Origin of the sequence: Cobetia sp. QF-1 (genome assembly GCF_002213105.1) — a bacterium.
GTDB lineage: Bacteria > Pseudomonadota > Gammaproteobacteria > Pseudomonadales > Halomonadaceae > Cobetia > Cobetia crustatorum.
Genome location: NZ_NBVS01000014.1, coordinates 1 through 41,773, shown reverse-complemented (window position 1 = coordinate 41,773; position 41,773 = coordinate 1). Strand labels below are relative to the sequence as shown.

The 41,773-nt window shown below is 57.4% G+C and carries 36 protein-coding genes and 1 pseudogene; 18 read left to right on the top strand and 19 right to left on the bottom strand.

Annotated features, from left to right (window positions below; all coding sequences use genetic code 11):
• Positions 1-106, top strand: a pseudogene (locus CFN46_RS17780) (IS5/IS1182 family transposase); the annotation flags it as partial.
• Positions 61-1,500, top strand: coding sequence for a SulP family inorganic anion transporter (locus tag CFN46_RS16990; RefSeq protein ID WP_254918530.1), 1,440 nt, complete (start codon positions 61-63; stop codon positions 1,498-1,500). The pseudogene CFN46_RS17780 and the gene CFN46_RS16990, both read left to right, overlap by 46 nt.
• A gap of 147 nt (positions 1,501-1,647) precedes the next feature.
• Here the strand turns inward: CFN46_RS16990 and CFN46_RS16985 are convergent, their stop codons facing one another.
• The 4 genes from CFN46_RS16985 to CFN46_RS16970 form a co-directional block, all read right to left on the bottom strand.
• Positions 1,648-2,346: a FadR/GntR family transcriptional regulator gene (locus CFN46_RS16985; protein WP_088744224.1), complete on the bottom strand. Its 699-nt coding sequence runs from the start codon at positions 2,344-2,346 to the stop codon at positions 1,648-1,650.
• 121 nt (positions 2,347-2,467) lie between these two features.
• On the bottom strand, positions 2,468-3,967 hold the full coding sequence (locus CFN46_RS16980) for a tripartite tricarboxylate transporter permease (protein ID WP_024952638.1): 1,500 nt from the start codon (positions 3,965-3,967) through the stop codon (positions 2,468-2,470).
• Complete coding sequence (locus CFN46_RS16975; protein WP_088744223.1) at positions 3,964-4,437, bottom strand: tripartite tricarboxylate transporter TctB family protein; 474 nt, start codon at positions 4,435-4,437, stop codon at positions 3,964-3,966. The genes CFN46_RS16980 and CFN46_RS16975 overlap by 4 nt, the downstream gene beginning before the upstream one ends.
• Before the next feature lie 60 nt (positions 4,438-4,497).
• Positions 4,498-5,463 (bottom strand): tripartite tricarboxylate transporter substrate binding protein, encoded by a 966-nt coding sequence (locus tag CFN46_RS16970; RefSeq protein WP_088744222.1) that lies wholly within the window; start codon positions 5,461-5,463, stop codon positions 4,498-4,500.
• A gap of 767 nt (positions 5,464-6,230) precedes the next feature.
• Between CFN46_RS16970 and CFN46_RS16965 the strand changes: the two genes are divergently transcribed.
• The 9 genes from CFN46_RS16965 to CFN46_RS16920 all read left to right on the top strand — a co-directional run bounded on the left by CFN46_RS16965 (position 6,231) and on the right by CFN46_RS16920 (position 16,601).
• Positions 6,231-7,007, top strand: coding sequence for an SDR family NAD(P)-dependent oxidoreductase (locus CFN46_RS16965; protein WP_024952635.1), 777 nt, complete (start codon positions 6,231-6,233; stop codon positions 7,005-7,007).
• Between the two features lie 170 nt (positions 7,008-7,177).
• Complete coding sequence (locus CFN46_RS16960; protein WP_088744221.1) at positions 7,178-8,770, top strand: aldehyde dehydrogenase (NADP(+)); 1,593 nt, start codon at positions 7,178-7,180, stop codon at positions 8,768-8,770.
• Between the two features lie 148 nt (positions 8,771-8,918).
• Positions 8,919-9,977 (top strand): sugar kinase, encoded by a 1,059-nt coding sequence (locus tag CFN46_RS16955; RefSeq protein WP_088744230.1) that lies wholly within the window; start codon positions 8,919-8,921, stop codon positions 9,975-9,977.
• A 124-nt stretch (positions 9,978-10,101) separates the two neighbouring features.
• Positions 10,102-11,169: a D-glycerate dehydrogenase gene (locus CFN46_RS16950; RefSeq protein WP_088744220.1), complete on the top strand. Its 1,068-nt coding sequence runs from the start codon at positions 10,102-10,104 to the stop codon at positions 11,167-11,169.
• A gap of 194 nt (positions 11,170-11,363) precedes the next feature.
• Positions 11,364-12,449, top strand: coding sequence for a LacI family DNA-binding transcriptional regulator (locus CFN46_RS16940; RefSeq protein ID WP_088744218.1), 1,086 nt, complete (start codon positions 11,364-11,366; stop codon positions 12,447-12,449).
• Between the two features lie 190 nt (positions 12,450-12,639).
• Positions 12,640-13,725, top strand: a complete 1,086-nt coding sequence (locus CFN46_RS16935) for a TRAP transporter substrate-binding protein (RefSeq protein ID WP_088744217.1) — start codon at positions 12,640-12,642, stop codon at positions 13,723-13,725.
• Between the two features lie 105 nt (positions 13,726-13,830).
• Entirely contained in the window at positions 13,831-14,457 is a 627-nt protein-coding gene (locus CFN46_RS16930) for a TRAP transporter small permease (protein WP_088744216.1), read from the top strand.
• Entirely contained in the window at positions 14,454-15,761 is a 1,308-nt protein-coding gene (locus CFN46_RS16925; protein WP_088744215.1) for a TRAP transporter large permease, read from the top strand. Before CFN46_RS16930 ends, CFN46_RS16925 begins: the two co-directional genes overlap by 4 nt.
• A 132-nt stretch (positions 15,762-15,893) precedes the next feature.
• Entirely contained in the window at positions 15,894-16,601 is a 708-nt protein-coding gene (locus tag CFN46_RS16920) for an HAD family phosphatase (protein WP_088744214.1), read from the top strand.
• A 16-nt stretch (positions 16,602-16,617) separates the two neighbouring features.
• On the opposite strand, the gene uxuA is transcribed toward CFN46_RS16920, so the two are convergent.
• Positions 16,618-17,793 (bottom strand): mannonate dehydratase, encoded by a 1,176-nt coding sequence (gene uxuA, locus CFN46_RS16915; RefSeq protein WP_088744213.1) that lies wholly within the window; start codon positions 17,791-17,793, stop codon positions 16,618-16,620.
• 404 nt (positions 17,794-18,197) lie between these two features.
• Between uxuA and CFN46_RS16910 the strand changes: the two genes are divergently transcribed.
• From CFN46_RS16910 to CFN46_RS16895, 4 genes are all read left to right on the top strand, one after another.
• A complete protein-coding gene (locus CFN46_RS16910) occupies positions 18,198-18,947 on the top strand; it encodes a ribonuclease activity regulator RraA (RefSeq protein WP_088744212.1) in 750 nt (249 codons plus the stop codon).
• 142 nt (positions 18,948-19,089) lie between these two features.
• Positions 19,090-20,109, top strand: coding sequence for a tripartite tricarboxylate transporter substrate binding protein (locus CFN46_RS16905; protein WP_254918529.1), 1,020 nt, complete (start codon positions 19,090-19,092; stop codon positions 20,107-20,109).
• A gap of 120 nt (positions 20,110-20,229) precedes the next feature.
• Entirely contained in the window at positions 20,230-20,838 is a 609-nt protein-coding gene (locus CFN46_RS16900) for a tripartite tricarboxylate transporter TctB family protein (protein ID WP_088744211.1), read from the top strand.
• Between the two features lie 3 nt (positions 20,839-20,841).
• Positions 20,842-22,386 (top strand): tripartite tricarboxylate transporter permease, encoded by a 1,545-nt coding sequence (locus CFN46_RS16895; protein ID WP_088744210.1) that lies wholly within the window; start codon positions 20,842-20,844, stop codon positions 22,384-22,386.
• A 98-nt stretch (positions 22,387-22,484) separates the two neighbouring features.
• Here CFN46_RS16895 and CFN46_RS16890 read toward each other — a convergent pair whose 3' ends face one another.
• Together CFN46_RS16890 and CFN46_RS16885 are read right to left on the bottom strand one after the other, a co-directional pair.
• Entirely contained in the window at positions 22,485-23,231 is a 747-nt protein-coding gene (locus CFN46_RS16890; protein ID WP_088744228.1) for a siderophore-interacting protein, read from the bottom strand.
• Entirely contained in the window at positions 23,224-23,742 is a 519-nt protein-coding gene (locus tag CFN46_RS16885) for a MarR family winged helix-turn-helix transcriptional regulator (RefSeq protein ID WP_217897854.1), read from the bottom strand. Before CFN46_RS16885 ends, CFN46_RS16890 begins: the two co-directional genes overlap by 8 nt.
• Before the next feature lie 159 nt (positions 23,743-23,901).
• Between CFN46_RS16885 and CFN46_RS16880 the strand changes: the two genes are divergently transcribed.
• On the top strand, positions 23,902-24,576 hold the full coding sequence (locus CFN46_RS16880) for an HAD family phosphatase (RefSeq protein ID WP_088744208.1): 675 nt from the start codon (positions 23,902-23,904) through the stop codon (positions 24,574-24,576).
• Between the two features lie 30 nt (positions 24,577-24,606).
• Here CFN46_RS16880 and CFN46_RS16875 read toward each other — a convergent pair whose 3' ends face one another.
• Both CFN46_RS16875 and CFN46_RS16870 read right to left on the bottom strand, forming a co-directional pair.
• Positions 24,607-25,149: an ankyrin repeat domain-containing protein gene (locus CFN46_RS16875; protein ID WP_088744207.1), complete on the bottom strand. Its 543-nt coding sequence runs from the start codon at positions 25,147-25,149 to the stop codon at positions 24,607-24,609.
• A 156-nt stretch (positions 25,150-25,305) separates the two neighbouring features.
• Positions 25,306-26,847: a catalase gene (locus CFN46_RS16870; RefSeq protein WP_088744206.1), complete on the bottom strand. Its 1,542-nt coding sequence runs from the start codon at positions 26,845-26,847 to the stop codon at positions 25,306-25,308.
• Positions 26,848-26,949: 102 nt separating this feature from the next.
• On the opposite strand from CFN46_RS16870, the gene CFN46_RS17500 reads away from it, so the two are divergent.
• Positions 26,950-27,144, top strand: coding sequence for a hypothetical protein (locus CFN46_RS17500; RefSeq protein WP_141103680.1), 195 nt, complete (start codon positions 26,950-26,952; stop codon positions 27,142-27,144).
• A 238-nt stretch (positions 27,145-27,382) separates the two neighbouring features.
• On the opposite strand, the gene CFN46_RS16865 is transcribed toward CFN46_RS17500, so the two are convergent.
• Both CFN46_RS16865 and CFN46_RS16860 read right to left on the bottom strand, forming a co-directional pair.
• A complete protein-coding gene (locus CFN46_RS16865; RefSeq protein ID WP_217897853.1) occupies positions 27,383-28,993 on the bottom strand; it encodes a BCCT family transporter in 1,611 nt (536 codons plus the stop codon).
• Between the two features lie 483 nt (positions 28,994-29,476).
• A complete protein-coding gene (locus CFN46_RS16860) occupies positions 29,477-31,219 on the bottom strand; it encodes a GMC family oxidoreductase (RefSeq protein ID WP_088744204.1) in 1,743 nt (580 codons plus the stop codon).
• A gap of 286 nt (positions 31,220-31,505) precedes the next feature.
• On the opposite strand from CFN46_RS16860, the gene CFN46_RS16855 reads away from it, so the two are divergent.
• Entirely contained in the window at positions 31,506-32,402 is an 897-nt protein-coding gene (locus CFN46_RS16855; protein WP_088744203.1) for a LysR family transcriptional regulator, read from the top strand.
• A 415-nt stretch (positions 32,403-32,817) separates the two neighbouring features.
• Here the strand turns inward: CFN46_RS16855 and CFN46_RS16850 are convergent, their stop codons facing one another.
• The 8 genes from CFN46_RS16850 to CFN46_RS17615 form a co-directional block, all read right to left on the bottom strand.
• Positions 32,818-34,257 carry a cytochrome c gene (locus CFN46_RS16850; RefSeq protein WP_217897852.1) on the bottom strand — a complete coding sequence of 480 codons (1,440 nt, stop codon included), beginning with the start codon at positions 34,255-34,257 and terminating at the stop codon, positions 32,818-32,820.
• 2 nt (positions 34,258-34,259) lie between these two features.
• Positions 34,260-35,849 (bottom strand): GMC family oxidoreductase, encoded by a 1,590-nt coding sequence (locus CFN46_RS16845; protein WP_088744202.1) that lies wholly within the window; start codon positions 35,847-35,849, stop codon positions 34,260-34,262.
• Positions 35,850-35,906: 57 nt separating this feature from the next.
• The gene (locus CFN46_RS16840; protein ID WP_088744201.1) at positions 35,907-36,446 is read right to left on the bottom strand and encodes a sugar dehydrogenase complex small subunit; all 540 of its coding nucleotides are present in this window, start codon (positions 36,444-36,446) and stop codon (positions 35,907-35,909) included.
• 264 nt (positions 36,447-36,710) lie between these two features.
• Entirely contained in the window at positions 36,711-37,388 is a 678-nt protein-coding gene (locus CFN46_RS16835; RefSeq protein ID WP_254918528.1) for a DUF938 domain-containing protein, read from the bottom strand.
• 138 nt (positions 37,389-37,526) lie between these two features.
• Entirely contained in the window at positions 37,527-38,570 is a 1,044-nt protein-coding gene (locus tag CFN46_RS16830; protein WP_088744200.1) for a glycosyltransferase, read from the bottom strand.
• Positions 38,571-38,815: 245 nt separating this feature from the next.
• Positions 38,816-39,910: a glycosyltransferase gene (locus CFN46_RS16825; protein ID WP_254918527.1), complete on the bottom strand. Its 1,095-nt coding sequence runs from the start codon at positions 39,908-39,910 to the stop codon at positions 38,816-38,818.
• Positions 39,853-40,914: a phytanoyl-CoA dioxygenase family protein gene (locus CFN46_RS16820; RefSeq protein WP_088744198.1), complete on the bottom strand. Its 1,062-nt coding sequence runs from the start codon at positions 40,912-40,914 to the stop codon at positions 39,853-39,855. The genes CFN46_RS16825 and CFN46_RS16820 overlap by 58 nt, the downstream gene beginning before the upstream one ends.
• Before the next feature lie 579 nt (positions 40,915-41,493).
• Positions 41,494-41,640: a hypothetical protein gene (locus CFN46_RS17615; protein ID WP_176426517.1), complete on the bottom strand. Its 147-nt coding sequence runs from the start codon at positions 41,638-41,640 to the stop codon at positions 41,494-41,496.
• Between the last annotated feature and the right edge of the window lie 133 nt (positions 41,641-41,773).

Sequence of the window (41,773 nt, the reverse complement as noted above, 5' to 3'; positions counted from 1 at the left end):
TCGTATTGCGACGCGATATGAGAAGTTGGCCCGTAGCTTTTATGCGATGGTATGCGTAGCTTGCATACGCCGCTGTCTACGAGCCGACTTTTCGTACAGAACCTAGTGCCCTATCCGGTCGTGCTGGGATTCACGGCGGGCATCGCGACGGTAATCGCGGTCTTGCAGATACCCGACTTTCTCGGGCTCAGCATCGGAAAGCTCGGTGAGCACTTCCTCGACAACATGGGAAGGATATTCAGTGCCCTGCCGAGCACTCGCATGAGTGAACTGGGCATCGGCGTCTTCAGCCTGATAGTGATGCTGGCATGGCCGCGTCTTTGTCCTCATCTACGCTTTCTCGTCCCGGCGCCCTTGGTCGGGCTGATGAGCGGGGCCATTGCCGCCTATGGGCTCAATCATTGGCTGGGAGATGCCACTGCAGGCATGGCCGTCGAGACCATTGCATCCCGGTTCAGCTGGGAGGCCCATGGCACAAGCGGCACGGGAATTCCTCCGATTGCACCGAGCATGATGGCCCCCTGGAACCTCCCCGGAGCTGATGGCGCTCCCCTAGTGCTGAACTTCGCGCTGATTCAGGCGCTGATGGGGCCCGCGATTGCCATCGCCATGCTGGGAGCCATTGAGTCGCTGCTGTGTGCTGTCGTCTCGGATGGACTGACCAAGACACGTCATGATCCGAATGCCGAGCTGATCGGACAGGGGCTGGGCAACATCGTCGCCCCTCTGTTTGGGGGAATCACGGCCACTGCCGCGATTGCACGAACAGCTACCAACATCCGCAGCGGTGCGCGTTCACCCGTGGCAGCCGTCGTTCATGCAGGGGTTGTGCTGCTGGCCGTGATCGCCCTTGCAGGGCTTCTGGGAATGGTGCCCATGGCCACTCTTGCCGCGCTGTTGTTCATCGTCGCCTGGAACATGAGCGAGGCCAGACATGTCGTGCACATTCTGCGCTCGGCACCGGCGGGGGATGTGGCAATTCTGCTGGTCTGCTTCGGTTTGACCGTACTCTTCAACATGGTACTGGCCGTCGCCGTGGGTATCGGGCTTGCAGCGGTACTGTTCATCCGGCGCATGATGCAGATCACTGACACACGACAGTTATCGTCCAGCCACGATCTGTCACGAGAGGCTTTGCCTGATGACATCGCCATCTACGCCATCACTGGCCCACTCTTCTTTGGCGTGGCGGAGAAGGCCCTTGTCTCGCTTCAGCGAGTGGATGACAGAATATCGACCGTGATCATCGACATGTCAGCGGTTCCCAGCATGGATGGGACAGCCATCGTTGCGCTTCAGTCATTGATCGACAACCTGCAACGCAAGGGAATCGCCCTGATTCTGAGCGGAGTCACCACGGCCATGATTCTCAAGCTGCGCCGAGCAGGCATTCGCAAGCGCGCCACGACACTGACCTACTGTCGCGACCTGACGCATGCTGAGCGTGTCGCTCAACGTTGGCGAGAAGGAAAGCTCCAGGGGCGGCCCGGACAAGGATAGGGGTCGGGATATAAGGAGAAGGAGAAGGAGAAGAGATGGCGGCTCAGGGAAAGCCGACAGACAGTGCGTAATACGACCTGATGCTGCCGCCAGGTGTTCCCCACGACAGCACCGGCCAAACCAGAACGTCTGACTTTTCAGCGATATCTACGTTTGAACACCCTCGAACATCCGGCGTCTGGCGCCTTCCAGGTGCGCGCGCATCGTACTTTCCGCACGTACTGCATCCTTGTCGGCAATCGCAGCAATGATCGCAAGATGCTCGTCCTGCACGATGCGCAGGCGCTCTTCCGAGGCGCGCAACGACAAGCCACGCGTCAGATTCATGCCCTCCTTGATGCTCTGATTCAGCGAGCGCAATACCGTTGCATAGTAGTGATTGCTGGCAGCTTCGGTAATCGCGAGATGAAACTCGAAGTCTTCTTCAGAGGCACGTGCGTGATTCAGATTGGCTTGATTGATCGCCTCGTAACGATCACGAATCAGGTCAAGTTGCTCTGCCGTTCGACGTAGCGCCGCAAGCCCTGCTGCACTCGCCTCCACATTGGTGCGAAACTCAAAGCAGCGCTGGATGTCGGCAATGCTCGAGATCCGCGCGAATTCAAGCACCGCACTATCCGGCCGATTGACCACGAAGCTGCCAGACCCACGCCGAGAGACGACCAAGTTGTCTTCACGCAAGCGGGCCAAGGCGTCTCGCAACACAGGCCGCGACACTTCGTAGCACTCACAAAGACGTGCTTCGGTGGGGAGCTTCTTGTTGACGGGGTAATCGCCACTGATGATGGCTGCGAGAATTTTCTCGTAGACCACCGAGGCCAGCGAATGCTTGGCTACCTCACTCATCTCTATTGATCATCCTTCACATGGGCCTGCCGGAAATCCGACATCTAGGGGGAAGGATACGGGGCAAGCGCTTGCGCGGAAAGCCCCGCCCCACTAAACGCCTCTGTCACGGACGTTCATATCATTTCGCAGTAGCCGGCACCTTGCGACCGGCACGCACACCGTTGACGATGATCATGGACCAGACAGCGACGGCGGCAATGGCCAGTACCATCGCGATCGGACGATCGACAAAGGCCGTCAGGTCGCCATTGGACTTGAGGATCGAGCGCATGAAGTTGCTCTCAACGATCGGCCCCAAGATTACCGCCAAGATCATCGGCCCCACCGGGAAATCATTCTCGGCCATGAAGAAGCCCATCACACCAATACCCAGCATGATCCAGATATCGAACATGGCATTGTTGGCCGCGAAAGCACCGACGATGCAGAACATCAGAATCAGCGGGAACAGGATGCCCGTCGGAATCGACAGGATATGACGCGCGCCACGGATGGCCATGAAACCTAGCGGCAACAACAATAGATTGGCCAAGATGAAGACCATGAAGATGGCATTCACCAGCGGGCCCTGAGTCACAAAGACATCTGGCCCTGGTGTAATGCCCTTGGTCATCAATACGCCAATGATGATGGCAGTCACCGTATCGCCCGGTATACCAAAGACCAGTGCCGGGATATAAGCACCCGAGAGAGACGCGTTATTGGCCGCACTGGCAGACACTAGCCCTTCCGGGTGTCCAGTACCGAACTTTTCCGGCGTCTTGGACAGCTTGCGACTGACGGCATAGCTAATCCACGAAGCAATGTCAGCGCCTGCGCCAGGCAAGGCGCCAATCACGGTGCCTAGTGCACCACCGCGCAACACACCTCCCTTGTACTTCCACAGCGCGCTGCCCACACCTTCAAAGGGATTCTTGATGATTGGTGGTGACAACGGTGCACGATTACGTGTTTCCGGCATGCGACGAATCAGCTCGGAAATGGCGAACAGGCCAATCAACACCGGCAAGATCGAGATACCCGCCAGCAAATCGTAGTTACCAAACGTGAAGCGCATCTGACCGGACACACTGTCCATGCCGACCATGGCAATGACAAGGCCAGCCAGCATCGAGATGCCGCCTTTGAGCGGGTCAGCGCCGGATACCAGAATGGCGCAAGAAAGCCCCAGCAACGCCAACCAGAAGTACTCATCACTGGTGAACTGGATCGCAAACTCGGCAATCATCGGTGCACAGAAGGCCAGAATCAGTACGCCAATGACGCCACCGATCATCGAGCAGGTCACATTGAGACCCAGCGCCAAACCAATCTTGCCTTGTTTGCCCATCGCAAAGGCTTCTTCGGTATATACCGCCGAGGCGGGTGTCCCGGGAATACGCAGTAAAGCACCGGGGATATCACCCGCCACAATGGCCATCGCCGTTGCAGACACGATAGCGGCAATTGCCGGCAGCGGATCCATGAAGAAGGTCACCGGTACCAACAGCGCAGTTGCCATGGTCGCCGTCAGACCCGGAATGGCGCCCATGAACAGTCCAAACAGTGAAGCGGCCAGAATGATGAGGCACACCTCCCAGGTGAAGACCATCGAGGCGGCTTGTAGTAGATCACTCATGAGTAGATCACCTTTTCCAGCAGCCCCAGCTCAAGCGGCACATGTAGTAACTGACCAAATACGCCCCAGATAATGGCGGTCGCTGTCAGAGCCATACCCATCGACGGCAACCAGCGCCGGTAATGGAAGGTATAAAGCAGTAGAGAGAGCAGAACAAAGGACACGATGGGGAATCCCACCACCGGCGTCAGATAGACGTAGGCTACGACAGAAGCGCAGATGGCAGCCAATGTCAGAATGAAGTGCATCAAAGGGACAGGATGCTGCCACGCAAGCCACTCCTCGCGATTGCCGAGGCCGCGCAATAGCAGGATGGCACCGAATAGCACCAACAAGCCGCCAATCACCGTTGGAAAGGTGCCAGCACCATAGTCTTGGCGGGGAAGATTTTTCAGATCGAGAGAGGCATATATGACGGCAGCCCCAAAGGCTGCCGTCACCACACCCGTCACCTTGTCATTGGTACGCATGTGCGGTTTCTCATGAAAACATCAGAAGTAAAAACAAGCAGGTCATCATTGGCCGGACGATCAATTGGCCAGGCCCAGCTTTTCGATGGTGACCGCATTCTTTTCATCCTGGTCTTTCATGAAGGCTTCAAAGCCTTCCGCATCTTCCCAGACAGTGCCAAAGCCACGGCTGGACATGAAGGTCTGGAATTGCTCGGAGTTCCAGACTTTCTCAGTCGCTTCTTCAAGGCGCTCAGTCACTTCTTCTGGCATTCCCTTCGGGCCTACCAGTCCACGCCAGGACCCCTGGTTCCACTCAGAACCCGTCAACTCTTTCGCGGACGGGACATCCGGGAAGGAGTCCAGACGATCGTTGGCCAGCACTGCCAGTGTCTTGACCCGGCCCGAGGCACGCATGGATTCGGATTCCGGCATGGAGGAGAACACCATGTCGACGCCACCGGCGGCCAGTTCCTGTAGACCCGGCGCGGCGCCCTCACTTGGCACCAACGTCACGTCATTCGGATTAATGCCCTGCTGATCAAGGAAGCCCGCGAAGGACAGGTGATAGGCAGCACCCGGCGCAGAGCCAGACACGGTGTAATCGCTGGGATTAGCCTTGAGAGCTTTTAGTGCGTCATCCAGCGTCTCCCACTCGGAATCAGCCTTCACGGTGAACGCAGCGTAATCCAGATTGAGCAGTGCGATCGGCGTGAAATCTTCATAAGACAGCTGTGCAGTGCCGATATGCTGATACGTGGCGATTTCTGCTGTCCCCAGCCCGAGGGTATACCCGTCAGGACGCGCCATCTTCATGGTCATGTGACCGACAACACCCGAACCGCCAGTCTTGTTGACGACATTGACCGGTTGCCCCAGCTCTTCCTGCAGGCCAGCCGCCAGCTGACGACCCACCGAGTCGGTGCCACCACCAGAGGACCAAGGCACAATCAGGGTAATCGGCTTGTAGGGATAATCCGCTGCCATGGCGACGGAGGCGGATAGGGTGAGGACTGAAGCACAGAGGACATGTGACAGTTTACGCATGGCTTGGACTCTCTCTTTATCTTGTTATGGGGGCGTTGGTGAGCTGTTGTCAGTGAGGCATTGGATGTTGCGATCTTCACTTGAGCTGCGAGCAGGGTTCCATCAGAGATACTGCGTACTCTGCTTATCTAATGGCGCTCGAGCGATTTGGCAGCGGATACGATGTTGCAGTCACTGCCTTGGCACTGAGATGAGTGTCAGCGGGATACGATGATTTTACAAGTTATGACAACTTGAACTTTAGACCAATCCAAAAATGATCGTGACGACTACCCTCAATACAGGTTTCGAAGGAGAATGCCGTAGTGCTTCCCCTAGGTTAGCTGACTCTTCATCGCGATACCCTTATCCTATGGCCGTAACACTCCTTTCCATTCGGTGAAAAACCACTCAGAAAAACAAGATTAAACTATTGAAAATAAACAAATATATCGAAACAACAAACAATTTCGTCACACCCGTATCAGCCGATGCGCTCACCTCTGCCTCGATATACGACTAACGTGTATCTCAACTGATACCACAACCACATTTTGGCATCCCCTTTCGTTGACGTAGAGAAGACCACGCCCACCAGTTGTTATTATTTGTTTGTCGATCACAAAAGAGTGAGCTAAGGTGACTCCTGTCGGTCGGAAGGTATCAATATTCGCCAATACCTCCCTCCTCCCCTACTTCTCCAAGTGGCTCATTTAAAGCAATTGCCCGCAGTACTTGCTTACTAATACCGGCCACACAACAACACACTGATCACTCAGGAAATTGCCATGTTCACCGATCTCCAGCAGAAAAAGGTTCTGATTACCGGTTCCACCAAAGGCATCGGTCTAGCAGCTGCCGTCGCATTTGCTCGCCAAGGCGCGCTGGTCGGCATCAACAGCCGTCAGAAGGATGAGGCTGCACAGGATGCCATCGCTCAGATGGAAGCCACCGGTGCACGCTTTGAATACTTCGCACGCGACCTCTCTACCAGCGAAGGCTGTGCCGCACTCATTGAAGATTTCACCAAGGCATTCGGTGGCATGGATGTGCTGGTCAACAACGCCGGCGGCCTGGGCATTCGTGCCGGCCTTGAGAGCCTCGACGATGCAGCCTTTGATCTGGTGATGGACCTCAACCTGCGCTCAGCAATCATGACGACCAAGTACGCGATGCCGCACCTCAAGGCATCTGCTGCAACATCCGGCACCACTGCCAGCGTCATCAGCACCGGTTCCATCGCGGGTCGTGAAGGTGGCGGCCTGGGTGCCTCTCTTTATGGCGGCACCAAGGCCATGTTGCACAACCTGCATCGCAACTGGGTGAAGGAGTTCACCAAGGACAATGTGCGCTTCAACATCGTCTCCCCGGGCACCATCGACACCGTCTTCCATGCCGACAAGAGCGAAGAACTGCGCGCGAAGATTGCTGGCAGCATCCCGATGGGCCGCTTCGGTACCTCGGAAGAATGCGCTCCCACCTTCCTGTTCCTCGCATCGCATGCCACCAGTGGCTACATCACTGGTCAGGTGATTGATATCAATGGCGGCCAGATGTGTCCGTAAACCAGCGTCACGCATGAGACAGCATCATTTGCGAACCAAGACCGCAAATGGGTCAGAGGCTCTCGCAAGCCAGGGGCGCCACCGCCTCGACACATGCCAAGCCCTAGCGGCCATCGTTTGTGTCGGGGCTGTTTCGCCCCTGTTCAGTCAACAGAGAAGAGATATTTCATATGTCACTTTCAGACCAATCGCCATTGCACGGACATCAGCTCATCGGCCAGCGCAGCCTGCTCGCCACTGGCAAGCCGCTGCATGCCATCAATCCTGCCAATGGCGAGACGCTTGAGCCGGGCTATCCCTCCGGCGGTGCAGAAGAAGTCGAACTGGCCTGTAAACTTGCACATGACGCCTTCGATAGCTTCCGCGAGACAGACCCAGAATCACGCGCCACCTTCCTTGAGACCATCGCCGAGGAAATCGAGGCCATCGGTGAACAGATCACCGAACGCGCCCTGCAGGAAACCGGTCTGCCGCGCGCGCGTCTTGAAGGCGAACGTGGCCGTACCTGTGGGCAGCTACGTCTGTTTGCCGGTGTCGTACGTGCTGGCGAGTGGCTGGATGTCCGCATTGATCCCGCCCTGCCGGAACGCAGTCCGATGCCGCGTTCCGACCTGCGCCAGCGTCGTATCGCGCTAGGTCCGGTCGCCGTCTTCGGTGCCAGCAACTTCCCGCTGGCCTTCTCGGTGGCAGGCGGAGATACCGCCTCTGCCCTCGCCGCTGGCTGCCCGGTAATCGTCAAGGCACACTCTGCCCATCCGGGTACGTCCGAGCTGGTCGGAGGCGCTATCCAGCGTGCTGTCAAACGCTGCAACCTGCCGGAAGGCGTATTCTCTCTGCTCTACGGCAGCGGCAGAATTCTCGGTCAGGCACTGATCACTGACTCGCGTATCCAGGCCGTCGGTTTCACCGGCTCACGCAGTGGCGGCACTGCACTCCTGAAGACCGCCCAGAACCGTCCGCAGCCCATTCCGGTCTATGCCGAGATGAGCAGCATCAATCCGGTACTGCTGATGCCGGCCGTACTTGAAGCACGCGCCGAATCACTGGGACAGGCCTTCATCGGCTCGCTGAACATGGGCGCAGGCCAGTTCTGCACCAACCCGGGCCTGGTATTGGCACTGGAAGGTGAGGCACTGGAACGCTTCATCGCGACTGCCGCCGACAGCGTCGCTGCAAGTGGCTGCCAAACCATGCTGACACCCGGCATTCATGACGCCTATCGCAAGGGTGTCGAGCAGCTTTCAAGTCTGCCGCAAGTTAAGGAAGTCGCGCGTGGTGCGCTGGATTCAGATAATGCCAGCCCGTGTCAGACGGCACTGTTCCGTACCTCGGCCAGCGATTTCCTGAGCGAACCCGCTCTGCAGGAAGAAGTCTTTGGCGCCAGTGCACTGATCATTGCATGCCGCGACATTGCGGAAATGCGTGCCGTCTGTGAGCACCTGGAAGGTCAGTTGACCGCCACCGTACACATGGATGACGCTGATCACGATGCGGTGCGTCAGCTGCTGCCAGTACTCGAGCGTCGCGCTGGCCGTATCCTGGCCAATGGCTGGCCCACTGGTGTCGAAGTCTGTCAGGCCATGGTGCATGGTGGCCCGTGGCCCGCCACCTCCGATAGCCGCACGACTTCCGTGGGTAGTGCCGCCATCGAACGCTTCCTGCGTCCGGTCTGCTACCAGGACCTGCCGGAGGCACTGCTGAGCCCGACATTGCGCGACGCCAACCCTGAAGCCCTGCCGCGCCTGATGGACGGCAAGCGCTAACGGCTGACGCTCGCCCTTGCCTCTCTCGAGTCCGCGGCATGGCGCTCGGGAGAAAGGCATCAACGTCACGACGGCGCCCACTGCCAACGCCGTCGTGACATCAGTGACAATGGATACAAGACAAGATCAATAACAAGGACACGCCATGATGTCTGATCACCCTTCTGCGTCATCGACGCACACCTCTTCTCACTCCTCTTCTCACTCCTCCCAAGCGACGTCTTCACGTCCGCTTGAGATACTGACCTTTGGCGAGGCCATGGCCCTGCTGGTCGCGGAAAGTGAGGGAGACCTCGCTCAGGTCTCACACTACGAGCGACGTATTGCCGGCGCCGACACCAATGTTGCCATCGGCCTGGCCCGACTGGGTTTCCACGTTGGTTGGTTAAGCCGTGTGGGCCACGACAGCTTGGGCTGCTATCTCCGCCAGACGCTTGAAACCGAAGGCCTCGATTGCCGCCATCTTACCGATGATGCGCATGCACCGACCGGCCTGATGTTCAAGGCGCGTGCGGCAGAGGGCGAAGACCCACATGTCGAATATTTTCGCCAAGGCAGTGCCGCTAGCTGCATGGATGCCCGTGATGCCGACAGCGTCGATTTCAGCGCCTTGCGCCACCTGCATGCAACCGGCATTCCTCCCGCCATCTCATCGAGCTGCCGCGAACTGTCCTTCCGCCTGTTCGAGCAGGCCCGCCAGCACGGCGCCAGCATCTCGTTTGATCCCAATCTTCGCCCGACACTGTGGGCCAGTGAACATGAGATGCGTGACACTCTCAATCAGCTGGCCAGTCGTGCTGACTGGGTGTTACCCGGACTGTCAGAAGGGCAGCTGCTGACCGGTCAGAAAACTCCGGAGGCGATTGCCGGTTATTACCTTGAACGAGGTGCCAAGGCCGTGATCATCAAGCTCGGCCCACAAGGCAGCTATTATCGTGGCGTCATCGGCGGCCAGGAAGCGGCCTTCAGCGTGCCCGGTCAGCCCGTCACCAAGGTGATTGATACCGTCGGTGCCGGTGATGCCTTTGCCGTCGGCATCGTGAGCGCGCTGCTCGATGGGCTTTCACCCCGTGACGCCATGCTGCGCGCCAACCTGCTGGGCAGTCGCGCCGTACAAGTGCGCGGTGACATGGAAGGCCTGCCGGATCGTGCGACACTCGACGAGCTCGAGCGAAAGCTCACGTCAGTAGATGGCGTCGCTTCCTGAAGGGATCGTTTTCTGAAGAGATCATTGTTTGAATGGCCTCATCTCGTGAGATCGCGCAGACGTCTTCACGCTTCATTTGTGTCGTCAGCGATCCCCCAAAGCCAGCAGTCTCAAGGAGCGCAACATGCACGCCCCTCTCTATGCCATCAACGGCGCCAGTCGCTCTGATGACGTGTCTGCCCCGTCGGTTTCAGCGCGCAGCAAGATCATCGTTCTCGAGGTGCTGAGCGATGACCAGATGGCGGCGCTGCGGGAACATCATGACGTGGTTGTCCTCGATGCATCACTCGCCAAAACCTCGCCCGACACCTTCAATACCACGCTGATGCATGAGCTGAGCAATGCGCATGCCCTGATTGTATCCAAGGTCAAGATGACCGAGGCCCTGCTCGATGCTGCGCCACAATTACGGGTGATCGCCAGCGTTTCGGTAGGCTACGACAACTACCCGCTCGAGGCACTCAATGCGCGGGGCATTCTGCTGTGCAATACCCCGGATGTGCTGACCGAGACCACCGCCGACGTCGGCTTCCTGTTGATCATGGCCAGTGCGCGACGTGCCGTTGAGCTTTCCAATCTGGTGCGCGACGGCAAGTGGACACAGAGCATCGACGAGCAATATTTCGGCACGGATGTGCATGGCAAGACGCTGGGCATGATCGGCATGGGCAGAATCGGCGCCGCCATTGCTCGACGCGGCGCACTGGGCTTCGGCATGCAAGTCCAGTACGCCATGGCCTCACCCAAACCAGCGCTGGAGGCCGAGCTGGGCGCACGACGTGTCGAGCTCGATGACCTGCTGGCAAGCTCCGACTTCGTATGTGTCACGGTACCGCTCAGCAGTGAAACGCGACATCTGATCGGCAAACGCGAGCTTGAGAAGATGTCGCCGCACGCCATTCTGATCAACATTGCCCGCGGGCCAGTCATTGACGAAGCCGCGCTGATCGACTGCCTGCAACGCGGGGGGATACGTGGCGCTGGCCTGGATGTCTTTGAGCAGGAACCACTCTCGAGCAGCTCGCCACTCACGCGTCTGCCTCAGGTCGTCGCCCTGCCCCATATCGGCTCAGCGACTCACGACACTCGACGCGCCATGGCACAACGCGCACTGGATAATACCCTGCTGGCGCTTGAGGGTGAGCCACCGCTGAGCGCTGTCAATGAGCCCCATTGGACGCGCAAAGGCTGAGATCGGTAAACGACTAACACCAAGCCGCCGTGAGGCCAGCGTTAGTGAGACCAGTGCTAGTGAGACCAGTGCTAGTGAGACCAAAGTGAGTCTTGGTGAAAACCGGGATTGCTCTATGCTGGAAAGACGAATTTAGATCAATCCAAGTTGTTGCCGCATAGAGCAACCTCAGCACAACGTTCAGGACAGACGCCATGACAGAGCTCGTGACTTCAAAGCCCATCGATGATGGCGACAGCCATTCCGATGCCGCTAGCCAGGCGCCGTCCGCAAAGGCCTCAGGCAGCATCACGCTGCAAGACATCGCAGCACACGCCAATGTCTCACGCAGCACAGTGTCACTGGTACTACGCGCTAGCCCACTGGTAGCAGAACGTACCCGCAAGAAGGTACAAGCCTCGATCAAGAGTCTCGGCTATGTCTACAACCGCGGCGCGGCAGCCATGCGTGGCGCCCTGACATCGACACTAGGCGTCGTGGTCTACGATATCGCCAATCCGTTCTTCGGCTCGATGGTGGCCGGTATCGATGCTGCACTCAATCAAGAAGGCTATGTTTCCTTTCTCGCCAACAGTGAGGATTCACCTGAGCGCCAGCAGCGCTTTATCGAACGTATGCGTGAGCACCATGTTGATGGGTTACTACTATGCCCTGCCGAACATACTGATCCGGGGCTGGTTCATCAGCTGGCCGAATGGGGCATGCCGTGTATCCAGGTGATGCGCTATCTGGATGCCCCTCCCTTCGACTATGCAGGTACCGATTTCCGGCAAGTCGCAGAAATGGCAGTCAATCATCTTGCTGGCCTGGGGCATCAGCGCATCGCCTTCATTGGCGGCGCGGACCACTCGGTCAGTCATGATCGCTGGCTGGGCTATCAAGCCGCGCTGGATGCACACGGCCTGCCCTATCGGCGGTTGGTACGTGGCAACGGTGTCACACGGCGCGTCGGCTACGAGTTGATTCAAGAGCTGATGCAGGAAAGCCCGCGTCCGACCGCCGTCGTCTGCCATAACGACCTGGTCGCGTTCGGCGCCATGCTCGGCCTCAGGCATCTGGGATTGGAGCCGGGCAAGGATTGCGCCGTGATTGGCACCGATGATGTCGAAGAGGCGGAGCTGGGCGATCCACCGTTGACCAGTATCGCGACCCACCCCTACGCCATTGGGGAGCAGGCGGCACGACTGGCATTGAGAAGGATCGCCAACCCCAACGGTAAACGAGAAAAGGTCATCATGCCGCCAGAGCTGAAGATACGTCAGTCTTGCGGCAGTCAGTGATCAATCGACGGTGCTCAGAATTCTGGAGCACAAGTGCGGAGTCGTACAACACCTCGCACATGAGCATGAGCCGGCAGCCACCGCTGCCGGTGAAGCACTTAGCAGTCGCTAGTCCTCTGTAACGCCACTCAAGACCAGTAGCACCCAGCAATACGAAAGGCACAACAACAAACAAAGCCAAGGAAACGTCATGACTCATAATTGGATCAATCCAAATAACATCCCGAACACTCGCTCTGCTCGTCAGAACCTTCGCCCGTCCTCCAGGCTAGCGCGCAACTTTACACAGCGCCTGGGTCGCGGTATCGCATTGAGCGCAACCGTCGGCACCCTGCTGACAGCAACGTTAGGCTTCTCCGCCAGCGCACAGGCTACGGAACTCCGCTTCGGCCATGCCGGTACCGAAGACACTGCCTATCAGCTGGGTGCCGAGCGACTGCGCGACCTTCTCAGCGAGAAGACCGACGGCGATATCACCATGACCATCATGGGCAACTCGGTGCTGGGTCATGAAACCGAGATGTTCGAACAGCAGATGGCCGGTGCGCTGGACATGTCTATCGTGAGCCCAGGCCTGATCACTGACTTTTCGCCCACTGCCAACGTCTTCACCATTCCCTTCCTGTATCGCGATGTCGCGCACTGGCAGGCAGTACTGGATGGCGAAGTGGGTGACGAAATTGCGCAGAAGATCAGCGATGAAACCGGCGTGAAAGTGCTGGCCTACTTCGGTGGCGGCAAACGTCATATCGTCAGCTCTCGTGAGGTCAAGACACTCGATGACCTCAAGGGGCTCAAGTTGCGCACCAACCCAACCAAGCCGTTGATCGTTGCCTGGCAGGCCTTGGGGGTCGAACCGAGCGTGGTGGCCTGGAAGGAAATCTATACCGCCATCCAGCTAGGCGCGATTGATGGCCTGCTCAACGAGCCGGAATGGACGCTGCGCATGCGCTTCCATGAAGTCGCGCCCAACATCGCACTGTCCGAGCACGACATCACCGTACGCCTGCTGACCATGTCCAAGATGTCTTGGGACAACCTGGATACTGATCAGCAGAAAATCCTGATGGAATCTGCCAAAGAGGCCGCCGGCTATGCACGCAAGGTGCAGCTGGAACAGGATGCGGCAGCACTGGCCGAGCTTGAGAAGCAAGGTGCCAAGCTGCACGGGATTGATCGTGAGCGTATGCAGGAAATTGTCGCTGAACCGCTCAAGGCAGTGATTGCCGAGATGGGCCTGAAAGACATTTACGACAAGGTGCGCGCGGTCAAATAAGACCATGCCAGGAGGCAGCCACCATCACGGTGGCTGCCTCTTTTTTCTTGTCGACTACAGGATGACGCCTGATCCATCTTCACATCACTTCTTGAGGACAGTGCCATGACACATGTGCTCTCAGCGCTCGACGGCCTGAACAAGACACTCGAGCGCTTGCTTTACCTGGTGCTGCTGGCGCTGCTGGCAAGCTTCATTGCCTTCATCATCTACCAGATTTCCAGCCGTAATCTGGCGTTTCTGCCGCGACTGTTCTGGACCGAGGAATTCAGTCGCTTTGCCTTTCAGTGGATGGTGATGCTGGGCACCGCCGTTGGCGTCCTTCACGCCGACCACTTCGTATTGGAAGCCTTCCCGCGTGGCAGTCGTGCCGACCTGGTCACACGCTGGATTCGTGATCTGGCCTGCCTACTGCTAGGCGTGCTGTTCATCGTACACGGCAAGGACTTCGCGCTCTCTGGCCTCAGGCGTAATGCCATGGCATCAGGCCTGTCGATGATCTACGTCTATTCGGTGTTTGCCGTCAGCGGCGTCTTCATCGTGCTGTTCAGCCTGCAGCGACTATTGCATGCCTGCCTCTACGGCATGAATGCCATGGAAAAGGCGCTCAACACGCCCAATGAAGCCGAAGAACTACCGAGCATCGAGGACACTGATCTGCTACCCGATGCACTGGCTACGCCTGTCGCCAATGACACGCTATCCACCTCTGCCAAGAGACCCCTGTCATGATGCCCATGGACTGGCTATTCCTGATGCCCTGGCTGCTGTTTGGCGTGCTGGGAGTGTTGATCGTGATCGGTATACCGATTGCCATGGCGCTGGTGCTGACCGCCACCACCCTGATCCTCCTCGACCCACGCCTGACCTACTGGATCATGTTCCAACGCATGTACAACGGCATGGATTCCTTTGTACTGCTGGCCGTACCGCTCTTCCTGCTCGCGGGTAACTTGATGAATGCCGCGCGTATCACTGATCGTCTGATTACGCTGTGCATGCGGCTGGTCGGCCATTTCCGAGGTGCACTGGCCCACGTCAACGTGCTGGTCAGCATGCTGTTTGCCGGGGTATCGGGCTCTTCTACCGCCGATAGCGCAGGCGTGGGTACCGTATTGATTCCCGCCATGAAACGTGAGGGATATCCGGTCAGCTTTGCCGTGGCGGTTACCGCGGCCTCCTCGGTAATGGGCACGATCATTCCGCCTTCGATCAACATGATCGTGTGGGGCGCACTGACCAACACTTCAATTGCCGGACTGTTTCTCGGCGGCATCTTGCCCGGCATCATGATTGGTGTCGCGCAGCTGATGCTCAACATGCGCTATGTCCGCCGCTATAACGTGCCGGTACGCAAGCGCGCCTCTTTCAGTGAACTGATGAGTTCCAGCAAGGATGGCGTGCTGGCATCAGGAATTCCGCTGGTGATCATTGGCGGTATTACGTTGGGTATCGTGACGCCAACCGAAGCTGCCGTCATCGCGGTCATCTATGCGCTGGTACTCGGCTTCGTCATCTATCGTGAGCTGGACATGGCCAAGCTGCTGACCGCCTCTACCGACACGGTAAGGTTGTGCTCACTCTCGCTATTCAGCCTCGTCGGTGCAGCAATCTTCGGTTATCTGATCAGCTTCTACCAGATTCCACCCAAGCTGATGGCGGGTGTCAGCATCACTGACCCAACGGTTTTGTTGATCGTGATGACCATCGTATTACTGGTGATCGGCACCTTCATGGATGCCCTACCGGCGATGGCGATCATGGCTCCCATCTTCTATCCGCTCGCAATGGCGGCTGGCGTTCACCCGGTACAATTTGGCGTGATTGGCGTCATGGCACTCGGGCTCGGTTTGATCACGCCGCCTTACGGGTTATGCCTGATGATCTCGGCCAAGATCGGCGGTATTCCGCTGCTCAAGGCCATGGCGACCACCATGCTGTATCTGGGCGTGATGTTGGCCGTCATCGTACTGCTGATCTTCTTCCCGGACCTGATACTGGCCATTCCGCGCCTGATTGCACCTGATTTTGTGTAATAAAGACGCACATGAATCAATCAAGGTCTGACCAGACGCTGAAATGATGCGCTGGTGATCAGACATTACGCTTGTCATCACTTAGCGCCGACGTGCCCTGCATGTCGGTGTTTGGCTATCGGAGCCCCGCTCATGCCGCCGCTATGTCTTCTGTTCGATTCTGATGGCACCTTGGTTGACAGTGAAATCCTGCTCGCCGAGGTAATGGCCGAGGTGCTATCGCATCACGGCCTCCCTTTCACGGCGCTGCGCTATATGCGGGAGTTTCGTGGCGTACGCTTTCTGACCATCGTCAACACGCTTGAGCAAGCATATGGTGCGCTGGCACCCGACGCACTGGAGGAGGCGGAGAGTTCGTTGCGGGCGAAGATGGAGGTCCGCATGCGAGCGCAATTACTGCCGATGCCAGGCATGCGTGATGCCCTGATCGCCCTCAGAGACCATGACTGTGCCGTCGTTTCCAACGGCCCGGAGCGCAAGGTGCGCTGTGCCATGCAGAGCAGTGGACTGGCGGAATTCTTCGGCGACAACCTATTCAGCGCCTACACACTCAAGCTTTGGAAGCCTGACCCGCGAATCTATCAAGCAGCCGCTCGTCAGATGGGCTATCCATTGGAGCAATGCGTAGTGATTGATGACGCCGCAGTTGGCGTCCAGGCAGGCCTGGAAGCCGGTATGCACGTCATCCATTTCAATCACTTCCCCGAGCATGAACAGACACCGTCCGGCGCCATCAGCATGCATCATGCCAGTGAGCTGCCTGCGATCATTGAACGATTGTCCCGCTCACTCGACATGCCAATGCCCCATCATCGAGACGATGACGAGGCCTTTTCTTGACACACCGTTACTGGCATCAGCTCAGCTGACGTACGGCCATTTCAAGGCCCCGTAACTCAGCCAGCCCCTTCATACGCCCATAGAGCGGATACCCCGGCCGCGTCTCGCGGTGAGCATCATCGAGGATATGATGACCGTGATCCGGGCGCATCGGGAGTGCAGCACCACCCGCGGCGGTACGCCGACGCTCCTCGGCGACCAATACGCTGATAATACCGACCATGTCCAGATCACCTGCAAGGTGTTCAGCCTCATGGAAGGAGCGCTTATCCTCACTATCACGCCCTGTGGCCCGCAGATGTGCAAAGTGGATGTGCGGTGCGAAGCGGCGCGCCATCACGCACAGATCAATGTCGGGATTGGCGCCGTAGGACCCCGTACAGAAGGTCAAGCCATTGGCGGGACTTGGTACCACTCCCAGCAACCAGTCGGCATCGACCATGCTCGACACCACGCGTGGGAGGCCAAACATCGGCCGTGGCGGATCATCCGGATGAATGGCAAGCCGTACGCCCACCTCCTCAGCCACCGGTACGATGGCCTTGAGAAAGGTGGCCAGATGCTGGCGCAAGCGCGCGGCATCGATACCGTCATAGGCCGCCAGCGCGGCCCGGAACTCGGCCAAGCTGTAGCCCTCTTCTGCCCCTGGCAACCCAGCGATGATAGTGCGGATGAGTGTCTCACGGCTTTTGGCATCCAATGCATCAAGATGCGCGCGCGCGGCCTGACGCTCATCTTCCCCGTAGTCCTTCTCAGCCCTGGGGCGCTCCAGCAGGTAGAGATCAAACGCGGCAAATGCCACCTGATCAAAGCGCAGCGCGGTCCCCCCTTCTGGCAAGTGCCAGGCAAGGTCCGTCCGTGTCCAATCCAGCACCGGCATGAAGTTGTAGCACACCGTATCGATACCACATTCCGCTAGATGACGAAGCGACTGCTGATAGTTCTCGATATGGCGCTCATGTCCGGGAGCAGCCTGCTTGATGCTTTCATGCACGGGAATGCTTTCGACCACCGACCAGCGCAGGCCAGCCGCTTCAATCTGCGCCTTGCGCTCGCGGATAGCGTCAATGGGCCACACGTCCCCATTGGGAATCTCGTGCAACGCGGTGACGATACCGGTCGCACCGGTCTGTCGAATCTCTTCAAGACTGATGGGGTCATTGGGACCAAACCAGCGCCATGTCGCTTCCATGTCATCTCCTGCAGCCTGGTAAATAGCCTGAGTCGTTCGTGAGGGCACATTGGCGGTATAGACACTTCCCATTGCGCCGCAACAAAAGATGACAACTTATCGCAATTCTTGCCATGCGACCTATGTCGCTGACGTGACTTGGTAGCTCGAACGATGGACTTCCTGACAGTATCGTTGGCACAAAAATGCGCATAATCCTTATATAGACAAGATGATAAGGCGACTTATCGGACAAGCACCTCCCATGGAAGAGACCTTGGTCGTAGAGACATTTTGTGGAGTCAAAGTTGTCAATATTTGTTTGATTGGTCTGTCATTCAGTCCTATAGTGAGTCCGGAAAGCACTGATGCCATCACCTGTTGCTCATCAGCATCACCCTCACCCAGAACATGACGGACGCCATATGACCGCGATTACCTCGACAGATCACGCCAGCTACGCCGAGCTCTCATCTCTAACGCGTGAACGCCTGATGCGTGCATCCACCGCATCACTGCACACCCTGCTGTTCAAGCGCGGGCTGCGTAATACCTTTATTCAAAATGCTGTGCAGATGAACAGCAAGGAAACACACATGGTCGGCCAGGCCTTCACACTGCGTTACATCCCGGCGCGTGAAGACATCGATACCGTTGCTGCCTTCCGTGACCCGAAGCATCCTCAGCGCCTCGCAGTTGAAACCGTACCCGCTGGCCATGTCATGGTGTCCGATTGCCGTCAGGATGCTTCTGCCGCCAGTGCAGGCAGCATTCTGCTGACGCGCCTTGAGTACCGTCAGTGTGCTGGCTTCGTGTCTGATGCCGGTATCCGTGACTCCGCCGCTGCCGCGGCAATGAACCTACCGATCTTCTGCGCCAAGCCCAGTGCCCCGACTAACCTGACCAAGCATCATGCCGTCGAACTCCAAGTGCCCATCGGCTGCGGTGGCGTGCCAGTCTTCCCGGGCGATGTAATGGTAGGCGATGCTGATGGCGTCATGGTCGTGCCGCTGGAACTGGCTGACGAGATCGCTGAAGAAGCCAGTCAGATGGAAGACTTTGAAGATTACGTGCTGGAAAAAGTGCGTACTGGCACTCCCGTCATCGGCCTATATCCGCCGACAGATGAAGCGCGTGCCGAGTTCGAACGCCATATGGCAGCCAAACAACAGTAAGCATCTCGAGAATTGCCACTGCGGACGACAGACATCGCTAGTGTGTCGTCCGCACGCTTCTCTCAATGACCGCTCCTTGATAACGAAGGCCTCGTCAGAAACGCCACTCGACTACAACCATAACAATGTCCGGAGTCACGCCATGACCCATACCGCCCGCAAGAATCGCGTCGCCAAAGCAACAGCATCTCGTCCACTCATCGCCCTGCTTGCCCCGCTGGCACTGTCAGGATTGATGTTCGCGACGCCCTTCGTCAGCACCACGGTGCAGGCTGACTATCCGGTTCGTGATATCCGTCTGATCGTGCCGTGGCCGGCCGGCGGTGGGGCAGATGCCATCAGCCGCAAGATCAGTAATCTGGCGGAGCAGGACCTTCCGAAATCGATCTACGTCGAGAATATTGGCGGTGCGATCACGGCATCCGGCTTGATGCAGCTAAGCAAGGCGCGCCCGGATGGGCATACTGTCGGCGTCATGACTTACGACAGCGTCATCACCTTGCCTCGCGGCAATCTGGTACCAGGCTATTCGCTGGATCGCATGATTCCCTTCGCACGCATCACCAAGGAAGCCGATGCCATCGTAGTCTCGAAGCGGTCAGGCTATGAGAGCTATGAGCAGCTCATCGAGGCGGCCCGTGAAAATCCGGGCACAGTGCGGATTGGTGTTGCACCACAGGGCTCGGGCCCGTTCCTGGCCGTGCGTCGCTTGGAAGCCGCGACCGGCGTCACCTTTAACGTCATCACCTATCCGGGCTCCTCAACTGCTGAGTCCGAAGCACTGCTCTCGGGTGAGATTGACGGTGCCATCTCTAGTCTCGGCGACTTCTCGGGCATCCTGGACTCTGGCGATGCACTCGGTGTCGTTGAACTCTCCTCCGAGCAGAATCCCGCCTATCCGGATGTTCCACCGCTGAGCAAGCTGGGTGGCGATCTCGAAACCGGGAGTTTCATCGTGTTGGCCGTGCCCAAGGGCACGCCTGATGATGTGATCAGCACGCTGGAGAATGCCTACCATAGCGCCTACGAAACACCGGAATTCCAGAAATGGATTACGGGTGTTGGCGTGACGCCCAGCTGGTTGGGGTCCGATGAAGTAAATGACTGGATTGCGGAATATCAGCAGCAGACCTTCAATGCAATGGACGAACTGGGACTGTAATCACGGTGGCATGACGGATGCTTCGATCCGGCGTGAATACCGCAATGCTACAGCACCTTCTCCGCTCTCCATCGCTATCCGGTGTTCGACACCTGTCGGGCACCGGTAAGGATTACTGACATGCACCACACCGCCCCGCAGCCGCCGCCGCGCCATTGGCTGATCAGCGGCTCGACACCTCTGACGCTAGCACTGACAGCACTGAGTGGGCTCTATCTCATCAGCGCACTGCAACTGGCATCGCCGATGGAGAATGGCCGTCTCTCGCCATCATTCTTTCCCTTGCTCATCGGTCTGATCGCCTGCGTCCTGTGCCTGGCACAATTGATCGCCAATTATCGTGCTTCACGCCAAAGCCTTCTGCACTCTCCCGCAACAACTGCTGAAGAACATCATGCAGCGCCCGACTCAACAGATGAGTCCGAAGCGGGGACTGCAGAAAAGGAAATACCAGCCACTGGCGTACTGAGCTGGTTCACGCCCGCTCTGCGTCTGATGACGGTGACCGCACTCTATATTCTAGCCTTCTCGCATCTCGGTTATCTGCTGTCATCTGCACTCTATGTCTACGCCATCATGCTGCTGTTCTCAGGGCGCCAGAAGTGGATGAGCAAAGCGTTGATCGCCTGCGTGATTGCCGGACTGGGCTATGTACTCTTCGAGCAGCTCTTCAATGTTCATCTGCCCACCCTTGAACTGCCTGCCCTTGGGCTTGGTAGCGGGAGCTAAGTCATGGATTTCATCGTTCAGGTATTCTCAAGCTTTGCGCTACTTCTCGACCCGGTCATCCTGTTCTATGTCGTGGCAGGCTTCGTGATCGGCACCATCTTCTCGGCAATTCCAGGCCTGACCGCCACCCTGGCGCTCGCCCTGCTCTTGCCACTGACCTATAGCCTCGATGTCACCACTGCATTGATGGCATGCGCCAGTATCTATATGGCCGGCATGTGCGGCGGTAGCATTACCGCGACCACCATCAATATTCCCGGTGCACCGTCCTCGATGATGACAGCACTGGAAGGCTATCCGATGCAGCAGCGCGGTCAGGGAGCGCTTGCACTGGGGCATGCCTCTTTTGCCTCGATGATCGGCGGTAGCCTCGGCGCGCTATTACTCATCGTACTTGCCCCCTTCATTGCCGAAGCCTCTTTGCTGGTCAAGACCACCGGCAAGTTCTCGCTGATTGCCTTTGCACTAATCGTGATCGTGGTGGCGCAGCGTGGCAATATCCGCAAAGCAGGGATTACCGCGTGCCTGGGCCTGATGCTCGCGACAGTAGGACTGGACGCCATGCAGCCGCTGGCCCGCTTCACCTTCGGTGTCAGCGAGCTAACGGCTGGGATCGATCTGATGCCGGTCATCATTGGCACCTTCGCTATCAGTGAGCTGCTGATTCAGGTAGGTAATCGCAAGAAAGATGCCGATATTCGACGTCAGCTAAAGTCCAGTACCCAACTCAAGCGCCGTGACTTCATTCCACCGCTAAGCGCAATTCGTGAAATTGGTGTGGCCTGCTATCTGAAGTCAACGGTGATCGGGTATCTAGTCGGCATCCTCCCCGGCGCGGGTGGCTCCATGGGCGGCTTCCTCGCCTATGTCGAAACTGTGCGTACCTCCAAGAAGCCGGAAAGCTTCGGCAAGGGCAATCCGCAGGGCATCGCGGCGGCTGAAAGCGCCAACAATGCAGTCTGCGGTGGTGCACTGGTGCCAATGCTGACCTTCGGTATTCCGGGGGATCCGGTCACGGCTATCGTACTTGGTGTACTGGTGATCAATGGTATCCAGCCAGGGCCGCAACTGATGGCCTCGCAGTCAGGGCTGATTGCCCCCATGCTCGCGTCGCTGCTCTTCAGCGCACTGGTACTGATTCCACTGACACTTTATCTGATGGGCCCGTACTTCCTGCGTATCGTCACCATCCGCAAGGATGTGCTCTACGGAGTTATCGCACTATTGGCCGTGGTCGGAAGCTTCGTCGCTACCTATTCTGTCTTCCAGATGATGATGACGCTGGTGATGGGCGTTGTGGCCTACCTGATGCGCAAGCACAACTATCCTGTCATTACCCTTCTGCTTGGCTTCATTCTTGGTCCGAACCTGGAAGAGTTCCTGCGCCGTGCACTGACACTTTCCAACGGCAACCCGATAACTTTCATCACCACACCAGACAGCCTGTTCTTCGTGGTACTGACTGTGGTGTTTGTCTACTTCCTCGGTATCCGCAAGCCGGTACAGCTCAAGAAGACATCTGCCGAGAAAGCCAGTTCTACCGGCTAGGCTCACCCCGTATAGCATCGCACCAATAAAGACTCATCCATGAAAAAGCCTGACACAGTGATGTGTCAGGCTTTTTCATGTCAGTCGGCACAGAACGCTCAAGCCTCTGCTGATTCATTGTCCTGTTGCTTGGCCAGTTTGTGGCCATCTTCGGTCTGGCCTATTTTCCAATAACTGGAGACATAGAAATGCGACTTGGGAATCTCGTGCTCTTCTTTCAATAAGCGGCGTAGCGCGCGCATGCTGCCAAACTCACATGCTGCCCAGACAGCAAGCTCTCCCTCCTGCCAAGACAGTGATTTCACCTTTTCAAGTAATGGAGTGCCGTCCGGATCAGGATGCGGATTGACCACCCAGTGCAACTGAACGCCCTCTGGATGCGCCAGTAACTGGATATCGGCATCATCCGTCACTTCAATCACCGCGTGACCGCGGGCATCTTTCGGCAACTCGGCAAGATTGACACTGATCGCGGGTAACGCCGTCATGTCACCGGCTAGCAAGAACCAGTCTGCAGCGTGGTTGATCAACTTCTTCGGGCCAGGGCCACCAATCAAGATGTGATTACCGGGCTGAGCGTTAGTGGCCCAGAGAGAAGCCGGCCCCATGTGCTCATGCAGCGCGAAATCGACATCAATCTCCGCCGGACGCTGATGGCGAATAGTGTAGGTTCTCATCAGCGGACGCTCCCCTTCGCCACGTGGGAAAAGCAGCTTGATATAGGCACTTTCTTGATCCTGAGGGAAGTCGACAAGCCCATCACCACCAAGCGTGACGCGAAGCATATGCTGCGTGACCTTCTCGGTACGAATCACTTCAAGCTCACGTGGGGCAGGCTTACTCATGGTCATCATTCTCCTTGTCAGCAGTATCAGCAGCGTTCTGAGTCATGATGGCGGTGATGCGCATGAATGCCTCCATATCCTCGGCACTGAGCTGCCCGGTCATCCGTGCAGCAGCCTCGTCTTCTAGCGCCTCAATCCTACCCAGCATCTTCAGCCCCGCGTCAGTGGGCACCAGAAACTGGCTGCGCCGGTCATGCGGGTTGTCTCTCTTTTCAACCAGCGCATCATTCATCAGCTCATTGATAATGCGTGTCACCCGCGCCTTATCCTGCCCCATGCGCTGCACGAAAGTACCTGCTGTACTGTCGGGAATCCGGCAGATCCCTTTCAGCATACGTATGTGCGTGATGGACAGCGGAATCTGATGCCTGATAACGCCTGCGCGCAACTGCCTCTTGTAGGCATGTAGCAGCTGATGTAGCGCTTCGTTGAGGGACTGGGTCGCCATGATGCACTCGATAGATAGTTGATATAAGTCAACTATCTCTAAATGGTTGACAATGTCAACCAATGTGCAATTCCTCGGACGAGGAATAGAATCGACAAGAGAGCGTAATACCGCGTTAGACAAGGTGATTTACCGCGAAGTAATGCATGGCCGAGAGCATACAGAAACTGATACTGTCAGGGTCTCACCCCGTCCAGACATGAATACGATAACGAGAGCGTGATGGCCGACCTCTGCCTGCTGTTTGATTCTGATGGCACTCTGGTGGATAGCGAGGTTTTGCTCGCTGATGCCATGGTCTCCACTCTGCCTCGCTATGGCTTGCCCTTCACTACCGAGCGATATCTGAACGAGTTTCGCGGCATTCGCTTCCTCAACATTGTGCGTGTTCTCGAAGCGGTGCATGGCGAGATGGAAGCCGAGCCGCTACGCCAGATGGAGAGCGAGATGCGCGCCTTGCTCGAAGAGCACATGAAGGTGCGGTTGACCTCGATGCCCGGCATCCCGGAAGCGCTCATGGCACTATCGGGATATCCCTGTGGCGTGGTTTCCAACGGGCCGGAGCGCAAGGTGCGACTCGCATTGGAAAGTACTCGGCTGGCACGTTTCTTTGATGGCCACATCTTCAGTGCGTACACGCTCGGTGTGTGGAAGCCTGACCCGCGCATCTATCGTCTGGCAGCTGAGCAGATGGGCTTTTCACCCTCTCGCTGTGTCGTGATCGATGACGCCATAGTGGGCGTGCAGGCAGGGCTAGACGCGGGTATGCATGTGATCCACTTCGCACATCACGAAGATGGCCTGGGAACTCCTCCCGGGGCACTGCGCATGCGCCATGCACGCGAATTGCCGGGGCTAGTGGCTCAGATTTCCCAGCACATTTCAGCCCAAGGCTGATACACCTTTGCGAGCTGCGGGACATGCACCTTAGAGATTGAACTTCACCAGCGTCACGACACGCGAGAGTCCTTGCGCAGCCGCCAATGACTCGGCGGTGTTGCCCTGCACGTCGGCGACTCGCGGATCAGCCCCAGCCACCAGCAATTGCTTGATGATTGCCTCACGACCGAACAATGACGCCATCATCAGTGCCGTCTGGCCACTGTAATTGCGATGATTCACATCACAGTCGGTATTGCCCAGCAGCCACTCGGCAGTCTGATCATGGCCACGAAATGCCACGCCCATGAAGGCATTGCTGCCCTTCTCATCCAGTGCACAACTGTCAGCACCTTCTTCCTGAAGCACGGCCAAGCTCTCGGTATGCCCGTAGTAGGCTGCCAGAATGAAGGGGGTATAGCCGCGCGAATTGGTGATCGAGATATCGCCGCCGTCCGCGTGATACTGCTCAATGGCGGCATTGTCGCCCTCACGAGCGGCATCAAAGATATCGATGTCACTTGCCGCCGCTGCGGGTGCTGCTGATACCGCCAGCAATAGACACGTCGTCAGTCCTGCCAAGATCGACATGCCACCTCGATGTACTGGTTGACGAGGCATTCTTCGCGTCATTGTCCACATGTTGCTGTCTCCTATATCGCATCTGGAGAGTCGGCAGAAGGACACTCGCCCTCTGCCGACCTCTGACTCACTCCAAGAACGTGTCTTGTCCGCTGTGACAAGACATCACTCTTCTATCAAGGCTTCCACGTCGTCCATGTCGACATTGACCTTCTCGGCCAGACGCTCGCCGTACTCGTGATCCGCCTGGTAGAAGTGGCTGACCATGATGTTGCGGGTCTCGTCGTTCTTGACCTTGCCCAAGTCACCCGCCAGCGCTTCGATCAAGAAGGTCTGATCCTGCTCGGAGAAGGAGCGATACAGCTCGCCTGCCTGAGCGAAGTTCTGCTGCTTGTCGATCGGCTGCTGCTGAGTGGTGCCATTGAGTGCATAGCGGTTGTATTCATAGACCGGATTGTCCTGCAGCCCGCCAGCGTTGCGGCTCGGCTGATAGTTGACCGACCCTGAGCGCGGGGCTGAGTAACCAGCACCGTTCTGGTTGTGGCTCTTGACGTCGACGCGCGGAGCATTGACCGGCAGCTGCATATGGTTGACGCCCAGACGATAACGCTGGGTATCGGCATAGGAGAACAGACGCCCTTGCAGCATGCGGTCTTCTGACGGTTCGATCCCTGGGATCATGTTGCTGGGTGCCAGTGCTGCCTGCTCGGTCTCCTGGAAGAAGTTATCCGGCACGCGGTTCAGCTCAAGCTCACCCACCTTGCGAGCCGGGACCAGATCTTCCGGCCAGATCTTGGTGGTATCCAGCGGATTGAAGTCAAAGTCGTTGAGCTGGTCCGGCTCAATGGTCTGGACATACAGATCCCAGATCGGGAAATCGCCTTGATCCAGGTGCGTGTAGAGATCATCCGTCAGGTGATTGAAGTTGGTGGACTGCACCTTGGCGGCCTGTGCCGGCGACATACCGTTGTTACCCTGACGCGACTTCCAGGTGAACTTGACGTACTTCCAATCGCCTTCAGCATTGACGAACTTGAAGGCATGCACGCCAGAGCCGTTCATTTCACGCAGGCTGGTCGGAATCCCCAGCGGCGAATAGACATAGGTCAGCATGTTGGTGCTTTCGGGAATATGGCTGAAGAAGTCGAAGAAGCGATTCGGATCCTGCAGGTTGGTACGCGGGTCCGGCTTCAGCGAGTGCACCATATCCGGGAACTTGATGGCGTCACGGATGAAGAAGACCGGGAAGTTGTTGCCCACCAGGTCCCAGTTACCTTGATCGGAATAGAACTTGACGGCAAAACCACGCGGATCACGTAGCGTTTCTGGTGAGTGCTTACTGTGAATGACCGCAGAAAAACGCACGAAGACCGGCGTGACCTTGCCCTGGTCCTGGAACGGCGCTGCCACGGTAAGGTCGCTCAGGTCCTCAGTGGCACGGAATTCACCATAAGCGCCGGTGCCACGGGCGTGTACAACACGCTCCGGAATACGTTCACGATCAAAATGCGCCAGCTTCTCAAGCAGATGGTGGTCCTGCAGGAGAGTCGGGCCATTCGGGCCTGCAGTGAGGGAGTTCTGGTTGTTGCCGACCGGCGCGCCGTTGGAACGCGTCAGTGTCTCTTCTTCCTGCGCCAGGCCATTGGCAGAGAGACCCAACGCCATGACGGCGGTCATGGTCTTGAGGGGAAAACGAATGTTCAGCATCAGGCGACTTCCTCGTGGAATCATGGTTAACGAGCTGAAGTATTCGTGCACCAGCTCGATAGCAAAAATAAATAATAGCTACCGATCGAATAGCAAAAAGCGATGACGTTGCAACTTGGGCAACGTGCTAGTGCTTTTTATGAAGAAAAAACCACGGACACTTACCAATTTATTGCTTCATTAGGCATTGACAATATTGAAGCCATGTTCGAACAAAAGGTATGGAAACAACACAGAGTTGCGCTTACGCAGCCGCTTGACTCAACTGTCATCCCGGCCATCTTGCCGCCCTGTTGATTGAAGTACGCGGCTGTGGTGACACACACAAAATTGACGCCATGACGACGTTACCGCTACCTCTGCGCGACGGCTCAGCAACCTCGTCGACCTTATCGACTTCATAAAAACACCAGGCAACTTCACATAAACGGCTCAGAATGACGGCGGTCATTCGCCAGAATCAGACGACATAAAAAAAGCGGCTCCCGAAAGGGAGCCGCTTCTTCACCACCGTCTTGCCACTACACGTAAGCCCTCAATCCTTGGCTTGTCCCTTCTTCTTGGCAGAGCGCCGGAAGGCAGGCATGTCGTCAATCACCAGCACGGGATTCAATTCAGCCTTGGGAAAATCCTTCTTGAGCCAGCGCAGCATCGAGAGCGCCAGGATCATCAGCACCGGAATCATCGGCAGTGCCACGACGATGGTCGAGGTCTGCACTGTCTGCAGGCCGCCCAGCTGAATCAATGATACCCCTACCGCTGCGATCAGGAATGCCCAAACTAGACGCAGAGACCGCTTGGGTTCCTGATAGCCGGAAAGCTTGCGCGAGGTAACAGATGCCAGTACGTAAGCGGAGCTATCCAGCGTGGTCGCCAGGAAGATGAAGCACAGCAGGATGAAGGCGATCGTCACGACCTTGGCGTAAGGCAATGTCTTCAGGATGCCTTCCACCGCCAGCGGGATACCGCCACTGTCCAGCAGCGCCTTGATATCCAGCACGCCACTCATCTGCAGATCCAGTGCGTAGCCACCCCATACCGCGAAGAAGATCCAGGTGCCCAGTGAGCCGAATACCAGCTCGGCGATGATCAGCTCACGGATGGTGCGCCCGCGGGAGATGCGTGCCACGAACAGGCCTACCATCGGTGCATAGGCGATCCACCAGGCCCAGTAGAAGACGGTCCAATCCTTCCAGAAGGTGGAATCACCCGCCGGGTCTGTCCACAGACTCATCGGAATGAAATTGCCGAGTGTCTTGCCAAGGCTGTTGACGAAACCTTCGACCATGAACTGCGAGTCACCCACGATGAAGGTGAACGCCAGCAGGAAGATCGCCAGTATCACATTGACGTCAGAGAGAATTTTGATGCCCTTGGCCAACCCGAACCAGACACTGGCCGAGAACATGGCCGTCCAGATACACAGCACCACGACTTCCAATCCGAAGTTGGCTTCGACACCCAGAATGCCGCTGACCAGCTGAGACACCAGCGGCACGGCCAGGCCCAGCGATGTCCCGACACCGCCAACGATGCCGAATACCACGATGGAATCCAGCAGCACGCCCCAGGCGCCATCGGCATGGTGACCCAGCAGGCCACGTGCGGCGACGGACAGACGCACCCCATCACGCTTCTTGACGTACATGGAGTAGGCAATCGGCAGCGCAGGCAAGCAATAGAAGGCCCACGGCGTCAGCCCCCAGTGGAACTGACCGAAGGCCAGTGCCCACTCGGCCGCTTCGCGACTCTTGGCAACCACGTGATAGGCGGGCGAGGTGTAGTAGTAGATCGGCTCGACCCAGGCCCAGTTGACGATCGCGATCCCCATTCCGCAGGTGAAGATCATCGCCACCCAACTGAAATAGGAGAAGTCAGGCGTATCCTCTGCCCCGCCGAGACGCACATTGCCGTAGCGGCTCATCGCCAGCCAGATGAGGAACACGACAACGCTCAGACCTGCGACCAGATACAGCCAACCGAACTTGCCAGTCGCGAAGGCGAAGGCCGAGTTGATCAACGCGGTGCTGGCCTCGGGGAACATGATGACAGGGCCAATGAAGGCCAGAATCACCAGTACGGCAGGGATGAAGACCCTGGGGTCCAGACTATCGCCCCGTTTGGAAGGAGTTACGTCTTGTCGCACAACATTTACCTTTGTGAGGAAGCTTCGACGACACGACAGGCGTCGCATCGCGGCCGAGCTTCACTGCGAGTTCGATAATTTCTGGTAATACAAAGAGCGGGGAATTATACATATATAGATTTAACGCGCAGTAAACTTTCCCCAGCGGCTGACGAACCGTGAGTTGCTATACGGCCTTTTCTTATCTCAACATGAGCGTAATTCATCTTTAGTCGTAGGAGAGCTAGAACGGTATTCACGTGGCCTCTTTGGCAGATCAACGAGATCTCTCGCTGTGAGCAACGCACGACGCCCCATCCCGAGACATTCGGAATGAGGCGTCGTGTCATGCCTGCGGTTGAAGTCGCTGATTCACCATCATGCGCTGATGACAGGCAAGATGATGAGGTTTCATGGCAAGTCTTGCACAACTTCTGTCCTACCAGGCCATGGGATCAACCGGATCGCTCGGCGACTTGATCATGACGGCCGCCTGCCCTGCTCTCATGTGCGCGCATCACTCTCGCCCAGCATCCAGCCGGCCGCCTTCTCTGCGATCATCAATGTCGGCGAATTGGTGTTGCCACTGACAATGGTCGGCATGATACCGGCATCAGCCACTCGCAATCCCCGCACACCGATGACGCACAGGCGACTGTCTACGACCGCCATCGGATCATCCGCCCGCCCCATGCGCGTGGTACCGACAGGGTGGAAGATGGTGGTGCCGATATCCCCCGCCAGCGTGGCCAACTCCGCATCACTCTGATACTCGATGCCCGGCTTGACCTCTTCAGGGTGGTAACGGGCAAAGGCCGGCTGACCGGCAATGCGCCGTGTCACACGTAGCGAATCCGCGGCGACCTTGCGGTCTTCTTCGGTACTCAGATAGTTAGGCGCGATGGCCGGGGCTTGTCGTGGGTCGGCACTCTGCAGGCGCACAGAGCCTCGACTGGTCGGGTTGAGATTGCACACGCTGGCCGTGATGGCGGGGAACGGATGCAGAGGCTGACCAAACGCTTCCAGGCTCAACGGCTGCACGTGATACTGGATATTGGGATGAGTGAACTCATCGCTGCTGCGCGTGAAGGCGCCCAACTGTGAGGGCGCCATGCTCATTGGGCCGGAGCGTTTGAACAAGTACTGCATACCGATGCCCATCTTGCCCAGCAGCGTGCTGGCCATCGCGTTCAAGGTCTTGGCATTGGTGACCTTGTAGACCGAGCGAATCTGCAGGTGATCCTGCAGGTTCTCGCCTACGCCGGGCAGATCTTTCACCACCTCGACGCCATGCTCGTTCAGCAGCGCTTTGGGACCCACTCCCGAAACCTGCAGCAGATGCGGCGAGCCGATAGCACCGGCGCACAGCACTACTTCACGCTTGGCACTGACATTGATGACTTGACCATCACGCACTACCTCAAGGCCCGTGCAACGCAGGGAATCCTGTGCACTTCCCTCGCCCTGTTCGTCACTCCGTACATTGCCCGCGAATAACAGACGATTGACCTGTGTCGAGTGCCACAGCGTCAGGTTGTCGCGTTTGAGCGCCGGTCGCAGGAAGGCCTTGGCGGTGTTCCAGCGCCAGCCGGAACGCTGGTTAACCTCGAAATAGGCCACGCCTTCATTGCTGCCGCGATTGAAATCCTCAGTACGCGGAATGCCCGCCTGCTCGGCGGCGCTGGCGAAATCATCCAGCACCTCCCAGTTGAGACGCTGACGCTCGATGCGCCACTCGCCACCATGACCGTGAAAGTCGCGGTGCTCCGGGTCAGCATCACCACCGTCATCCAAGCGCGCGTGATCCTCGTGACGCATGAAGTCCTTGAGACAATGCTCCCAGCGCCACTGATCATCGCCGGTCACCTCGGCCCAATGATCATAATCACGCGCCTGGCCGCGCATGTAGATCATGCCGTTGATGCTGGAACAGCCGCCCAACGTCTTGCCACGCGGATAGAGCAGCGAGCGACCATTGAGCCCTTTGGCAGGCTCGGTACGAAACAGCCAGTCAGTGCGCGGATTGTTGATGCAGTACAGATAGCCGACTGGGATATGAATCCAGTGATAGTTGTCCCGCCCGCCCGCCTCGGCCAACAGCACGCGGTGCTCGGGATTGGCACTGAGGCGATTGGCCATCAAGCAACCGGCAGAGCCGGCACCCACGATGATGTAATCAAACACATCGCCATCAGTGGCTTTGGCGAACGGCGCATTGGCGTCATCATGATTCTTGTTATTGTGCATGGCGCATCTCTATAGAGGGGCTGCAGGAGCATCAACCATCAAAATACTCAACCATCGATGCAAGCCTGATGAGAAGTCGCCCATGGGGCAAGAACATTGAATGGTAGACATCACCGCCATCCGATGTCATTCATCATCGATAGCATAGCGTCGTTGCCATCATCGGCTTCTGCAATTGAGTTATGTTGAGCACCGTTATAAGAATGGCTGATATCACTTGTCGTGAGGCTCTGATCAGATAAGGGCTGATCGCGCTACCGGCAGCGCGCCACCAGAGGCCACACCCATGCAAGACCTCTCTCGTCTACACGCCTTCGTCACCGTGGCCCGCACCGGCAGCGTATCGCGCGCCGCTGAGGCCATGCATCTTACCCAGCCAGCGATCAGCCTCAAGCTCAAGCAATTGCAGGAGGGGCTGGGGCTGAGCTTGTTTGAACGACACCCACATGGATTGCGGCTCACGATGGATGGACAGGCGCTCTTGGCGAGTGCGGAGAAAGTACTGACCAGTGCGCGCAGTTTTGAGCAGTCGGCATCTGCTCTGCAAAGCACCCTGCGTGGCAAGCTGCGCATCGGCACCATCGTCGATCCGGAATTCATCCGCCTCGGCAGCTTTCTGCGCCATCTATTGGAGCGCGCGCCCAATCTAGAAACGGAGCTCCACCATGGCATGAGCGGTTGTACGCTCACGGCGCTAAAACGGGATGAACTGGAAATTGGCTTCTACCTTGCCCCGCCGGGCGAAGGGCCTGGTGACGGGGCACTGAGTTACCGAGAGCTGGCCTTCTTCGACTACTACATCCTTGCGCCAGCGGGATGGTCAACACGACTGGTCAATACTGACTGGGCCTCACTGGCGGCGTTGCCGTGGATCGTCACGCCGGAGAAATCAGTCCACTCACGCCTGTTGACGCATGCCATGCGCGGCACCGGCCGCACACCACACTGCGTCGCCCAGGTGGATCAGGAAGTCTGCATGTTGGATCTGGTGCGCGCGGGAGTCGGGCTGTCATTGGCACGTGATGTGCTGGCGCTGGCCGAGCGTCAGGAGCGTGGACTCAACATCGTGCCGGACATCCGGCTGCCCTGTGCATTGAGTGTCGTATGGCGCAGTGACAAGACGAATGAATCTTCCGTAAAGGCTGCACTGCAAGGCCTCGAAGAAGTCTGGCCAGTGGAGTGAGAACCAGATATCCAGCGGCTCCTCAGGATGAAACACCCACAAAGCAACTATTTGAGGATACACGTGCCCTCTTTCAACAAGTGTGCATACTGTGATGGGATGTCGATGGTGGGCCAAGGCTAATCTATACCAACGGCTAGGGAAATCAGCCCGTCGAGTGGCCAGCCTGACCTCTAGCATGTTTATCAGGCCTCCCTGTTACTGCGTCTACCGCTGGTACTCACGCTGACCTGCGCCATAGTCGAGGAATCGCTATAGTCAGTGGCCCGCCCTGATAGCGCAGTGCCCAAAACGTCAAAGCCCCCGTCCCGCCGAAAATCGGCAAGACAGGGGCTTTGACGTTCAATGACGCTGATAGTCTGCTGATCTGCTATCAAGACGACCTTTCAATTGTCCCTTCGCGAAGGCGGGGACGTCAGCGACACACCTTGCGCCGACGCAGCATGGTCCCGATCGCCACCACGACGGCTAGGGCAATCAGCCCACCGGCGCCCAGCAACCACGGCATGGCGGAGACCAACCAGGGGCTGGGGCCGCCCCTTCTCAACTGGGCTACCTGCTGAGCTTCCACTGACAGGTCTACATTGCCGAATGTCTGGAGTACATGATTGCTGATCGCAGCGATCTGCTCGTCATTCAGACTATCGCCATAGGCGGGCATCGACACATGGTAGGCATCAGTCTGGCGATCAACCCCTTGGATAATTGCCATGACCAGATTGTTAACACTATCGCCTTGAGTAGCAGTGTTATGTACCAGTGATGGATAGAAGTGATCACTCGTGCCTTGCCCATCCACCTGATGACAGCTGGCACACGCTCCCTGGTAGAGTCGACGACCATCGATACTATCTGCACGGGTCAAGGTATCCGGATCAGTCGCCTGCACAGGCTCCAACACGGCCAGTTCAGGAGCTTCACTCGACCCAGACACCTCCTCCATGTCGAGTGGTGACCCAGTATCGATCGGTGGTACCTGTTTGAGGTATGCCGCGATGCTGTTCCGATCCTCATCAGTAAGGTAGCGCAAACTGTGATCGATGGCATCCGCCATTCCGCCACCCGCCTGAGCCAAGCCCGGCACATGTCCAGTCTCGAGATAGGCGGCCAACTGCGACTCGCTCCAGCTGCCGATACCACTGGCCGCTGAAGTGATGTTGGGAGCATGCCAGCCTTCAACATCAGCCCCAGAGAGGTAGCGCGCATGATCTTCTGCCATCAGCGCATTACGTGGGGTATGGCAGGACCCACAATGCCCCAGTGTGTCCACCAGATAGTGGCCACGATCGACCTTGGCGTCCTGATTCTCCTGCGACGTATAGGGATCGCTCAGGAACAGCTGGTTCCAGAGCACCATGCCAGCCCGCAGATTAAATGGGAACGACAGATTGGTTTCCGGAATATCTTTCTCGACTGGCTCGACACCGAACTGGAAATATTGGTAGAGCGCATGAATATCCTCATCCTTCAGGCCGCGATAAGACGTGTAGGGCATGGCCGGATACAGCTGAGTGCCATCGGGGCGCTTGCCTTCGGTCAAGACGTGCTTGAAGTCTTCTTCACTATAAGAGCCGATGCCATGTGACTTGGAGGGCGTGATGTTGCTGGCCACGATATCACCCAACGGCGAATGGATCACATAGCCGCCCGCATAGGCTGGTCCATCCTCTTCCGGGGCACGGTGACAGGCGGCGCAATCCCCTGCCCGGGCCAGATACTTGCCACGTGCGAGCAGCGTTTGATCCACAGAAGAGGAGCTAGCCTCTGCTACAGACACCAGCAAGATGCCAGAAGGTATCGTCAGTGCCATCATCAAGCCCAGTACGAACCGGCACGGTCGATTGCGTTCGCGCATGCTCACACCTCTCTGGCCAGAATGTCGGCGATGCGAATACTGAGTGCCACGCCAGACAGAGTGGGATTGATGACACCAGAGGCGGGTATCACCCCAGTGGTGGCCAGGAACAGATTATCGTGGTCCCAGGTTCGGCATTCACCATTGACGACCGAGGTCTCTGCCTTTTCCCCCATGATGACCGTACCCATCAAATGATCCCGGTTCTGCCAACCCGAGTCATCCTCGATGACGGTGCCGTTCATGATTCGAACGAAGTTCGCAAAGTCCTGCTTGGCAACTCGTGCCGCCCGTTCAAGATAACCATCTACCCGATAATCCACCTCGAGCATCGGAATACCCAGCGCATCCTTGTACTTGCGACTTGGGCGCACGGTATTGTGCGCATGAGGCAATGTCTCAAAGGTCGTGGTGATAGAAACGAAACGGGCGGCATCATGCCGAATGCGTTCATCGAGCTCTGGACCGACGATGAGATTGTCCAGTAGACGGCGTGTCACGATCTCGTTGGGAACCGCATTGCCCAATGCATGCTTGATGGCAGCATGCTCCCGACGGAAATCACCGTCACGCCAATTGAAGATTCCGCCCTGCTGGACCTGGCCTCGTCCAGACCATAACGGCTCATCGGCCAGAAATTGCAAACTGATCCCGGTGTGATCCATCAGGTTGCGACCGACCTGGTCGGATGAATTGGCGACGTCAGACATCAAAAGTAACTTCGGTGTCTCAAGGCCGTGTGCGGCCACAATGAAAGCCTTGGCAGTCAGACGTACATCATCACCATTGGAGCTGCGATAGTGAACGGCGATGATCTTGCCGCCATCCCCCTTCTCCAGATGGTAGGCCGTAGCATCTGTCAGTAGGCGCGCACCGGCGCGTACCGCGTGGTCGGCATGCACGTCACCGCTGTACATGGCCCCGATGGGGCAGACAGGCATGCAATTGTTGTTGCCGCTGCAGGCAGGTCTACCGTCCCACGGCTGTACGGTACGTGCGTTCGGCTCGTGCAGGAATTGATAGCCCTCCGCACCGATACGTGCCTTGAGGCGCCGGAAATAATAAGTCTCGCCTTCCGGTGGTACTGGATAAGGTTCGGAGCGCGGCGGCCAGGGGCGTTGATTGTGGCCGCTCTGGTCCTCGGTATCACTGCCGGATACGCCTAGTGCTTTTTCCGCACGGACGTAATAAGGCTCTAGTTCCTCATAGTCGATCGGCCAGTCACGACCGACGCCATAGGTGGAGTAGAGCTTCATGTCGTTGGGGGTATAACGCCAGGTCGCGGCAGCCCAGTGCCAGGTGGTGCCACCGACCAGCTTGAGCATGCCCGGGCGAAATTCGAATTCCCCGACGCTGTCGATATATTTCTCTTCATACGAGGTCGGCGCCCAGGGTTGATTGGGATAAGGCGCGTTGAAGTTCGACTTGCGACCTGAGGTACGAAAGTTCTCGACGATCTTCCAGCGAGGGATGCGTTCGCCTGCCTCGAGAATGATGACATCCTTGCCCTGGCGTGCCAGCTCGTAGGCGGCATTGCTGCCCAGAGCGCCAGAACCGATGACGATCACGTCTGCATCATATTGCGTGGCCATGAGGGGTCTCGTCTTGTGAAGAATGGTGAGGCGTTGCTCAGGCGTTTCTGATCACGCTCAATCGGTCGCGATCGTCGCCGGGGGTGAGACCCAATAGTTGGTATGGCCCCGCGAGTAAGTCGGGATGACCGTGGCGTCCAGTGTCGGTTGATACATCAGCGCACCGACATAGGTGACGAAATGAGTATCATCCGTCGTGGAATGCCCCTGCACGGTGCCAGTGTGTCCTAGATACCAGGCAGCGATGATGTCGATGGCGGTCTGGGTCAACGCATCCGGTTGCTGCTCGGCAAAGGCCTTGAACTGGCGCATGTCCGTGAGTTCTGCCTCATCCATTGCCTGAATGAGCTGACGCATGCGCCGAGGAAAATCGGCATCGATATCAAGAAGACCTTGATAGGCACGCCCCGCCAGCCGGCTATTGAGCTGGGGGCGCATGGTGAGACGTTCGGACAGAGAGAGGAAGTCCGTGATGTCCTGTGGCGGGATATCGTCGGGCGTATCAGCCCACAGGCGTGTCGCCCATGGCATCAAAGTACTGGCGGACAACGCCGCCAGCCCTATCAGCAACTGACGCCGATTGAGAGTGCGTGACATGATGGGCCCTAGAGCGTACTTGGTGGATTTCATCGTTATGCAAGACTCATAATATTCTTATATAAGAATATCAAATAACCGTTGAAATCTCCCGCGCCAAGACATGAAGACGCCATGCCATCAGTCAACGTTTGCCAGGGACTTGCAACACTCACCAAACACGCACATGGCATTCCTCCTATATATCCGGCGAATGCCATAAATCTTGCTTCTTGGGCGTACAATGACGGGGAAAACCACGTCCCGGCAGCGCAACCTCGCGTTCTAGCGCCGGAAGACGACACTCAGATTATTGGCCGGCATCTCGATCACCTTGTCGAGCAGCAGGCCGTTGCGCTCTGCCTCCTCGATCACGACTTCAATATCACGCACACCCCACAGTGAATTACGGCTCTTGAGCTGAACATCAAAACCTTCATTACTTGGCGCAGTGTGTTCGCCATTACGTTTGTAAGGGCCATATAGATACAGCACACCTTCTGCTGGCAGCAACCGGCCAGCCTGCAGCATCAACTCGGCGGTGACACGCCACGGTGAGATATGGATCAGATTGATCGCCACCAGTGCATCACATGCAAGCTCAGGCCACGCTGCCATCACATCCAGCTCGACGGGAGATTTCAGATTGGCAATGCCTGTCTCTGCACGCCAATCAGCAATCGACTCCAGTGCACGCGGGCTTGCATCACTGGGCTGCCACTCAAGATGCGGCAGGCCTTGGGCAAAGTGCACCGCGTGCTCACCACTGCCGCTGGCCAGCTCCAATACTTGTTGAGACTCCGCCAGCACCTCTCGCAGCACCTCGAGAATGACATCACGATTGCGCGCCACGGCAGGGCTTGCCAACCGCTGGCTGTGATCGATGGCGTGATCACGCATCGCAGCACGCGGCGTGGGCTCGGAGGACGAAGATGCAGAGGTGGGAATGTCCGAAGCGGGCATGCAGAACTCCAGTGATGAGGATTGGCCCTGCCAGCATACAACAACGCCGCACATCGTGGGGATGTACGGCGTTGTTGTCAGATCATGCGTATCAATACGGGCCCGATGCTGATACTGGCGGTGCTACTGCTGCCGCGCTTAGCGTGAGCGTACGACGGTGCTACGCGCCCGCCAGAAATCCAGCACCCGCAGCGGGTCCCCTACTTCGTGTGCCTTGTGCTGCGCGTTGTGCGCCATCGCGCGTGTCGCATCACGATCGCCCAGCAGCCGCTCCAGCGCTGCCGTCCATTGCGCAGGGTCATCCCCCACCAACAGGCCATCTACGCCGTCTTCAATCAGATCGATAAAGGGTGCACGACGACTATAGATTCCGACGCCACCCATGCGAGTAATATCCAGAAAGCGTAACCAAGACATCTCGTGATTGGCCGAATCCGCCATCAATGGCGCCAGACCAATCGCGATGCGGCGACGTGCGCAGTAATCCTGAAAGGCCTCCCAGCCAAGCGCTTCCATCGTCTTGAGCCGCGGAATCCCCGTCAACGCGAGCGGCAGATGGCGCCCCATCATTAGCTCAATCTCGGTTTCCTCATGACGAGCCTGAATATCGCGCAATACCGGCGCCAACGCCACAATATCCTCGCGATGCGCCAGCGTGCCATGGAAACCAATGCACCAATCGTCTGCATCGAGGTGATGCAGATTCGGCAATGTGCCGATCATCGGTGGTGTCAGCAAGCTGATCATCGGGTGCTGACCTGCCAAGGCATTGGCCAACTGCTCACTGACCACGACGACTTCATCGGCGAGCGCCATCAAGCGTCGCTGCATGTCTTGTCTCGCAGAGTGCTCCCCAGATTCCGTGCCGCCATCAATACTTGAATCGATGCCACAGAAATCCTGATCCAGCAGGTAGCAGATGCGCCCATGCTGCTCACGGTGCGTCTCTAGCATCTCGATCCATTCCGGCTTCAGCGTACGTGCTATCAGCAGGCAAGCACCCGACAAGCGTGCATTCGCCATCTTGGGCGAGAACTTCCAACGCCGAGTCTCGAAGCGCTCAACGCGCGTGCCTTCCTTGCGCAAGGCAGCCATGGCAGGCAGGAAGAAATAGATATCCTCAAGCGCCAGCGCATCATCGCTCAGCACAATCCAGCGGGGGGTTGTCGGGAAGGCGGTCATGACAGTCTCCTTTACTCGAGGCATTCATGGTCCCGGCGCGCTTGGCCTTGAGGGCCAATAGGGGGTATTGATGTCATGAGAGCCTCTCGTTATCCGAGGCTCTGACATTTTTCAGCACGCTGACTTTTGTGAAGTACTAATAATGAGCGTAATGAATTCTAGCCAGTCTACCAGTTACAAATGCGAAATTAAGGAGACTGTAATCAACGGATTATTGGCATTGAAGTTGTAGAGACCATTCCAGGTCAGGCTCGCTTGCCCCAAAAATCAGCGCATGCATCAACACTGCCAATTCTCTTGGACTTTTCCTGTGCTCGCGCAGCCATCGTGCGAGTCGCATCGCGATCCGTCAGTAATTGCTCGATGGCCGCCTGCCACTCATGCGGATCATCCCCGACCAGCAAGCCATCCACCCCGTGCTCGACAATCTCGATAACGGGAGCGCGACGGCTATAAATGCCCACGCCGCCCATGGCCGCGATATCCAGAAACTTGATCCACGACTTGCCACGATTGAATGGTGTATCAAGCAAGGGGGCCAACCCGATCTGGAGACGCCGTGTCGCCTGATAGCGCTGGAATTCTTCCCAAGGCAGTGCCTCTGGCGAAGTGAGATTCGGGATATCTGCCAGTGCGTCGGGAAGATGGCGCCCCATCATGACTTCCAGTCGCGTATCCGGATGAGATGTCATCACTGAGGACAGTGCGGGGGCCAGATGTGCAATATCGTCACGATGCGCGCGAGTGCCGTGATAGCCGATGCTCCACGCCGCCTCATCGAAATGCGACAGATCATCGGGCGTCGACAGCAAGGGAGGCGTGAGCAGTGAGACATTGGCATGCTCTCGCGCCAGCTGTGTCACCAGCGCATCGCAGCAGGCGACTACTTCATCTGCCAGCCTCAGTAACGCGGGCTGACGCGCTGCCAGCCCGCTCAAGCGTGAGACGTACGCATCGGGTAGTCCCGGCGTACGAGTCACGGCGCCGAGATCATCATCGATGAGATAGACGATGCGCCCGAAGCGTGCGCGATGACGCTCAAGCAGCCGTACCCAGCGCTCCCCCAGTGAACGCACGATGAGCAAGTGGGCGCCTGCCAGCTGACGCAAGGCCATGCGCGCCGGTAGCCGATAGCGACGTGTATCGAAGCGCTCAACGCTGACGCTCTGCTTTCTTAGCAATGGCGCGGCCGATGCCAGGAAGTAGATATCCTCGGTCGGCCTGGCACCATCACTGAGTACGATCCATCGATTGCCTGATGCCCTGACCGTTTCTGGCAGCATCAGTGCGACTCGACCGATGACACATCCGCCATAGGTTCGCGTGGTACCACATGCCATGAAGACTCCACGCCTCGTGCCGCCGCACGTTTATCATCGCGCGCGCGCTCTGCCTTGAGCACACGATACTGCAAGCGATTGAGCCACTCCCCTCCCAGGCCGGGAAGCGGCAGGAAAGGTGTCGTGCGACTCATGCCCCACAGCGCCAACCGTGAACTACCGGCCTCAGCCGGCCCACGACCATGCATGCCGAAAGTATCTGCGATCAGCAGCGTATTCGCCGGCACCGTGAACAGCGTTGGCGCATTGAGACCGAACTGGGCGAGCGCACCCTCTTCCACTCGGAACGATCCACGCTGCGTATAGCGGTTGGCATGCTCACGCGCCGTGAGGCTCATGTGATATTCCCAATCGAGTCGCCCCTTGCTCAGCTGGGTGGACTGCGACACGAACATGAAAGGCCCGTTGTGCTCACTCACCTCTTCCAGATAGAGCCAGAACTTCATGGTGGGCTGGAAGGTATCCACGTGCAGGGACTTCTGCGGGTCCGCCTCGTCACTCTCGCGGGCACCATTGAAAACTTTCTCGAGATGCACGATGGGCAGACGACGATGCCCCGCGCAGAATCTCAACAAGCGCTGGAGCTGACCATCTGCCAGTACCTGCTTGGCGGTTGGCAGCTGGCTAAGAGTCTCAGGGTCCAGCAGCACACGATGCGTGCGTGTATCGCCCTGACAGCACTCACGCACCTCACCTGGGCCATGCTCATGTACCGGCTCAAGTTCGGCACGCAACTGTGCAAACACCTTAGGCGACAGAAAATCCTGCTTGAGCAGAAAGCCATCACGCAGATACGCCTCACGCTCTGCTGCAGGCACGCCACGACTGAGCATGGCCATGCGCCAATGCATGACTCTCGAGGCAGCCCGAACACGCAGCGTATGCAGACCCCGCCGGTTCAGGCGATCACTGCCAATCAGTGGATTGGCCACAAAGGACTTGGCGCCGGTGAATAGCGCAAGACTCCACAAGGGAGCCTTGAGTGAGCGCAGTGAAAGAGACATGGCGATCCTTGCGAAACAAAGGTGATGAGGCCTAGAGACGTGCTAAACCAGCTCAGAATTTCGGATCTATCGCATGACAGCGTCATTTTGACATCCTCACGCGACAGGCGTGACAACTTTGGGGCTCAGGCAGATCCTGCCAAAGAGAACACTGCCTGGTTGGCTTACGAAATAGCGCTTGAAGAAGCCCGAAGACTCGTACCATCCGATAAACCGACGAGCTTTTCAACCAGAGTGATGACTATCACGATGTCACTAGATAGTCACGAACACAGGTTATACAAGGCGACGGAATACACTTCCAGGCAGGCGCCACATGAAGGCGGCGCTCGGCCCCCTTCCAAAATGACCCGCGTTTTTACTTCCAAGTTTTGTGTGAAAAGTCGGCTTATAGGCACCGAAGTATGCAAACCGAGCATACTATCGCATAACAACTACGGGCCAACTGCTCATATCATGTCGCGATATGGCGGAATTCTTTGAGCCAACTGAAAGCAGGCTCCACGATGTTTCGCTGACGATACTTGGGTTTATCAAAACCGCGTGAGAAACTTGAAAGAGATTTCGCTTCATCATTTGTTAGGCGACGACAAGCTTGATTCGCATGCGATCGCAGTAACGGCGCAATTCATGACTGTCATAGGCCTTGTCTGCCACGATATAGCGGCAACGTTTACGTGGCCGGCCGACCCTCCCCAGCAGATGAACCTCTTCCAGAGTGGGCATGAAGTACCGCGTATCCGCTTCCTGCCCCCCCCCACTGTCACGCTAGTTGGAGTATCAGCGTCTGTTAGACTCTGAACCATATGGGGCGTGATGAGGTTCCGATGAAGTACTCCGACGAGCGCCGGGAGGCCAT

What these genes read in the sequence shown, in the direction of transcription:
- CFN46_RS16985 (WP_088744224.1), bottom strand. Translation starts at nt 2,346, where the DNA reads ATGAGTGAGGTAGCCAAGCATTCGCTGGCCTCGGTGGTCTACGAGAAA.
- CFN46_RS16980 (WP_024952638.1), bottom strand. Translation starts at nt 3,967, where the DNA reads ATGAGTGATCTACTACAAGCCGCCTCGATGGTCTTCACCTGGGAGGTG.
- CFN46_RS16975 (WP_088744223.1), bottom strand. Translation starts at nt 4,437, where the DNA reads ATGCGTACCAATGACAAGGTGACGGGTGTGGTGACGGCAGCCTTTGGG.
- CFN46_RS16970 (WP_088744222.1), bottom strand. Translation starts at nt 5,463, where the DNA reads ATGCGTAAACTGTCACATGTCCTCTGTGCTTCAGTCCTCACCCTATCC.
- CFN46_RS16965 (WP_024952635.1), top strand. Translation starts at nt 6,231, where the DNA reads ATGTTCACCGATCTCCAGCAGAAAAAGGTTCTGATTACCGGTTCCACC.
- CFN46_RS16960 (WP_088744221.1), top strand. Translation starts at nt 7,178, where the DNA reads ATGTCACTTTCAGACCAATCGCCATTGCACGGACATCAGCTCATCGGC.
- CFN46_RS16955 (WP_088744230.1), top strand. Translation starts at nt 8,919, where the DNA reads ATGTCTGATCACCCTTCTGCGTCATCGACGCACACCTCTTCTCACTCC.
- CFN46_RS16950 (WP_088744220.1), top strand. Translation starts at nt 10,102, where the DNA reads ATGCACGCCCCTCTCTATGCCATCAACGGCGCCAGTCGCTCTGATGAC.
- CFN46_RS16940 (WP_088744218.1), top strand. Translation starts at nt 11,364, where the DNA reads ATGACAGAGCTCGTGACTTCAAAGCCCATCGATGATGGCGACAGCCAT.
- CFN46_RS16935 (WP_088744217.1), top strand. Translation starts at nt 12,640, where the DNA reads ATGACTCATAATTGGATCAATCCAAATAACATCCCGAACACTCGCTCT.
- CFN46_RS16930 (WP_088744216.1), top strand. Translation starts at nt 13,831, where the DNA reads ATGACACATGTGCTCTCAGCGCTCGACGGCCTGAACAAGACACTCGAG.
- CFN46_RS16925 (WP_088744215.1), top strand. Translation starts at nt 14,454, where the DNA reads ATGATGCCCATGGACTGGCTATTCCTGATGCCCTGGCTGCTGTTTGGC.
- CFN46_RS16920 (WP_088744214.1), top strand. Translation starts at nt 15,894, where the DNA reads ATGCCGCCGCTATGTCTTCTGTTCGATTCTGATGGCACCTTGGTTGAC.
- uxuA (WP_088744213.1), bottom strand. Translation starts at nt 17,793, where the DNA reads ATGGAAGCGACATGGCGCTGGTTTGGTCCCAATGACCCCATCAGTCTT.
- CFN46_RS16910 (WP_088744212.1), top strand. Translation starts at nt 18,198, where the DNA reads ATGACCGCGATTACCTCGACAGATCACGCCAGCTACGCCGAGCTCTCA.
- CFN46_RS16905 (WP_254918529.1), top strand. Translation starts at nt 19,090, where the DNA reads ATGACCCATACCGCCCGCAAGAATCGCGTCGCCAAAGCAACAGCATCT.
- CFN46_RS16900 (WP_088744211.1), top strand. Translation starts at nt 20,230, where the DNA reads ATGCACCACACCGCCCCGCAGCCGCCGCCGCGCCATTGGCTGATCAGC.
- CFN46_RS16895 (WP_088744210.1), top strand. Translation starts at nt 20,842, where the DNA reads ATGGATTTCATCGTTCAGGTATTCTCAAGCTTTGCGCTACTTCTCGAC.
- CFN46_RS16890 (WP_088744228.1), bottom strand. Translation starts at nt 23,231, where the DNA reads ATGAGTAAGCCTGCCCCACGTGAGCTTGAAGTGATTCGTACCGAGAAG.
- CFN46_RS16880 (WP_088744208.1), top strand. Translation starts at nt 23,902, where the DNA reads ATGGCCGACCTCTGCCTGCTGTTTGATTCTGATGGCACTCTGGTGGAT.
- CFN46_RS16875 (WP_088744207.1), bottom strand. Translation starts at nt 25,149, where the DNA reads ATGTCGATCTTGGCAGGACTGACGACGTGTCTATTGCTGGCGGTATCA.
- CFN46_RS16870 (WP_088744206.1), bottom strand. Translation starts at nt 26,847, where the DNA reads ATGCTGAACATTCGTTTTCCCCTCAAGACCATGACCGCCGTCATGGCG.
- CFN46_RS17500 (WP_141103680.1), top strand. Translation starts at nt 26,950, where the DNA reads ATGACGTTGCAACTTGGGCAACGTGCTAGTGCTTTTTATGAAGAAAAA.
- CFN46_RS16860 (WP_088744204.1), bottom strand. Translation starts at nt 31,219, where the DNA reads ATGCACAATAACAAGAATCATGATGACGCCAATGCGCCGTTCGCCAAA.
- CFN46_RS16855 (WP_088744203.1), top strand. Translation starts at nt 31,506, where the DNA reads ATGCAAGACCTCTCTCGTCTACACGCCTTCGTCACCGTGGCCCGCACC.
- CFN46_RS16850 (WP_217897852.1), bottom strand. Translation starts at nt 34,257, where the DNA reads ATGCGCGAACGCAATCGACCGTGCCGGTTCGTACTGGGCTTGATGATG.
- CFN46_RS16845 (WP_088744202.1), bottom strand. Translation starts at nt 35,849, where the DNA reads ATGGCCACGCAATATGATGCAGACGTGATCGTCATCGGTTCTGGCGCT.
- CFN46_RS16840 (WP_088744201.1), bottom strand. Translation starts at nt 36,446, where the DNA reads ATGTCACGCACTCTCAATCGGCGTCAGTTGCTGATAGGGCTGGCGGCG.
- CFN46_RS16835 (WP_254918528.1), bottom strand. Translation starts at nt 37,388, where the DNA reads ATGCCCGCTTCGGACATTCCCACCTCTGCATCTTCGTCCTCCGAGCCC.
- CFN46_RS16830 (WP_088744200.1), bottom strand. Translation starts at nt 38,570, where the DNA reads ATGACCGCCTTCCCGACAACCCCCCGCTGGATTGTGCTGAGCGATGAT.
- CFN46_RS16825 (WP_254918527.1), bottom strand. Translation starts at nt 39,910, where the DNA reads ATGGCATGTGGTACCACGCGAACCTATGGCGGATGTGTCATCGGTCGA.
- CFN46_RS16820 (WP_088744198.1), bottom strand. Translation starts at nt 40,914, where the DNA reads ATGTCTCTTTCACTGCGCTCACTCAAGGCTCCCTTGTGGAGTCTTGCG.
- CFN46_RS17615 (WP_176426517.1), bottom strand. Translation starts at nt 41,640, where the DNA reads ATGCCCACTCTGGAAGAGGTTCATCTGCTGGGGAGGGTCGGCCGGCCA.